The organism is Bacillus sp. NMCC46, assembly GCF_002998465.1.
GTDB lineage: Bacteria > Bacillota > Bacilli > Bacillales > Bacillaceae > Bacillus.
The window spans coordinates 57,672-115,342 of sequence record NZ_PVQZ01000006.1; the positions used below are offsets into that span (position 1 = coordinate 57,672).

Sequence of the window (57,671 nt, forward strand, 5' to 3'; positions counted from 1 at the left end):
GCCTTTAGGTATGTATTTCCTGTATGATAAAGAACGGTATGTTTTGATTAAATTTAAGAGGTGTTTATATATATGGAAAAACAATATCGTGTCTTACTTTACTATCAATATGTCCCCATTGAGGACCCAGAGACGTTTACAGCAGAGCATCTAGCATTCTGTAAGGAGCTTGGTTTGTTAGGCCGTATCCTTGTGTCAGCAGAAGGCTTGAACGGAACTGTTTCTGGTACCATTGAGCAAACGGACAAGTACATGCAAGCGTTAAAAGAAGATCCGCGCTTTGCGTCTATGCCGATCAAAATTGACGAAGCAGATGGTCATGCGTTTAAAAAAATGCACGTCCGCCATCGGAATGAACTAGTGAATCTTAGCCTTGAAGATGACGTGAATCCGTTAGAATTAACAGGTAAACATCTCAGCCCGGTTGAATTTTACGAGCAAATGCAATCACCTGATACCGTTGTGATTGATGCACGTAATGATTACGAGTTTGATGTCGGCCACTTTAGAGGGGCAGTACGTCCTGATATCGAGACATTCCGCGAATTACCTGAGTGGATTCGTGACAATAAAGACATTCTTGAAGGGAAAAAAATCCTGACGTATTGCACAGGCGGCGTACGCTGTGAGAAATTCTCAGGCTGGTTAAAGCGTGAAGGCTTTGAAGATGTCTCTCAGCTTGACGGCGGAATTGTCACGTACGGAAAAGACCCAGAAGTTCAAGGGAAGCTTTGGGATGGTCAATGCTATGTGTTTGATACTCGCTTAACAGTGCCCGTGAATCAAACAGAGCATGTGGTTGTCGGAAAAGATTTCTTCACTGGTGAGCCTTGCGAGCGTTATGTGAACTGTGCAAACCCTGCATGTAACCGCAAAATGATTGCAACAGAAGAAAGCGAGCATAAGTATATGCGCAGCTGCAGCCATGAATGCCGTACGAGTGAACGTAACCTTTATGTGAAACAGCACAACCTGTCTGAAGAAGAAGTGCAAGAAAGACTAGCTGTGATTGAACAAGAACAAGCAATCTCACAAGGATAGAGGGAAACCCCCTTTATCCTTTTTTCTATACATGATAGGGCTCAGAAGAAAGAGGGATTCATTTCCTCTTTCTTTTTTGTTTTGTTTTTTTCAAAATAAGGGTAAAGGTAGTTATTCAGTCTAATAGATTGAAGCATTGAAAAAGCGCTTTCTTAAGAAATAAGCATGTTCGACTATTTCAGAAAATAGAGAATTGAGAGATAATAAAACAGGCGAAAAAATGAACAAGGGTAAAGATTTAGTTGAAGAAATATTTGTCAATTGAATGAAAAGTGAGCTGCAAGTAAGAAAGACGCTTACTTGGGCACATGCTTTGTAATTTAATCGAAAGGTGTTATGAACATGAATCATTTACATCGTAGAATGGGAACTTTCGCTTTAATGATGGTAGGTCTTGGCTCAATCATTGGTTCAGGATGGCTTTTCGGTGCTTGGCGTGCCGCTCAAATTGCCGGCCCTGCTGCTATTTTGTCCTGGTTGATTGGGATGGTCGTGATTTTATTTATCGCTTTGTCTTATAGTGAACTCGGATCGATGTTTCCAGAGGCAGGCGGAATGGTGAAATATACGCAATATTCACACGGCTCTTTTATCGGGTTTATTGCTGCTTGGGCAAACTGGATCGCTATTGTCTCCGTCATTCCGGTTGAGGCGGTGGCTTCTGTCCAGTATATGAGTTCATGGCCTTGGGAATGGGCAAAGTGGACAAGCCATTTGGTCACAAAAGGGGTGTTGACGACAGAAGGGCTCATGGTCGCCAGTGTGCTTCTTGTGATTTACTTTCTGCTCAATTATTGGACAGTAGGGTTATTTTCAAAAGCCAATACATTCATTACCGTGTTTAAAATTGTCATTCCAGGATTAACAATTGGTGCGCTCTTATTCGTAGGTTTTCATAGTGAGAATTTTACTTCTGGAACAAGTATTGCCCCTAACGGCTGGGCGAGTGTGCTGACAGCTGTTGCGACATCAGGAATTGTGTTTGCCTTCAATGGCTTCCAAAGCCCGATTAATATGGCGGGTGAGGCGAAAAATCCAGGCCGATCAATTCCGATTGCTATTGTTGGATCCATTTTGATTGCGACTGTGATTTATGTTCTTTTACAAATCGCCTTTATCGGTGCTGTCGATCCGTCCATGATTGTGAATGGATGGGGACATTTGAATTTTAACTCGCCATTTGCTGACCTTGCCATTGCGCTTGGGATTAACTGGCTGGTTCTGATTTTATATGCAGATGCGTTTGTATCACCTTCTGGTACAGGCATTACGTATACGGCGACGACATCCCGTATGATTTATGGAATGGAAAAAAACAAATACATGCCAAGTGTACTTGGTCGTCTGCACCCTATTTATGGCGTGCCTCGTCCAGCGATGTTTTTTAACTTAGCCGTATCGTTTATCTTTCTGTTTTTGTTTAGAGGCTGGGGTGTACTTGCGGAAATCATTTCTGTTGCGACACTTATTTCTTATTTGACAGGCCCAGTGACTGTCATGACACTGAGAAAGACAGGGACAGATTTATATCGTCCCCTTCGAATAAAAGGACTCAGCATTATTGCTCCTCTCGGTTTTGTCTTTGCGTCATTGACGCTGTATTGGGCGAGATGGCCGTTAACAGGTCAAGTGCTATTCATTATTCTCATCGGTCTTCCGATCTATTTTTACTATCAAGCAAAAGCGAAGTGGAAAGGCTTCGGCCGCAACTTCAAGGCGGGTGCTTGGATGGTCGTGTACTTACTTGTGATGATGACGATTTCCTGCCTTGGCAGTGACAAATTCGGCGGCTATAACGTCATTCATTATGGCTGGGACATGGCTCTTATTACAGTGGTTGCTCTGCTATTTTATATGTGGGCACTCAAAAGTGGATTTGAAACAGAATTTCTAGAGGATGCGAAAAAAATCAATGATGAGCTGCGTACTTCTACGCAAGAAGCCGCATCATCCAAAGAATAAAGGAACGGCTGCCTGAATATTACGGGCAGCCGTTTTATTTTGATAAATGATGCATCACGTGCTGCCTTAGCCAAGTGGTGACACCGCGCAAAACGGCTGCTGTGACAAATGAGATGAGCACATACTTCCAAAGCTGATTCATGCCTTGTCCACTAAGCAAAAACACGATTCCTAGAAAGACGAGTGTGAATAGAAGCACGAATAAAAAAGATGCAGACCAGAAAAAAGCCTTCACTGAAGGTCACCTCCTCGGAGTATTGTATGCAGGCAATTGAAGGATCAGACCAGCTATGACGGGGGAGAATTATGGTGAAATCTATTGCAAAAGTCAGATAAAAACACCAAGTGATTTGACAGTTATGTTAAGATGAGAGCATATTTTGAGAGAAGATTGTGGGTCATAGACGGAGGTGTTTGGGGTTGCAGATACAAAAAGTTCTAAACAATAATGTCATTAGTGTGATAGATGAACAAGGGAAAGAAATCGTCGTCATGGGGAGAGGTATCGCGTTCAAGCGGCGACCCGGGGACCCGGTAGACGAGTCGTTAATCGATAAAGTCTTTCGACTAGAGGATCATTCCGTTCATGAGCGGATGAAAATGCTGCTTCTGGAGGTTCCGTATGATGTGGTCAAGGTAACCGAAGAAATGATTCAATATGCACATACAAAGCTGAACCGAAGATTAAACGAAAGTCTGCATGTATCACTCGCAGACCATATTCATTACGCCATCGAACGATTGAAGAAAAATCACCTCATTGAGAATTCGCTCATTTGGGAAATTAAACGCTTATACAAAGATGAATTTCTTGTGGCCAAGGACTGCCTTGAGATGATTGAAGAGCGTCTACATATTGAATTGCCTGAGGATGAAGCAGGCTTTATTGCGATGCATATCATTAATGCAGAGCTCAATGAGGACATGAATACAACGGTCAATATCACAAAAGAAGTAAACGCCATTCTCACCATTGTGAAATATCATCTCAATATGGAATTTGATGAAGATTCGCTCAACTTTTATCGTTTCCTCACGCATTTGCGCTTTTTCGTCCAGCGTCTGATCAACGAAACAATGCTTGTCAGCGAAGATCATGACTTGTATCAGCTAATCAAGGTAAAATATCCGAAGGCATACGAATGTGCAAAGAAAATCGCAGAATATGTCTATCAAACCTATCACCGAGATCTCACATCAGAGGAGATGCTGTATCTATCTATTCATTTGAATCGATTGATCAAACGAGAAAAATAAAGGTAGTTTTAAAAGAAAGCGTTGACATGAGAAAAGCTGAGTGGTACTATTTGCTCATAAACATAAAAGAATACGGTTTCACAATGATCGTCTTAGAGGATTGTGACTGTTCGGCAGGCAAAACCTAAACGTTCACTGAAAAAGCGCAATGGCAAGTTGCGACTATTTTTGGTGCCCGTTTAGGTTTTTATTTTGCCCAAAAACGTATTTTTTTGAAAAAAAAGGGGGTTTTTGTATGAGTTATCGTCAATTAGCAGAAGACATTATCAAACACATTGGCACAGAGAAAAACGTTCATTCACTGGTCCATTGCGCTACAAGACTTCGCTTCACATTACATGACCGATCAAAAGCAGACAAAGCAGCCATTGAAAAATTAAATGGTGTTGTAACCGTCATGGAAAGCGGCGGCCAATTTCAAGTAGTCATTGGCAATACCGTACCAGAGGTTTATCGAGAAATTGGGGAGTTTACGAATCTATTAGAGGATTCCACTTCTTCATCTGCAAAATCAGGTGGAGAGAGTACAAGCCTTTTCGGAAAATTCGTCGACATTGTCTCTGGTATTTTCACACCACTTCTCGGTGTCATGGCGGGTGCTGGTATTTTAAAAGGTCTATTAGGTATCTGTATCAATGCGAAATGGTTATCACCTGAAGATACGTCGTACCAAATTTTATTTGCTGCGTCTGACAGCTTGTTCTACTTCCTGCCACTACTACTCGCATTTACTTCTGCTAGGAAGTTTAAAGCGAATCCGTTTGTCGCTGTGACGATTGCTGGTGCACTCATTTACCCAACCATTCAAGAGTTGTCAAAAGGCGGCGGAGATGTGACCTTCTTCGGGATTCCGGTCGTCTTAATGTCTTATACATCGACGGTTATTCCAATCATTTTGGCAGTGTTTGTCATGGGATATATCGAACGTTTCTTTAACAAAGTCATTCATGAAAGTGTCAAAAACTTTATTACACCACTGATTTTACTTGTCACGGTTGTTCCGCTGACACTCATTGTATTCGGCCCATTTGGTGTGTATGCAGGGAACGGCATTGCAGCTGTCTTGCTGAAAATATTCTCCTTTAGTCCTACACTTGCAGGTGCTTTAATTGCGATGGCATGGCAGGTTCTCGTGATCTTCGGAATCCACTGGGGTCTAGTGCCAGTGATTTTAAATAATATCGCCGTCCATGGAAAAGATCATATCAAGCCGGCTACTGCGCCAGCTGTATTCTCACAAGCCGGTGCTTCTATCGGTGTTATGCTGAAAACAAAGAATAAAAAACTGAAATCATTGGCTGGATCGACAGCGGTTTCTGCCGTGTTTGGGATTACAGAGCCAGCTGTATACGGGGTCACGCTTCGTTTGAAAAAACCATTTATTGCAGCCGTTATCTCTGCCGGTGTCGGCGGTGCGATCATCGGTTATTCACAAAGTATTGCGATTGCGTCAGGGCTTCCAAGTTTACTGACACTTCCGATTTTCTACGGACAAGGCTTTACAGGGTTCATCATCGGAATCTCGGTCTCGTTTGTTCTATCCATCGTCTTGACTTATTTGATTGGATTTAAGGATCCAGTAGATGAAGATGACACGCCAGCACCGATTTCCGCACCAACAATGGAAAACGAACATGGGGTCAAAGCAGCTCATGTGAAGAGTCCTTTAAAAGGCGAGGTGATCAAGCTGGAGGAAGTGCAGGATAAGGCATTCTCATCTGGTGCACTAGGAAAGGGTGCAGCCATCATTCCATCAGAAGGCAAGCTGTTTGCACCAGTATCAGGAGTCGTGACAACGGTGTTCCCAACAGGCCATGCGTACGGCCTCACCTCTGAAAGCGGAGCAGAAGTGCTCATTCACATTGGACTGGATACCGTCCAATTAGGCGGTCAGCATTTTGCCCCGAAGGTCGTACAGGGGCAAACCATCACAGAAGGTGAACTGCTTGCAGAATTTGATATTGAAGCCATCCAAGCTTCCGGCCTTTCCGTCACAACACCAGTGATTATTACCAATTCCGGTGAGTTTAGCGATATTATTGAAACAGAAGAAAAACAAATCACACCAGGACAATCATTTTTACATCTCGTTTAATGAAGAGGAGGAAGAAATTATGAGATATTCAACACTAGCACCATTTCCAAAGGACTTTTTCTGGGGCGGATCTACTTCCGCCTATCAAGTAGAAGGTGCGTGGAACGAGGATGGCAAGGGGCCTTCTGTCATTGATATGAGAGCAAGTTACCCTGAAGGGACAACGGATTTTAAAGTCGCAAGCGATCACTATCACCGCTATAAAGAGGATGTGAAGATGTTTGCAGAAATGGGTTTAAAGGCTTATCGCTTCTCTATTGCATGGACACGGATCATTCCAGATGGAGATGGGGAGATCAACCAAAAGGGGATTGAATTCTATCATTCTCTCATCGATGAATTGCGCCGCTATGATATTGAACCAATCGTGACAATGTATCATTTTGATCTGCCTCATGCGCTTCAAGTAAAAGGCGGTTGGTCAAATCGTGCGACAGTAGATGCGTTTGAACGTTATGCAGAGGTTCTCTTTAAGGAATATGGCCATAAGGTAAACTATTGGCTGACTATTAATGAACAAAACATGATGATCTTACATGGATCGGCGCTCGGTACACTTGATCCAAATTTAGAAAATCCAAAAAAAGAACTGTATCAGCAGAACCACCATATGCTCGTAGCTCAGGCGAAAGCCATGACGCTTTGTCATCGTTTGCTGCCTGAAGCGAAAATTGGACCAGCACCAAATATTGCGCTCATTTATCCGGCATCTCCAAAGCCTGAGGATGTGCTTGCTGCGGCGAATTACAATGCGATCCGCAACTGGCTTTATCTTGATATGGCAGTCTTCGGCCGTTATAACAACCTTGCTTGGGCTTATATGAAAGAAAAAGACATTCTTCCTGTTATTGAAGAGGGAGATATGGATATTTTGAAAAGTGCGAAGCCAGACTTCATTGCCTTTAACTACTACACTTCGCAAACAGTTGAAGCGAGTAAAGGAGATGGCAACGATGAATTTGCACGCGGCGGAGATCAGCATTTAAAATCTGGTGAAGATGGCGTATACAAAGGCGGCAACAACCCGTTCTTAAGTAAAAATGCGTTTGGCTGGGAGATTGACCCTGTCGGCTTCCGTTCAACGATGCGCGAGATTTATGACCGCTATCAGCTGCCGCTTATTATTACAGAAAACGGATTGGGTGCTTTCGACAAGTTAGAAGAAGATGGTTCGATTCAGGATGATTATCGAATTGACTATTTAGAAAAGCATATCGAACAAATCAAATGGGCGATCACAGACGGCGTCGAGGTCTTTGGATACTGCCCGTGGTCCGCCATCGACTTAATCAGCACACACCAAGGGTGCTCCAAACGCTACGGGTTCATCTACGTCAACCGCGACGAATTTGACCTAAAAGACCTCAAACGAATTCGTAAAAAGAGCTCTTATTGGTACGAAACCTTGATTCAGCAAAATGGAGAGAACATCGGGAAGTAACAGATAAAAAAGCCAATCACCTTATGCGGGTGGCTGGCTTTTTTTTTCGTTCACTCTATTGGCAACGTCATATTGTTCGAGTTGTTTTAAAATGATAGTCTAATTATATATTGTAAAATTTGGTTTAATATCCATTATAAGAGAGGGTCTGTTTATATGATGACGATTCTTTTTCTGTTTTTCTTATTGTTTTTCATTTTTTATGCTTTGAATTATATAGGTCAGAAATTAATTGCGAAGGAATACCCAATGAACCATGGTGTGATTGTGACTCTATCAGCTGTGGAAGGTATTCTTGTTTTTGTACTTGTTGGTGTTAATGAGAAGTTTCCATTTTTTTAGATCCAATCACATCTTGCTCTCTACTATTATTATACCGCGAATACAATCTCATTTACAGACTGTTTTCCGCCCAGATCAGGCCGTATACTGTTATACGCAAGTCAAAAACGATAAGGGGTGCGGCTGTATGAATGACAATGAGCAGGTTTTAGATCCTGGCCCATTTTTTCATGGGACGAAAGCAGAATTGAAGATTGGAGATCTGCTTGAACCGCTGTATTTATCCAATTTTCAGGATAAAAAATCAAACCATATCTATTTCACTGGAACATTAAATGCGGCCAAATGGGGTGCTGAGTTAGCAAGGTCAGATGCGAAAGAGAGAATATATCTTGTAGAACCGTTAGGCGAGTTTGAAAATGATCCGAATTTGACTGACAAAAAATTTCCCGGCAATCCAACACGTTCTTATCGATCGAAATCCCCTTTGAAAATAGTCGCAGAATTAGGTTCATGGGAAAGACATTCTGATGAAGAAATTGAACATATGCTGAGCTCTTTGAAGAAATTAAGTGAAGAAGGAAAAAATGTCATATACGATTGATGATCCATATTCTAAATAACACGAAGGCCGCCTCATTAACTGGGCGGCCTTTGTTCTATCTTATTGAAACAACGCATCCATCAACTCAACAAATGTGTTTGCTTGCTTCAAGGAGTGAATGCGGTTTGGATTGTCCAGTAAATCGACGGCTTGTTCAAAGAATTGATTCATGCAGGCTGCGTCATCCTTATGAATGGCTAATAAAAAGACAAGTGATACTTCATCTCCCTGCCAGTCAATTGGCTGTTTTAAGTGTGCGATGGCTACGCAGGAGGTGCCTTCATTTGTGATGAGCGGGTGTGGCATAGCCATTCCTCTGCCAAGATAGGTAGACGACATTTGCTCCCGCTCAAGCACCGAGGGCCGAAAAGAAGGCGATACTAGCTGATGCTCCTCTAGACGGCTGCATAGTGTGTCTAATACCTCGTCCTTGCTGGATAGGTCAGCATTTAATAAGGTCAATCGTTCTTGAAAAAATGCCATCAGCTCTTTAGAGGGAGTCCCATGTCCATTTAATAAATGAATGATCTCATTTACCCGCTGTACATCATGATGTTCAAAAAAAGCGCTGACCTGAATCACGGGTTTTCCCTTTGATGCGAGTGGGACGGTTGTAATGATGACATCACAGGGCAGGGTGGTACTCATTAGATAATCCTGATAGGAATACAGCTCGACGATTTCCAGTTCGTGCTGAAAGGCTGCCTTCAATTTAATTTCAAGCAGTCTTGCCGTCCCTAGTCCAGACCCGCACACGATAATGGCTTTCTTTTTTTGCGAGGTATCGAGCTGACTTCTTTCAAATGAAGCAGCGATATGCAGGGCAACATATGCCGCCTCGTCTTCATTTGGCGTCCGTACCAGCTGTAAGGCATTCAGTCCGCTGACAGCCAAATCAAACGGGTAAGGATAGGACGCTTTGATCTCATGCAAAAGCGGATTTTGTAAGGATACGCCATATTGGATTCGATTTAATAATGGCTTCATATGAAGCATCAAGTCTTGCTGCAGGATGTTGTCATCTGCAAAGCGGTGGCCGCTTGTTTTCTCAATGTGCTGTAGAAAGACCGCAACCGCCTGCTGAACTTCCACTGTCGTCTGATGCTGGGCGGCTTCTTTCCACGTTTGATTCGCCAATAGATGCATCACTAAGTAATCTGTTTCATCCTCTGATAAGATGACGTGAAAGGTGTCACTTACCTGCTGTATGATCTTTTGGGCAATTCTCATTAAGACTTGCGATTTTTGTGTACGAGTGGTGCTGGCGGATATCCGCTGGTTTTTTCGTGTCTGCTGAATCGCAATCGCTAAGTGAATGACTAAGTTTTTTAAGGCAATGTCTTTAATGAGCAATGACTCTTGATGCAGGTTCGTCAGGACAATAGATCGAATGGTTTCAAGAGAAATATCAGGAAAATGGAGCTGCTCCCGCTCGGTGATATGAGAAAGTGCAGGCTCTTCCTCAAGGAGTAAGTCTGCATAGCATGTTCTTTTTTGCAACTCGTCTCCCTCAATTTTTAAGCCAAACCCAGGTTTTGACACAAGGGTCATGCCGTATCGGGCTAACAGCTCTCGTCCTTTTTTTAAATCACTGCTGACTGTCATGCGGCTGATAAACAGTTCTTCAGCCAGCTGGTCAATTTTTAAGTAATCCGGTTGAAGCAATAGCTTTCTCATCATAAATCGTACACGCTCTTCTGGCATGACGGGGACGAGAGAGCGGGCAGGAAGCTTCTGCTGATGAAGCCAAAGCAGAAAGGCGTCTTGATCACTCGTTAATAGGGTGTATCCCTTTCCGCGGATCGTTTTAATCTTGGCTCCAGCTTCCTTTAATTGCTCATTTGCTTCTTTGATTAAATTGCGGATGGAGCGGTCAGATAAGCGAAAAGAGGCAGTGAGCTCCTCCAGCTTCACGAACCCCTTCGTTTCAAATAGCCGCTGAATCAGCTGATAGGTTCGAGGATCTGCCGTCATCATCATTGCGCGGCTCCTTGCGCCTGTAAGGCATCAGTACCAAGAGCGATTGCGCCCATTAAACCAGATAATCCATCAAAGGATGGCTTGGTGATAATTTCATTTAAAGGCTTTGGCAGCTGCAAATACCCGTGAAGCCGCTTTTCTGTTTCATCAAGAATGAGCGGCAGCATAGCGGGCTGTTTCATCACACCTCCGCCGAGAATGATGCGCTCTGGTGAAAGAGTGAGTAATAAATTGGCGGTCATCTGCCCGAGATAGTAGGCATGAAGTGACCAGGCAGGATGCTCCTCTGGCAGCATTTGCGCCAGTGTATGATAGCGTCCTTCTATGGCAGGTCCAGATGCCAGTCCCTCTAAACAGTCGTGATGTATTGGGCAGCAGCCTCCGTAGGAATCATGAGGATGCCGCTGAACGGTGATATGACCCATTTCTGGATGCAATAATCCGTGAATGAGGCGGTGTTCAATATAGGCACCGCCGCCTATTCCTGTTCCAACTGTGATGTAAACCAAAGAAGCAGGCTTTCGTGCTTCGACCGAAAAGCGGGCTTCTCCGAGTGCTGCACAGTTCACATCGGTATCGAGCTTCATCGGGAGCCCAAGGGCTTGTTTTAAGGTTGAGAGGAAAGGGAATTGGCGCCAGGCTGTTTTTGGTGTATCTAAAATCGTCCCATAGCTTGGGCTTTGTTCTTTTACATCGACAGGCCCGAATGCCCCAATGCCAATGGCATCGACAGGATGCTTTGTAAAGTAATCGATCACTTGCCGGCATGTTTCAATTGGGTTTCCTGTTGCAAAGGAAGTCATGTGTTCAATCGTTCCGTCTGTTGTTCCGTAGCCGCAGACAAATTTTGTTCCGCCTGCTTCAATGCCTCCAATTCGCATGATCAATGCCCTCCATTAAAGAGGGGCGGAATCCAAATGGACCCCGCCCCTACATGTTCATTTTTTCTTTACAATGTAGGTTTGTACCTGACAAGGTGTGAGCGGTTCAATGTGTAATGATCCATGTTGTGCTTTGAGTATATGTCCTTCAGGTGTTTCGCCTAAATTCGCTGTTTCTCCGTGTTGTAGAGATGAACTATTGATTGAAGCGGCTGTTTGACGCGTTAAATATGGATTGAAGAGACGGATGACAATGCCTGTTCCATGCTCTTCTTTTTTTAGAGCGCTTAGAATGGCTCCGTCTGTCTCAATGTCAAGCAGGCTATAAGTAGATTGTAAGTCTTCTTTTTCATCTCGGAAAGAGAAAATTAAACGACCGTTTAAAAAGTCTGCCCGTTCGTAGCATTGAACTGGGGTGGTATACCGCTTAGCAAGCTGCGCTAAGTGCCCCTCGCTGACAGCGTCCTTACTATAGTGCATGCCAAATGAGAACGACAGTGCACCTTGCAGCTGAGCGTCAGGTGTCTCAACAATTTTTTCCCCAGATGCGCGGCCTGGACGGTAAAGAAGATTTTCTTTCCCCATTTTTCCGAAACAGCGGAAGAGCGTATACGCAATCGTTGTGTAGTCTTCTCCTGTGATCTGGTATTCTCTCACACAGTCGGTCAATAGAGCGACACCATATGCTTCATCACGAAGTGCAGTAAAGGATTGCATCGGTTCAATGGTGATCGGTTTTTCTTCCCAATGCTCATTGCTCCACCATTCAAGCTCTTGCGTGAGCTCTGTTGGGCGTTCGATGGTTCCAAACTGCTGATCGCTCAGTGATACCTTTGATGCGATGCCTGTATCAAAGAGGACACGCAGACGATGGTCTAACGCATGATTGTCGACATCGACATGAAAACGGATGACAGGCTCATCTTTGTTTAATGCCACCTTCGCTGTGATCGGGAGTGAAGTCGTGACCGATTGCTGAGAGCGCTCTTCTAAGTCATATGGGACAGTGAGAGTAAGCTGGATGGTGAGCTCTTCCTGCAGGCCGCTTTTAGACACTGTGATGTCTGCTGAAGAAAGATCCTTGGATGACACATACAGATCTTCGCGCGGCGGGGAATAGTTGTAGGAATCTCCATCGTCTCCATTGTCTTCAAAGATCATTTGCTCAGAGAATGTCAGGCCTGTTTGTTTATCTGTGATGTCCAGCGATCCGTTGTCATTTGCCGCTATGCGGTAATACGTATTTTCAATCGCGCGTCCTTCTGTTTGTTCCCATACAGATTCGCTCGATTCATCGAAAACCATGCTGACTTGTGTATAACCAACGGACGGTAAGCTGGCGGCTTCAATCAGCAGAATGGCTTTCCATACTTGTTTTGGCATGTACACATCTTTACTTGGGTTAAGAGAAATTTGCTGTGCCAGCACATAATCTGTGACATCGGTTTTGCTTTTCACTGTGTAGTGAAGCGTTCTTCCGTTTGCATCCTTTAGTGTAAATGGACGTTCCGTGATAAAGGTTTCAACCTCAATGACTTCAGAACGCTTTGAAGGCAGTGTATTAAATAACGTGAATGTGATTTCTTGCTCAGTTTGCAGTCGAATAGCAATGAGACGCATGTGTAAGTCCACAAGATTCTCGGCGATTTCCTTTGCCTGCTTGTAGCGGAAGAAGACATCTTGATTCGTCGTGTCGCTATTGCAGCCGCCAATGCTGTCATGCGCTGCATTTTCAAACATGAGGTACCAAATATCACGAACCGTATCATGCGGATAGTCGTGTCCGAGAGAATAGCTAATCGTTAGGATAGGCTCCATCACATTGACGAGATAGTTTTCAATTTGATTGTTTAAGATTTTTAAATCAGCTCGTGTTGAAAAAATAGATTTGTGAATCCGCATATGCTTCGCATGAATGAGCTCTCCTTCTAATGTCTCAAAAGACGTCCGCTCTTTTTTTACTGCTGCAATGTAATCTTCTAAACTGCTGATTTGATAGTGGTGCTCGTCAAGTTCATTGGCTTTTTCTAATAAGTCAGGCAGGTTTTTGCGGATCGGTGCCTGGTCAAAGCCATTTGGGAAATAGACATTCTTTGTGGTTGCTTTTGCTTGCAGTGCACCAATTTTTTCAGATAAAAAGGCTTGTAAGTCCGCATCCTTCTCAGGAATATTTCCACCGTAGTAGTAGCCAAATGGCAGGTTCACCGCAAAGACTTCACTGCCGTCAGCACCTTGCCAATTGAATTCAGTGTGATTCGTCATATGGTCTGAAACGCCGCGCCAAAAAGCCGTATCCACAATGCCGAATCCACGGTAAATTTGAGGCATTTGCGCGGATTGACCGAAGGAATCAGGGACATAGCCGACTTTCATCACATGACCGAACTGCTGACAGCGTTCAATCCCATATTGCAGGTTCCGTACAATCGATTCACCTGAAATGACGAGCTGGTCGGTTTGGGTATACCATGGGCCGATGATGAGACGTTTGGCTGTGACGAGTTTTTTGATTCTATTCTCATCCTCAGGGCGCCATTTCAGGTAATCATCCAATAAGGATGCCTGTGCATCGAGCATGAAGTAATGGAACCTTTCATCTGTTTCAAGGGTGTCTAAAATGTCCATTACGCTTTTCATTAAGTAGATACGGGATCGGGAGGTGGTGAAATACCATTCCCGGTCCCAGTGAGTATGTGGAATCACATGTACATTGACAGTCATTGATCAACGACACCTTTCTATGTTCAAATTATCCTTCTAGCACAAGGTCAAAATCGTCTTCTTCTTTCTGCTTCTGGTCATGTTCTGGCGTTTTTGGCTCTTTTTTCTCAGAGAAATTCACAAGCAGGTTGGCGCCAATACCGATGACGAGTGCGCCAGTGAGGGCTCCGATTAAATAAGCCCACCAGTTTCCGACTGAGAAGAAGCCGTATAGCCCGCCAATTGGCGGCATGATGTCATGAACACCTAATAATGCAGCGACCCCGCTTCCAGCAGCACACGCGACAACATTGAGCGGAATCAATTTCAAAGGATTGACAAGGGTAAAAGGAATCGCCCCTTCCGTAATACCGATAATGCCCATCACAAGCCCGCCTCGTCCGGCTTCTCTAAAGGTTGGAGAGAAGTTGCGTTTTCGAATCAATGTCGCAAGCCCGTATCCAAGCGGCGGAATGACAATCGCAATATTGACGAGGATGGCAGGGAGGTAGACGCCTGATAGGAAGAGTGCGTTACCTGCCATCCAAGCGGATTTATTCACCGGTCCGCCAAGGTCGAAGCCAATCATCGCGCCTAGAATCAGAGCGAGTGCAAGTGTGCTTGTGCCGTCAGCGACCATACCTTTAATCCATTCAATTAATGCCGTGTTCAAAGCGCCTAATGGTCCGCCCAGCAGAACGGACATGAGAAGCCCGGTTAAGCCAACGGTTATAAGCGGTAAGATGAGCAGAGGAACGAGTCCGGCCGCGGAGCCTTGAATTTGAATTTTTCGTTTTACAAAAAGAGCGACATATCCTGCGAAGAAGCCTGCAATGACGGCACCGATAAATCCAGCATTCGTTGAGCTGGCAAGGGCACCACCGATGAAGCCGGCCGCAAGACCTGATTTATCCGCAATCGAATAGGCGATAAATCCAGCGAGCAGGACGTTCATTAAGCCAATGCCTGTCCAGCCAACCTGCTCCATTAAATAGGCGCCGTGTAAAATGCCGCCAGCATCCTTATAGGCGTTTAAATCTGAAACACCAAATCCTAATCCGACTAGTTTTGCTAAACCAACGATAAGGGAGGCACCGATGATCACAGGAAGAATATAAGAAATACCGGTCATGAGATGGCCTTCAATGACTTTTAATTTTGCTTTCATTTTGCTTTGCTCCTTTCTATATGGCATTGCTCACGTTTATTGAGATTCAGATTTTTTCTTTTCAACAAGTGCTACGGCTTTTGTGATGATTTGCTCGGCATTTTTTAAGGCGCGTCCAATCTCGACACGTACTGTGGGAATGCCTGAGAAACGTTCCGCATCGTTGATATGCTGATTTGAGGCAATGATACAAAGGTCTGCCTGCTTTGCTTCCTCTGTTGTAATGCCATTTACCTGTCCCATAATCCCTTGCTGCTCGATTTTGATCTCGTGACCGAGCTGTTTACCCGCATTCTCTAATGCCTTTGCTGCCATTGGTGTATGAGCTAACCCTGCTGGACATGAAGTGACACCGACAATTTTCATTGTGTAATCCCCTCTTTCAATTGTTGTTCAATGACTTCGTAATAATAGTCAGCGGTTTGACCTGGTTGTATCTTATCGATGAAAGCCGGTTCCATGAGGCTTGTCGCAATCCCTGACAGTAATTTCAGGTGTGTGACATTTGCTTCTTCTAATGGAACGAGCAGTGTAAATAAATAGCTTGTGGGCAAATCGTCGAAGCTTCCCCATTCAATAGGTTGTTCTAACTCTAAAAATAGAAGTGAAGCCGTTTGTACAGCGGAGCTTTTTGTATGAGGAATGGCGAAGCCTTGCTGAAGTCCTGTTGAGACTTCGTCTTCGCGTGTCAACAAATCGGATAATAACCCCGCCTGATCGTTTGTAATCTGAAGGTCTTCAGCTTTCTTGGCAATGTATTGTAAAATCTCATTCTTTGATCGTCCGTTTACTTGTGTGAAAACATGATCTTTTTGGAACAAGCTGATCCCTTCTCTCTTGTTTGTTAAGCGCTTACAAGTTGATTGTAATGTACTTTTCGGCATGGTTAAATAGCATCATTTTCCGTTTGAAATGGCAAAAAGTTTATGAAGCTATTCGTTTTGCTGTCTGTATATCTCAAATCCTAGCTTAAAACGAGTTTAATTATGTAAAAAACAGATTCTACTAAATGCATTTCTGTGATATTCTTCCAAGGTATTACAAAAGATAAGGGGGTCTTTTCATGTTCAAAAAGCAGGTCAAACCCTGTGTGGTCGTACTCATGGCCATCATTCTCTGTATGGCGGCATTACCTGGATACGAGGCAGCAGCTGCCAGTAAAGGAACAACTGTCAATGAAGCCATTGGGTTAAAAAATGGTGAAGTGATTTCAGGTACATTACAGAATGAAAAAGAAGAGTCATGGTACCAAATCACGCCATCTGCACAAGAGGTGGCAAAACATACGCATATGAAAATTTCTGTAAAAAGTAAACAGGTGTTGTCCGTATCGGTCTATCCAAGCAAGGACAGAGCGATGAAGGATGACACTTATTCCAGATATCGTGTGGACACTGCAAGTGGAGAGACAGAGATCGACTTCCCGCATGCATGGTCAGGTCCTTATTTTGTCAAAGTGCTCTATTTAGGGTCGGAGGAAGACAGCCGTGATGAGGAAGAGGATGCGGCCTATACAATTGGGTATAAAGGAGCTAACCTTCCGCCTTCCGAACCCGTTTTCCCTGAAGACGATGAGCCTGACATCATTATTATTGAGAAAAAGTACGGGCGCGAAATTCTCCAATCGATGCGTACAATTGAAGATAAACGTTTTAATGAAACACCAAATGGTCAGAAGCTGAGTCGCCTGCTCCAAAAGACAAAGCCATTTCTCAAATCGAAGCTCATCAAACAAAAAAATGAGCAGCAAAAGGTATACAATCATCTGCTTACATTAAAGACACTGCTAAATGACGTAGAGAAAAATGGTGCATTTAGCGGTCATATCGTGACAGAGAAAGAACAACAGGCGATCCGTTCTCTTTTTGATATGCTCAAAGGAGCAAGTCCTGCCTATTTAAAGAAGGAATTAGAAGCAGTGAGTCAAAATATTGGAATCGATCAGCTTGAAGGAAAATCGATCGGTTATGTATTAGAGAAGCAAAAGCTTGTAAAAGAAGAGAAAGTGAAGACGAATAAGATCATTTTTAAACTAAAGGATGGCCAAACGCTTCAATCTGCGAAAAAGAAGATGAAAAGCTATGGAATCCAAGAAAACCGCGTGACATCGCAGTCAGTAAGTCCTTTGTTTAAAGGAATGTATGTCTATGATGTACCAGCAGGGCAAGAATCAGCTGGGAAGACACTAAAAGCAGGCAAAGCTGTGATCAAAAGCACTGCAAGAAAGCTGTCCAGTATGCCGAATGTTGAATTTGCGGAGCCTGTTCAAACTTATCGTGCACTTAGCAATGACGTGCAGTATGGTTACCAGTGGCCGCTGAAAAACAGTGCGCAAAACAGCGGGAAAAAAGGCGCTGATGTGAAGTTTGAACAAATGAATACACTGATTGGCACAAGCAAAATGAAGCAAACATTAATTGCTGTTGTGGATACAGGTGTAGACAGTCGTTTGACTGATTTAAGCGGGACTGTTCGTACGGACTTAGGTGCGAATCTCATTGGACGAAACAAAGATGCGATTGATGACAATGGACACGGTACGCATGTTGCCGGCATCATTGCCGCAAAAGCCGATAATCATTACTCCATGGCAGGCCTCAATCAACATACGGGCATCATTCCAGTGAAGGTGCTGGATGCCTATGGCTTTGGAGATACAGAGCATATTGCACTTGGAATCAAGCATGCAGTAGATAAAGGCGCAAAGGTCATCAACATGAGCCTTGGCGGCTACTACAGCCGGGTGATTGAATATGCAATGAACTACGCGGCTCAAAGAAATGTACTAGTGGTCGTCGCGAGTGGAAATGATGGCATTCCAGAAATGGGCTATCCTGCGACATCAAAGTACGCAATGGCCATTGGCGCAAGCAACCGTATGGATATTGCCGCTGAATTCTCAAGCTATGGTAAAGGACTGAGCATGTCTGCACCAGGATCTGATATTCCAAGCTTAATGCCAGATGGGAATGTCTCATATCTGAGCGGGACATCAATGGCGACACCATATGTGGCAGCAGCAGCAGGATTACTGCTTTCTAAAAATCCATCCTTGAAGCCAAATCAAGTAAGGAATATCTTGCAAAGCACAGCAGATAAGATCTCCTTTACATCTGTTGATGGAAAAGATGACGTTTTCTATGATGAAAACGATGAGCCAATTGTCGATCCGAAAATTCCAGGTATTGATTGGATGACAGGACATGGCAGACTGAATGCATTTGCTGCTTTAAGTGCTGTCGAACTGAATGCATCTGTGAGCAAAGTGGAGGATCAACATCAAAAGGTGACAGGTAAAGCAAAGGCAGGCGCTGCTATTTCTGTATATAGAGGCAAAACCCTGCTTGGAAAAGGCACAGCAGGGAAAAATGGAACTTTTAGTGTGAAGATCAAGCATCAGAACAAAAACAAAGTCCTTCACATTAAGATTTCAAAAGGAAAGGCCGCTACAACGCTCAAAACAGTCGTCAAAAAAGGCAAAGCACCAGCTAAGCCGAAAGTGGGCAAATTAACGGTCAAAAGTAAAACGGTCAAAGGGACTGCGGGTGCAGGATTGACCATTAAAGTGAAAAACAAATCAAAGAAAGTCATCAAAACGGTGAAAACGAATAACAAGGGCGCATTTACTGCCCAAATAAAACCGCAAAAAGCCAAAACAGTCTTGTATGTGACCGCTTCTGATGTGAGAAAAAGAGAAAGCAAAGCGGTGAAGGTTGTTGTTGTGAAAAAGTAAGAGAAGAACTTCCCTTTCTAAAAAAAGGGAAGTTTCAACGTGTAGACAAACCCTCGCATTCGCCCGCAGGGCTGTGCTCCGGTGCTCACGAATGTCAAATTCGCTCCGCTCCGGTGCTCGCCCTTCCTAGACTGCAAAGGTTTTCTATCACGCTGAAAAGAAGACAAAGGGCTAAAATAAAGATCATTTTAGCCCTTTGTCAACAATCTGGAACTTCCCTTTCTAAAAAGGGGAAGTTCTTTTGTTTGTTACTGGAAATATACCAATTAATGTAAAAAGTAATATAGTAGGAAAAAAAGGAGGATTTATCGATGAAAAAATGATGTTTGCTTTCTTTCTATCATTGCTTCTCGTATTCCCAACCTTTGCACATGCAGAGGAAACAGGAGCAGTACCAGCATCTGTACAAGTAACTAGTGTCACAGCAGCAGATAGTGGAATGGTGAATTAGGGCTCTGGCAGTAAATATCGAGTGGGCTCTTATTATCCAGCTACGTTTAAAGGAACACTAAAAGATGCAAGCGGAAACCTCATGCCCAATCAGCCGATCCAGCTTTATTTTGAAGCAGCAATCAAATCATATGCTCAAACAGCGACAGGCACAACAGGCGTAAATGGACAATTTTCACTAACGATTCAAGTTCCTTCAGGTGCAGGCTACCGTACACACAATAATGCAGGCTGGTCGACACATTACTACGATATTGTTCCGGCGACGTTCACTTCAAACGACATCAAGCTATCTTCAAATGTCACAAGTGTGTACCATTTGGCATATACATTACGTAACTAATTTGCTGAGGGAGACGACTTGGCTGGAGCTTGTCGTTTTTTCATAGAAAAAAGGATGTCTCATTTGACATCCTTTTCTTTTTGTTAGCAAACCTGCTGGGCGGCAACCGAAAGAGTCGATAAACAAACACTCATCAGCCGTTACTCCCAGATTCGATCGAGCGTTTAACTTTTAATCCTGAGCTTTGATGGATAAGAACTTTCACACTTGAACGTTGATCCTTGAACATTCAGCTTTGAGCTTTTATCAAGGATCATCCAAAGATGATCAGATGAGGAGGGAATGACCTTTCCCTCGGAGGTGTTTAGTTCTATCGATTTTCGGCTCACTAACAAAATCAATTAATCGATCTGTATTTTCGTCAGTGTATTGCTTTCAGACAAGGAAAAATCAACTTCCATTTGAAAATCCTCAATTTCGTTCGAAAGCTTTTCAATCTTCACTCGAAGACGAAGCGGGTCGATGATCGTTGCCTCATTTTCAGCGAGGAACGACTTGACGATCTCTTGGTTGGCAGCCGCTTGTGTTTTTCCGTCTTTCCCAAACAAGGTTTCTAAATGCTGGTCGAGCCTCTTTTTCACATCTTCATTGGTTTGTTCTGCTTTGTCTACTAGTTCTGTGTACACCTTTTTCAATTTCCGTAAATAACGAATATCGTATTCGATCGACGTCTTCCGTTCAATCGCTTCTGCCACCGTCATGCTGACACCCGCTACATCAATTGTTGTGGTCGCATTCGACACAACAATGGCTGATTTGATGGCATTCCGGCGTTTGATTAATGCTTGAATCGATTGGTCATCAGCCTTCGCCTTTTTTTCGATTTCTTCTTGATCTTGAAACCCGTGCTGTATATGTTTCCCGATCATCAATCCACCAAGTACGGCTTCATCAACGGTTCGGTTGATTCTCTTATCTAACATTTTCAGTTCACTTAATGCTCTTGTAATGGTCATTTCCATATTAGTGACAACTCCCTTGGTTCATCCTGAAAATCATAGATTTCTATCATATACCAATGTGTGTTTCTTTTGCTAGCGATATCCTTTTTTGTCAAGTTGTTTATACTTTTAAAAAACCTGGTGCTATACACCAGGTTCTCGTTTTTTCTGAATCCAAGCTGTCACATAATAGGCAGCATAGCAGAGCGCGATGAAAGGAATGCCGCAGATGAGGGCAATCCGCTGATTTGGATCAAAGGCAATACCGATGACAGATGCAAAACACAGGAGGAAGGCAGCAATTGGAACCACTGGATAGAGCGGGGTTCGAAAGGAAAGATCATGGAGCTGTCCGCCTTCCTGCAAAAAACGTTTCCGAAACATAAACTGTGAGGCAGCAATCCCCATCCACACGATTACAACGGCCAGTCCAGAGATCGAAACAAGGACAAGGTATACCGTTTCTGGTGCGATGACACTTGATAACAAAGAAAGAATACCGCCGATCATACTTAAAATCAGTGCATTCAAAGGAATTCCTTTTGATGTCAGCTTCGCTAGTTTCTTAGGCAGTGTCCGTTCCTCAGAAAGAGACCAGAGCATACGGGATGACGCGTATAGTCCTGAGTTTGCGGCAGATAAGATCGCCGTCAAAATGACAAAATTCATGAAATCTGCGGCATACGGAATCCCGATTCGATCAAACACCACAACAAATGGACTTTTGATCACCCCGGCTTCTTCCACTGGGATCAAGCCGGCTAAGACCACGATCGTTCCAACGAAAAACAGGACAAGACGCAGTACGGTTGTGCGAATCGCTCTTGGAATGGTCTCGTCAGGATTGACGCTTTCACCCGCAGCAATCCCAATTAACTCCGTACCTGAAAAAGCGAAATTGACAGCTAGCATCGTCATTAAAATTGGTAAAAAGCCGTTTGGGAAAAGTCCGCCTTCTCCAGTGAAGTTAGAAAAGAACGGAGCAGATTCACCGCCCTTTAATGGAATCAAGCCAAACATCGCAGCTCCGCCAAGGATAATAAAAAGAATAATAGCCATTACTTTAATGCTGGAAAACCAAAATTCCGATTCTGCAAAGAACTTAACTGTAAAAGCATTGAGTAAAAAGATGAGAAGAGCAAAAACGCCACTCCACATCCAAACCGATGTGTCTGGGAACCAGCGCTGCATTAAAAGGCCTGCCGCTGTAAATTCCGAACCGAGTGCCACTGTCCATGTCAGCCAGTAGAGCCAAGCGACTGTATAGCCTGTGCCGGGTCCAATGTATTTTGTTGCATACGTATGAAAGGCCCCTGTAACCGGCATTGCGACAGACAGCTCGCCTAAACAGAGCATCACGAGGTACACAATTAATGCCCCGACAAGATAGGCAAGAATCGTTCCTGCGGGTCCTGCCTGATTGATGGTATACCCAGAGCTTAAAAAGAGCCCTGTTCCAATAACGCCGCCTAGAGAAAGCATGAACAGGTGGCGGCTCGTCATTTTTCGTTGATATTGTTGTGACTGATCTTTTGCTTGTTCCATGTCTTCCCGCCCTTTTGCTTAGAAGTATGTGTGATGATTCGTGGTGCTATGATGTGGTTTGTTTTAAGATGTCCGTGATATCTTCTGGGGTCGTCCGGCAGCAGCCGCCGATGATATGCGCGCCGTCTTTGTACCATTGATGCGCACATTCACCAAATGTATGCTGAGATGTATCCCCGCTCCATACCTTTTCTTCAGGATCATATAATTCTCCTGAGTTTGGATACACGACAATCGGCTTGCTCGTCCCCTTTTTCATCTCTTGAATGAGAGAAGAGATAAATTGCGGCGGCGTACAGTTTACACCAACAGCAGCGATCTGTTCATAAGGTTCCAATGCTTGTACACATTCTCTGAGCAAATCACCTTCACTAATGTGAAGATCGTCCTTTGCGCTGAATGTGATCCAAGCAGATACACTCCTGAATTCATTTTGCAGTAGCTTTGCGATAGCCGTTGCTTCAATCAGACAAGGGATCGTTTCACATGCAAGAATGTCTGCACCAGCTTCTACTAATGCCTGAATTCTTGGTCTGTGAAAATCAATGAGTGCCTGCTCCGTGAGTCCGTAATTTCCCTTATATTCTGAACCATCAGACAAATAAGCACCGAATGGCCCCACAGATCCTGCGACAAATGGTTTTGTCCGCCCTTTACGATGCGCTTCATCCTGCCAAAAAAGATCGCGTGCCTCTTTTGCTAAAGTGACAGATCGTTTCATTAGTTCAATGGCTTCTTCTTTTGTATAGCCTTTTTCAGCGAAGCCATCAATCGTTGTTTGGTAGCTCGCTGTTGTGGCACAGTCAGCTCCGGCTTGGAAGTAATCCAAGTGTACTTGCTGAATCAATTCTGGCTGTTCAATGAGTATTTTGGCTGACCATAAACGATCGTTTAAATCGCAGCCCTTTCGTTCAAGCTCCGTTGCAAGTGCACCGTCTAAAACCAAAGGTGCGTGAGGCTGTAAACGGCTTTGAATAGGATTCATCGGAATCGAACACCCTCCTTTTTAGTTGGAAATGATGGATATGATATGAGGCAGTAGTTTAAATGACTAAAGTGTTTTTGTCAAGGAGAGGAAAAAGCATGATATCGCGGAAAAACCTTGAAAACATGCGGGTTTCGGTGCATAAAGATGCAGTCAAAATAATAGAAAACCAAGTCATTGACAGCCTCTAAAAAGAGATATATATTATGGAAAGGCTCATTTCAGAAAGCTTCATCAAAAGGCGCTGTCTTTTGATTTTTATTTTGTCCAACGACTGTCTTCTTTCGTGCAGAAAGAGGGTTTTTTATATGCTTAGAAAAGGAGGAAAGAAGAAATTGAAAAAATGTGTAAAAGATTTGGCTATGATTCTGATTGGTTCTTTTTTATTTGCTGCAGCAGTGAACATGTTTGTCATTCCACTTGAATTTGGTGAAGGCGGTGTAACGGGGCTGTCCATCATTTTCTATTATTTGTTTGAAATTGCACCATGGCTGACGAACCTGGTGTTTAATGCCATCCTGCTGCTTGTGGGGTATAAATATTTGGACAAGAAGACGACGATTTATACTGTGGTTGCCGTCGCAAGTAACTCCCTATTTTTACACCTGACCACAACATGGGTCGTGAATGTACATGAATTGATCATTGGAGCGATTTTCGCAGGAATTATCATCGGTATTGGAATTGGTCTTGTGCTAAGAGCAGGCGGTACAACGGCGGGTTCTGCCATACTCGGAAGAATTGCCAACAAGTATTTAGACTGGAACGTGAGCTATGCCATCTTGTTCTTTGATCTGATCGTTGTATTTGCTTCCTACTTTATTATTGGTGCGGAAAAATTAATGTTCACCATTGTGATGCTGTACGTGGCAACAAAGGTGATGGACTTTGTGATAGAAGGGCTTAACACGAAAAAGGCAGTAACGATTATTTCTTCATGCAAAGATGATATTGCTGAAGAAATCAATCACACTTTGGATCGAGGCGTGACGATTTTAAACGGACGCGGTCATTATTCAAAGGAATCGAAGGAGATTCTCTACGCAGTCATTCAAAAGCAAGAGCTCATGCGCCTAAAGAAAATCATCAAGAAAATTGATCGAGACGCATTCGTTGTTGTCCATGACGTGCGTGATGTGTTCGGAGAAGGATTTGTGAATATATAAACCTGAAAAGACCTTAACCGGGTCTTTTTTTATGCTCTATACCTCTTGTCACATTATACTATGTATTGTATAGTATAAATGGTTAGGAGTTGTAATCATGAATGCACAATTAAAAAAAGGTTTGCTGGAATTCTGTGTACTGGCGGTATTAAAGAAAGGCGATTCCTATGGTTATCAAATTATTAAAGATATGTCCCATTGTATTGAGATTTCAGAATCGACATTATATCCGATATTAAAGCGGTTAGAGCAAAACAACTATGTGGAGACCTATTCTCAGGAACATAACAGTCGATTAAGAAAGTACTACCGAATGACAAATAGCGGCCGTGAGCATATGGCGCAGTTTTTAGCGGAATGGGATCAAGTGATGGCGATTTACGACTTTATTTCTGGAGGACAGGGCAATGAATAAAAAAGAATTTTTAGCCAGCTTAGAGAAGCACCTGCATCGTCTAGGCGAAAAAGAAAGTGATCGGTTCATCGAATATTACGATGAAATGATCGAGGATTATCAGGAAGATGGCTACAGCGAACAGGAAGCTGTTCATCAAGTGGGTCAGCCTTCAATCATCGCTGAGGGGATTATGAAGGAACAAGGAATCAAAACTGCTCAGGTGCCGACGTTCGGAGAAAAAGCTACAAGGCTTTCCATTCTCATTTTGGGCTTTCCGTTATGGGGAAGTATTTTAGCAACGGTCATTCTGCTGATTCTTTCTGTCTATATGGTGGTTTGGTGCGTTCCGCTCGTCACAGGTGCATTGACGCTCACTGGTCTGCTCGGAGGTTTTTGGAGCATCATTGGTTCTCCATTTATTTTTCAGGACGGTTTGCATGTGGTGGTGACGCAGGTTGGAGTGGGTATTCTTCTATTAGGTGTCGGATTATTATGCGGAATTGCCACGGTGTATTTGACAAAGTTATTTGTGCAAATGACTGTTCAAACCACTAAGGCATTCATGGGAATGTTTAGAAAGAAGGTCGTGAGAATATGAACGTGAATGAATTCAAAAAGCAATGCTTTAAATGGGGCATGATCTTCACAGTTGTAGGAGGCATTGTAACGGCGATTGGGTTTGGGCTATCAGGTTTTGATCCAGACGCATATCACACAAAAAAAGAGAACAACGTGTTCCGCACCATCAATTGGTAGCAACGCGCTATAATGAACTAAAAAAACCCGCTTATGCGGGTCTTTTTGTTGCTCGGGCCACAAAGAAGAAATAACAGCAAAGTGCACCTAGGTCACAAAGCATAATGATCAGGCCCATTGGAAAGGCTGTTTGGCTTCCCGCTAGTCCGACAAGAGGTGTCATGCATGCGCCTAGCAGCATTTGTGCCACCCCGATGAGGGCAGCTGCACTTCCTGCATGCGCTCCGTGATGCTGCATCGCAAGAGACGGCGCGGACGTACCGACAATTCCGACGCTTGAGACAACAAAAAACAATGGAATGAGAATGCCATACAACCCTGCATCAATGGAGATCATCAAAAATAAGGAGACGCCGCCTAAGGCAGCTGTCAGCAATCCAATGCGAAGAACTTTCTCTTCGCCGATTTTTACAGCGACACGGGCAAATACTTGTCCAGCCGTGATGATGCCAAGACTATTCACCGCAAAGGCAGCACTAAATCCTTGTGGAGAAAGGTGGAAAAGATCCTGGAGCACAAACGGTGAGCCAGAAATATAGGCAAACATCGCTGCGAATACAAGACCCTGCGAGAGGGCATACCCAACAAAGAGACGATCACTCGCTAAAATTTTCATGGCACCAACAATCTGTTGAAAGCCCCCAGTCTGTCTGCGCTCCACAGGTAAACTTTCTTGTAGTGAAAAAATGGATCTCAGCAGCATCAAGGCCCCGAGAATTCCTAGTAGAACAAATACACCCTGCCATGTTGTAAAGCGTAAAATCTGTCCGCCCACAATAGGTGCCGCTGCCGGAGCAACCCCGTTGACCAACATCAGCAGTGCAAAGAATTTCGTCATTTCTGATCCTTCATAATGATCTCGCACAATGGCTCGTGCAATGACAATGCCAGCTGAACCAGCGAGCCCTTGAATCAATCTTAAGAGGATGAACATCCAAATCGATGTGACCACCGTACATAAAAGTGATGAGGCTATAAAAATGATTAAGCCGATCATCAGCGGTTTTCTTCTGCCGATCGTATCACTAATAGGACCTGCAATCAGCTGTCCAAGCGCCAGTCCAATCAGACAAGCCATCAGACTTAATTGGGACAAAGCCGTGCTTGCTTCAAAATCACGCGCAATATTAGGCAAAGCAGGTAAATACATATCCATTGCAAGCGGTGCAAGGGCTGTTAAAGACCCAAGCAATGCAGCAAGGAGAAATCGATTTTTTTTCGATTCTTGGGGATAAGATAAAGAACTCATATGATCACTACACTCCTCGTATACTTCCTCAAAACAGCATAATGAATCAAGCGTTCCTTTTCAATGGAAATTTTCAAAGATGATTCCGTGCAAAATGATTGATCTTTCGAATGAGACTCTTTACATTGAATGAGTAGAGAAAAGAACAAGGTCATCGACATGCAGTATTTGCATGATACGTATATCTAGCAATAAACAACAGGAGGTGCTGACATGAAGCAGCAAGAGCTGATCATTCGTCAAGCAGTCAAAGAAGATCATGAAGCGGTCAGGCATGTACTAATCAAATCCTATTCACAGTATGAGCCTCAATTTACAGAGGAAGGCTGGCAAAATTATTCTGCTGCGCTTGCAGCAGCTGTAGATAATCCGAACATGGAGCTGATGCTTGTGGCGGAGCTTGAAGGCAAGGTCGTGGGGACGCTTCAAATGTTCCGGTCATCAGAGCAAGCGTATGACAAACCCGAAATGGGCATTACATCAGCCATCGTCCGGTTTTTAGGAGTAGATCCCGATGTTAGGGGAAAAGGAATTGCAGAGTCATTGTTACGTAAAAGTATTGAACTTACGCAATCATGGGGCGAAAATGTCCTGTATCTTCATACATCTGATAAAATGCAGGCTGCCATTCGTCTATATGAAAGAATGGGCTTTGAGCGTGCACTAGATAAAGAATTTGTGAATCAAAATGGGACGCATGTCAAGAGCTATCAATATGTTATCCAAAAAGAACAGCCGGCTGGTTCATCACTTCACTCGTAATAAAAGGAAGAGCAAGTCCTTCAGGGACAGCTTTCGTTCTCTCTTCGTTTTCACCAGCCGTCAATAAAAGGCATAGCTTCATAAAAAGAGGATGATTTGTCCAAGCTCTGTAAGGTTTTCAAGAATCGTGATTCCGTTCATTTATTTCATCTCATCATAAGTCTTCCATAAGTAAATGCAGCAACCCTTTATTTCTTCAAAAAAAATCGGTGTATACTGGAAAGAGAGAAACTAGATGCAGAGGGAGTTGTGACATGTTGTTTTCGCTACATGCGGATCGTTGGGATGAAGTAATCGAGAGGAAAATCAAATACGATCAGAAGGTCGTGGAATATACTTGTCAGCTGTTAGACGCACAGGAGCAGCAGGCTGTGCTGTTTCACAAGATCGAAGACACGTTTACGATGAGGGCAGGTGATGGTGCTCTGACCATTCCAAAAGGGAGCTATACGACCGCCTATTATTGGAAGGATCGACCTTACAATATTTACTTCTGGAGAGATGATCAAGGGAAGGAACTTGGGTCTTATTTTAATATTGTGGGGAATACATGGTTCAACGGCCAGCTGGTCATATTTGAAGACCTCATTATTGATCTTCTCGTTCTGCCGAATGGTCATTTCTTTGTGTTGGATGAAGATGAATTGCCGGAGAGTTTAGCGGCTTTTGAACAAGGTTCAGTGCGCCGGGCATTAGAGGGTGTGATGGCTTCGTTAGAAAGCATACTCGATCAAGTGAGGGCAGATGCCGAAGGAAAATATCATCACAGCTTGTTTGAGCCGATGTTGAAATAGAAAAAACGATTCCTTTCAGGCGAGGAATCGTTTTTTTCTGTCAAACCTTGATACGGTTTAATCGTTTCTGTAAGTTGGTTTTCGTTTTGGAAGCTTTTAGCTGTTTGACAGCGGTTTGAGCCGCTGCTTTTGTTTTCTTTGTCCGTTTGGCTTCCGCTTTTTTCACCTTTTGTTTGGCGTCTGTCACTTTCTTTTGATAGGCGACCTGTTTTTTGACTTTGTCGAGCCGGTTTTGCAGGCTTGTTTTTTCTTTGCCTTTGTTTAGCTTTTTGATAGCCGTTTGGGCGCTTTTAATGGCGCCTTGTGTTTTGTTTTTTTCGGCTGTTTGAACCTTTGAACGTGCGGAACGGATATCAATGGTTCCTTGTACCTTTTTCACCCGTTCGGTGAGTGCTGTTTTTTGTTTACTTGCAGTGAGTCGGCCAATTCTCGTTTTGGCTTGATTGACATCTGCCTGCTTTTTAGATGTTTCGGCTTTTTTGACAGCGCTGGTCGCAGCCTTTAAAAAGGTGGATTGCGGTACATATTGCACGCGGCCATAGCCGAATTGTGGATCCTTTCCTTTTGCGCCAAGATCCACTGTATAGCTGCGCAATAAGGTGCGAAGCTGCGCATTTGTTTTCTTCGGATGAAGCTGCTTCAACAGCGCCAGCATCCCTGTGACATGCGGTGCAGCTTGTGATGTACCCGTTGCATACCAATATTCATTTTTTAAATAAGTGCTGATGACGTTCTCGCCAGGGGCAGAAAATTCGATGCCTTTCCCTGTATTTGAGATAGACGCGAGTTTGTCTTTGTCAGTGGTTGCGGAAACAGCAATGACGCTATTGTAAGCGGCAGGGTAGCTGATATGATTCTTCTTCCCATCATTTCCGCTTGCAGCGACCACAAGCAGTCCTTTTTTGTATGCTTCATCCACTGCTGAACGCAAGATGGGGATATTGTCTTCAAAACCTAGACTTAAATTCATAATATCCATCTTATTGCTAATGGCCCAATCGATGCCTCGAAGCAGACTGTACAGGTCGCCTTCTCCCTTTTTATCTAACACTTTCACAGCATACAGCTTCGCGCCAGAAGCGACGCCGACTGTGCCGTAATCGTTATTGATCGCACCAATCGTGCCCGCAACATGTGTGCCGTGTCCTTCATCATCTTTATAGGAAGATGTGTAGTTCACAAATGATTTACCGCCCGATACCTTTAAATCCTCATGTGGAAAAATACCAGTATCTAAAACGGCTACTTTCACATTTTTACCTGTGACGCCTTCTTTGATCGCTTTCTTTACATTCAGCTTTTGCAGGTTGTAAGATTTTTGAACCAATGCATCCTGATTCGTAGCGGCAGCAGTTTTTTTCATGGTAGAAGAAGCGAGTTTGACCTTTACGTTTTTTGACACATATGCAATGTTTGGGTCTTTTTTGAGTGAAGTGACGGCTTGTTCATCTGCTGTCACAGCGACAGCGGGAAGATGTATGTACTGTGCGTTCACTTTTTCACTTTCTTCAATAGCCGTTTGCTTTCCTTTTTGGTTTTTATAGACGATAATGACATCTGTTTCTTTTGGCGGTGCAGCTGCCTGCGAATGGTAAGGCAAGGCAGTTGTCAACGCAAGAAGAAACGCGATGACTACGACGATTTTCTTTTTCAAGGCGATAGCCCCTTGCATACGATGACCTCCGTCTTTTTTTCTCTATTATATCGGAGAAATGAGAAGGATGGTTAGAAGAATCATATTGTTTGTCAGAAAGTTTTTTTACAAGTAACCTGAAATTGAAATTCATACAAATCTAGTAGACAATAGAGAGATCATAATAAGAGAAAGTAGGACATGCTGATGAACGTAAAAGAGTATATGACGTATGATGCGACTGGCTTGGCAGCACTTGTACGGAATAAGCAGGTAACGCCAGACGAGCTTGTACAGGCTGCATTTGCTAGATTGAATGAGGTCAATCCTGAACTAAATGCGGTGATTCAGACAAGACAAGATCAAGTATTAAAAGAAATCAAGACATTACATACGAATCAGCCGTTTGCGGGCGTTCCATTTGTACTGAAAAATATATCGCAAGGGATGGAAAATGAACCGCTGACAGCAGGTGCTGCATTGTTAAAGGATGTAAAGGCAAAAACGGACTCCCACTTTGTCCATCGATTGAAGCAGGCTGGATTTCTCATGATGGGGCATACAAACACACCAGAATTCGGTTTAAGGAATGTAACAGAACCTTCTTTACATGGTCCAACGAGGAACCCTTGGCATCCTGACTATTCCCCTGGCGGTTCAAGCGGCGGGACGGCAGCAGCTGTTGCAAGCGGCATCGTACCGGCTGGTGGAGCAAGTGATGGCGGTGGGTCCATTCGGATTCCAGCATCCTTTACAGGTTTGTTCGGTCTCAAGCCAACGAGAGGAAGAACGCCAGTAGGACCAGGCGCAGGAAGGCAGTGGCAAGGGGCTTCCATTGATTTTACACTCACAAAAACAGTGCGGGACAGTGCAGCCCTTCTTGATCTGCTTCAAGTCATTCAGCCTGAAGCGGCTTTCCAAACGCCGTTATACGACGGCAGCTATCAAGAAGATCTAGTGAAACGTACATCTTCTATGCGAATTGCTTACAGTATAGAATCTCCAGTAGGTACGAAGGTTAGTGAGGAAGCGAAGCAGGCGGTTCAGCAAACAGTGAAATGGCTGAGTGACCAAGGGCACCAAGTAGAAGAAGCGAAGCCGGCAATTGACGGGATCCATCTGATGCAGCAATACTACGTCATGAACAGCGGAGAAATGTCTGCATTATTCACGTCCTTGGCTCGTTCATTAGGACGTCCAGTCAATCCGGAGGAAACGGACATCGTCGCATGGGTGCTGGCGGAGGCTGGCAAGAATGTGACCGCTGCTGCTTATACAGAAAGTCTTGATGCGTGGGATATGGCGGCTGCACAAATGGCATCATTTCATCAAACGTACGATCTTTTTGTGACACCAGCTACTGCCTATTCAGCTCCAAGGATTGGTGAGCTGATGCATTCGAAAGAGGAAATCACTGAACTTTTACGTGTGTCATCCCTCTCAATGCAAGCGCAGCAGGATCTCATTTATGACATGTTCTTAAAGAGTCTGACCTACACACCATTTACACAGCTTGCCAACTTAACGGGTCAGCCTTCTATGAGTGTTCCTGTTCATCTCACTGAAGCGGGCATGCCTTTAGGGGTACAGGTGACAGCACCAAAGGGAAAAGAGGACTGGCTGCTTCGGCTTGCAGCAGAAATGGAGACATCCTCGATTTGGAAAGGAACAAATCAAATCATACGTTGAAACGACATTTGTCTATGGAGGGAAAGGAGTGTCACACGTGAGTACGAAGGACAGAATCATTCAAACGGCTGCACTTCTTTTACGAAAACAGGGGTATCATGCGACAGGATTGAATCAAATCATTAGAGAGAGCGGCACGCCTAAAGGATCTCTTTATTATTACTTTCCAAACGGAAAAGAAGAGCTAGCCATAGCAGCCGTTGAATATATTAGTCAAAAGGTCATCGATCGAATTGAAGAAAGTTTTGCCTATTCGGATGACCCTTATATCGCCATCGACCGTTTTATGACAAACATCATTCGGGGATTTATGGAGCAAGAAAGTGAAAGAGGGATTCCGATTGTCTTGCTGGCGGCAGAATCCAAGCCAGAACATACGCAGCTTCATGCTGCATGCAAACAAGAAATGATCCGCTGGCAAGAGCTTGTGAAAGAAAAGCTAATGAACAGCGGATATGAAGAAAACAAAGCGGATGAGCTGGCTTCTCTCCTTCATTCAATGGTGATTGGGGGTCTATCGATGACCACAGCACTCAAACAAACGACCCCGTTAGAACACGTAAAGTGTTACCTTAGACACTTATTTATGCGAGAAGAGTAAAATCTCTCGCATATTGTCTATCTATTATATCAATTGGTCTATATAATAAAGATAGTCAATTAGTCATGAGGAGTGATGGGATGTCGGAGCAACCGCAATCAATCAAGCAATCCGAAGATACCTATTTTTATACCGTGTCTGGTTCAGGGAAGCTGTATGGGCTTGAAAATCAGCTTGTTCATGTGCTGGCAGAAGCAAATCAAACGAATCAGCTGTTTGAGCTTGTCTTAATCACAGGTGGGAAAGGGGCTTATTTTCCACTTCATTGTCATGAGCACTTATTTGAAACCATTTTCGTGCTGGAAGGAAAGCTTGAAGTGATACTGGACGGTAAAAAATATATGGTCACAGCCTTCGATTATATTCATATCCCGCCTAAAACGATTCATGGCTACAGAATGCATAGTCACAAAACAAGGTTTATTTCATATACGTTGGGCGGACAAATGACAGATGTCTATCAGCAAATTGGGAAGAGGCTTCAGCAGAACGAATGGCTGATGACTGATCATGCTTTCGATGCAGCCAGCTTTGAACAAGCTGAAAAAGAAAGCGATCTCATATTGATGCATGGTATCCGGCAGCTATCAAATACAACCAAGCCCTCCGTTTTATTTCATAGTCAGCTCCCTCAGGCGGTGCAGCCCTATGTATTAGAGGCTGGTGAAGGGAAGCAATATATCGTGGATGGTCAGCTTCATGAGCTGATCGCAACAACAGAAACAACTGGAGGCGGGTTCAGCCATTTTGTGATTGAAGGCGCGAAGGGAAAGTATTTTCCTCCACATTATCATCAAGTACATACAGAAGCACTCTATTGCGTTGAAGGAAAAATGAACCTTCAATTGAACGGAGAGGATATTTGCCTGATGCCGGGTGATTTTGCCTATATACCGCCGGATACGATTCATTCTTATGAATTCGTTTCCCATTCTAATAAATTTTTGCTTTTACTGCTCCCTGGAAAGATTGAGCAGTTGTATGAGCAGTTTGAAGAATCACAAAGCCCGAGTATATGTCCTTATTTTATTCAAGAAGGGAACTTGATGATCGATCGAGAGACTTCATCTCAATATGATTTGGTTTTTGTCGAAAAAGGATAAATATGTAACGCGTTACACATGATTGAATAAGCGCCTGTCGAACCTATCGACGGGCCTTTCTTATTTTTTGGCTCCTCCTTATAAATCTCTCATTTGATGAATGAACCATTCATTCAAGGTGAAGCTATGTACAGATGATTTTCGCTAAAGGAGGAAATGCATGTGAGAGCTGTTACTTACCAAGGGAAAAATAGCATTGCAGTGAAGAAAGTAGATGCGCCATCTATTCAAGATCGGGAAGATGTGATCATACGAATTACATCAACAGCAATTTGTGGATCTGATTTACATTTGTATCAGGGGAACTTCCCGCTTCCAATCGGCTATGTGATTGGGCATGAGCCAATGGGGATTGTGGAGGAAGTTGGACCGGATGTCACGGTAGTAAAAAAGGGAGATCGTGTCGTTATTCCATTTACCGTTGCATGTGGTCAATGCCAATATTGTCATCATCACTTAGAAAGCCAATGCGACAACTCAAACCCGCACTACGATTCGGGTGGGCTTTTTGGATATAGTGAGAAATATGGGAATTATCCTGGAGGACAGGCAGAGTATTTACGCGTGCCTTTTGGAAATTACACCCCGTTTAAGATCCCAGATGATTGTGAGCTGGAGGATGAACAATTACTGTTCTTATCGGATGTTCTTCCAACTGCCTATTGGAGCGTGGAGCACGCAGGTGTGAAAAAAGGTGATACGGTCATTGTGTTAGGCTGTGGACCTGTTGGGTTAATGGCGCAGCAATTTGCATGGCAAAAAGGGGCAGAACGTGTGATTGCGGTCGATTACATTGATTACCGTCTGCGACATGCAAAACGGATGAGCGGCGTAGAAGTATTTGATTTTACAGAAGATCCCGACATGGGAGAAACGTTAAAGGAGCTCACCAAGGGTGGAGCCGATGTTGTGATCGATTGTGTGGGAATGGACGGGAAGAAGTCACCGCTTGAAAAAATTGAGCAGAAACTCAAGCTGCAAGGTGGAACGATCGGACCGATTCAAATTGCTACAAAAGCCGTCCGTAAATGTGGAACGGTGCAGATGACGGGTGTGTACGGCGGACTATACAATATGTTCCCATTAGGTGCCTTTTTCGCAAGAAACGTCACACTGAAAATGGGACAGGCTCCGGCGAGAGGCTACATGTCAAAACTCTATCAAAAAGTGACAGCCGGTGAAATTGATCCTAGAGCGATCATCACACACCAATTGCCGTTAGATGATGCCGCTCATGCGTATCACATATTTAATGAAAAGAAGGATGATTGTATAAAGGTCATCTTAAAGCCATAAAAAGAAGGCTTAGGAATATTCCAAGTCTCAGCAAGTAGACAAACCCTCGCATTCGGTGTCAGGTCTGCATTCCGGTGCTCACGAATGTAAATTCGCTCCGCTCCGGTACTCGTCCTTCCTAGACTGCAAAGGTTTTCTATCACGCTGAAAAGAAGACAAAGGCTTAGGAGGTTTCCTAAGCCTTTAATGTGTGCTCGTCCATCATTTTTTCGATTAATTCAAAAAATGTTTTTTTATCTTCTTCTGAAAGATGGTTGAACAGCTGATTGACAAGCAGCTGGCGGTTGTCGATCATTTGTTTTGCGATTTGTTCACCTGATTCAGAGAGTGTAATCCATACAGTACGGCGGTCATTATTATTTCGAGAGCGGATAATCAGCCCTTCATCTTCTAAGTGATTGAGAGCGGTTGTTGTTGCAGAGGGAGATAATGAAACTTCCTGCAGAATATTTTTCACAGTACATGTTTGATGGCGATAAATGATGCGTAAAATAAACCCTTTCACATTCGTGACGTTTTTCGGGATGTTCTCTTCATCTATTTGCTTCGTCGCCTTTAAATACTTTGTCAGCGCATGGTCTAATAAACTTGCCTCTAGCTCGAAATGTTGCATTCTCCATACCTCTTTTCCTATTGCGTTCGCATTTTCCGATCAATTACTAGGTCTATCTTATCATAATAGTTATCATCATTTAAACCAAAATGGAAGACGGCTATAAAATTACCTATATTATCAATTAATATAAAGAACAATTCCAAAATGAAATGATTTTACTTTCAGCTGGTTTTATTTTAGAATGTGAATGAGATAAAATCTGCCAACCCCATTCACTGGAAATTGGCTATTGTAAATCAAACGTTTGGAGATGAAGATATTGAATACTTTACAGGCATTACTTAACGACAGAATGGAACGCTCTTCACAAATTGAAGCGGTAACTGGCGGGGGTGTGTCTTATACATTTGAAGAATATGCAAAACGCATTGACCAGCTCGCTCATTACTTATATCAAAAGGGGATTCGAAAAGGAGACCGCGTTTGCTTTATTTGTCAAAACCATCATCACTTTTCAACGATTATGCTGGCAGCCATCAAAGCAGGTGCAGTCGCAGTTCCGCTTAGCTGGCAGCTTACTTCTTTTGAGCTGGAAGGTATTTTGAAAAAAGCAGAGCCAAAGGCTTTATTTTTTGACCGTGAATTCCGTGACATCATTGCGGCAGTGAATGTGTCTTTAGAAGATTGTCTGATGGTGGAATCCGGTGCCAATGCGAAAACAACCCAGCTGTTTGAAGACATTTTGGCTTCAAATGATGGAAGTCATCTTGCTGATGAGGTATCAGAAGAGGATTTAGCGATGATTTTATTCACTTCTGGAACAACGGGCAATCCAAAGGGCTGTATGGTCGGGCATGGACGAATTTATCAATTTTTAACAAGACATGGGAATCGAGGATTTGATCTGAAAGGAAAACGGTACTTGGCGAGTCATCCGCTGTATCATATGAGTTCAATTAATCATCTGATCGCAGCTGCGATTGAAGGGTATACGCTTGTCTTCTTACATGATGCAACACCGAAACGCATTTTAGAAACGATTGAGAAAGAAAGAATTACGTTCATGATGGCTTTCCCATCAGCTTACACGTACATGCTAGAAGAAATGAAACGCGGTTCGTACGATCTCTCATCTTTTGAAATTGCGATTTCTGGCGGTACGAAGGTGCCGGTACGCTTAATTAAAGATTACAAAGAAGCAGGCATTCAGATGATGCATGGCTATGGAAGTACGGAAGCATGGATTGTCAGTGCGTGGCATCCAGCGATGGGTGAGGATAAAATGGGCTCTGCCGGTAAAGTGGATGCGGATGTAGATGTGAAAATCGTGCATCCTGAGACAGAGGAGACATTGCCAGCAGGAGAAATTGGCGAAGTCGTCATGAGAAGTCCATTTTATTTCCTAGGCTACTATCATCAGCCTGACGCTACTGAGAAGGTGCTGAAAAATGGCTGGTTCCATATGGGGGATGCAGGCTATCTAGATGAAGACGGTTTTCTTTTCATTACTGGCAGATACAAAGATGTGATTCTGTACGGCGGGGATAATATCTATCCTGACCAAGTAGAAGAGGTCATTGATCAAATTCCAGGTGTGATTGAATCAGCTGTCATCGGGGTACCAGACGAATTATATGGTGAAGTGCCAAGTGCGTATATCGTAAAAGACGATTCCGTCGATTTTTGCGAAGAAGATGTGGTGAACTATTGCCAGGAACGTTTGGCAGATTACAAAGTGCCCTCCATTCATTTCACACAGGAGCTGCCAAAAAACAAGCTTGGTAAAATCATGAAGAAAGATTTACGTGAATTGGTTGTGAATGCGTAGTACCTATTCTGCTATAATGAAATTTGAGTGATTTTTTGTTTTTCTAACGTTTTGGAGGGAAAGGGTTTGCGACATATTCTTCGTAAGAAACACATTCACGATTTGTTAGAACAGAGCAGGCAGCAAAAGGTAAAGAGAACGCTGGGGGGGCTCGATCTCACGCTCCTTGGTATAGGGGCAGTGATCGGCACGGGGGTCATGGTGTTAACCGGAATTACAGCGGCTAAGGATGCAGGACCGGCTGTCATTTTCTCCTTTGCCATTGCAGCGATTGTGTGCAGTTTGGCAGCACTTTGCTATGCAGAAATGGCTTCAGCGCTGCCTGTATTCGGCAGTGCGTACATTTATTCATATACAACGATGGGTGAGCTTGTCGGGCATCTGATGGGATGGACTTTATTGTCCGTTTATATGCTGACTGCTTCAGCTGTCGCCAGTGGCTGGTCGAGTTATTTCAACAGCTTGCTTGAGGGGTTTGGCATTTCGATTCCCCATCAATTTTTAGCGGGGCCAGAACAAGGCGGATACATGAATCTGCCAGCCATTATCATTGCCTTACTGATTGCGTGGATCTTATCTAGAGGAACGAAGGAAAGTAAAAAATTCAATAATATCATGGTGTTTGTGAAACTCGGTATTATTGTTCTTTTCATTGTAGTGGGCGGGTTTTATGTACAGCCATCCAATTGGCAGCCGTTTATGCCATTTGGTGCAGAAGGCGTCATTGCCGGTGCTGCTGCTGTGTTTTTTGCCTTTTTAGGATTTGATGCGATTTCTGCTTCTGCGGAAGAGGTAAAAAATCCGCAGCGGAATCTGCCGATTGGTATTATCGGCTCATTACTCATTTGCACGATCATTTACATTGTCGTTTGTTTGATCATGACAGGCATGGTGCACTATACAAAACTGAATGTCACAGAGGCTATGTCCTATGTGCTGCAAAGTGTACATCAAAATAGCGTAGCCGGTATTATTTCTGTCGGTGCGGTCATTGGATTGATGGCTGTGATTTTCGCCAATAATTATGCAGCAACTCGAATTGCCTATGCGATGGGACGAGATGGACTTTTGCCTAAAGTGTTTTCGAAAACAAACAAAAGCGATACGCCTGTTGCAAGCATATGGATGATTGGCGGCATGACAGCTGTTATTTCAGGGTTTATTGATTTAAAGGACTTGTCCAATTTAGCGAATATCGGTGCTTTATTGACGTTTGCGATGGTGAGTTTATCTGTGCTCATTTTGAGAAAGACACATCAGCAGCTTGAGAGGGGATTCAGGGTTCCATTTGTGCCGGTCTTGCCGATTATCTCAATGGGCTGCTGCTTGTTCCTTATGCTCAACTTACCAGGCCGGACGTGGCTTTACTTTGGTGTTTGGCTGTTAATCGGTGTCGTCATGTACGCAGCGTATTCAAACAAACATAGTGAATTAGCGAAATCTTCATGAGAAAAAGGTGCAAATCCGTTGACGATTTGTGCCTTTTTTCATACGATTTGGGATAAGCTATAAAAGAGAAGATGGACGGACAAGAGGAGGATGAAGGGTATGATTAGCGTTAGTCCTTATATTGTGGTAGACGATGTGAAGGAATCTCTTCAATATTATCAAGGAATTTTTGGCGGAGATATTCATATTTTAAATGAACATCAAGACCGTGTGCTGCATGCGGAACTTCACCTTGGAGAATCATTGCTTCACTTTTCAGATACGTTTGGCCGCACACCAAAGCCCGAACATCTCAGATTGATTATGCAGTTTGACAATGAAGAAGAACTAAAGGCTGTATATGAAGCGCTAGAAGCTGATGGAGATGTACTGGTCGAATTACAGGATACGTTCTTTGGCGCACTTCACGGACAAGTACAGGACCGCAAAAATGGGTTGATCTGGGTGCTGAATTATATGAAATAGACGAAGACAAAGAGATAAATAAAGATCATGCAATGATATAAAAATAAAAAATGATTGTGGACACAGCAACCTCAAAAAACAATTCCCTTATATTTACCTTAAAATCTATTGAATATCCAATTAATGTAATATAATATATAATTTGTTATTCAATTGAATTTCTAATAAACTATAAGGAGTATTGGACTTGATCAAAAAAATAATACCCACACTACTAGCACTATCTGTATTTACTTTTGTTTTACAAGCACCAGCAAAGGCAACAGAAAACGAAAAAATTGTGATTAACCCAAATGATTTAGTATCCTCTGAAGGAGAAATAAATCATGATCAACTTGCAGAAACAAAATTTGCAATTCCGATTCCTTTCTTCTTTATTCCAGGATTAGGACAAGTCGCAGTATTAGCAACTGGGGCTGTCATTGTAGGTGGTATGATATTTTCTTCAAACTCTTGGGAAGCTCAAGTTGTTAAACATCACAAAATGACAGCAAATGAATTCATCTCAAAAAACAGAAAAGGAAAAATAAGAGGTGAATTTCCAACAGAATATCTAAATAAAACCATTGATCAAATTAATAAAGATGCAAAAAAGGGTATCAAAAAAGCAAGAACAGCTAAAAAACTTTTAACTGATAACAGATTTAAAAAGAAAAAATAATTAAAAGGTGATAAATCTATGTATGATCTCTTTTCAGCAAAATTATTGTTTGAATCCATACCGTCTCCCAAAGTTAGACCTGATAAGATATTTGAAGAAAGAATCGTATTAATCAAAGCAAAAGATCAAGATGAAGTTAAAAAAATTATAGAAAAAAGTTTTCCAGAAGAAACATTTGGAAATGGGGATTACGGACAAACAACAAAAAAATTAGTAGCAATCCTAGATATATTTGAACTTGTAGACAATTTAGAAGAAGAACCACTTCACTTAAGTGAAGTGTATTGTCGTTATCTTTCATTTGATGAAGAAATATCTCCAAAAGAAGCAATAGAAAAATATTCTCTAGATAAATAAAAATCGTAAAAAAAGCAGACTGATTAGAGTCTGCTTTTTTAGTTATTTAGTCATTTAGCACAAATACATATCTTCTCTGTTTCTTTCGCAATAAGGCACCAATTCGCTGTTCAAGGATCCTTGGTCAAAATTCTAAGACCTTCACTATTGTGAAGGTTTTTTTGGGAGTGTTTTTATTTTCTGAAAAATGGAAAATATGCTATGTTGGAAGAATAAAAGAACAAGGAGAAGGGTGGCAAAGGGATGGAGCAAATTGAATTTCAATCGATCCAAACAAATGGTGTAACACTTCACACAGCAATGGCTGGACCTGAGGATGGCCCGCTGCTTGTACTGCTGCACGGGTTTCCTGAGTTCTGGTACGGCTGGAAGAACCAAATCATGCCCCTCGCTGAGGCAGGCTATCGTGTCGTCGTTCCTGATCAAAGGGGCTACCATCTAAGTGATAAGCCAGAAGGAATCGAATCCTACGTATTAGATCAACTGAGAGATGATATCGTAGGGCTGATTAAGACGCTTAGTCCGAATCAAAAGGCGATTGTGGGTGGTCATGATTGGGGCGGAGCAGTTGCTTGGCATTTGGCATCCACACGTTCTCAATATGTAGAGAAATTAATCATTGTCAACATGCCGCATCCGCGGGTCATGATGAAGGTTCTTCCGTTTTATCCGCCACAGTGGAAGAAAAGCTCCTATATCGCTTTCTTTCAGCTTCCGAATGTGCCAGAGGCAGCACTTCAGGAAAATCACTTTCAAAAGCTGGATGAAGCCATTGGATTGACTGCAAGACCACATTTGTTCACGAAGGAAGATGTATTAAGCTACAAGCTGGCTTGGACGCAGCCAGGTGCCATGACCTCAATGCTGAATTGGTACCGCGCCATCAAAAAGGGCGGCTTTGAAAAGCCGATATCAAAACGCATTTTAGTACCTGTTCGCATGATCTGGGGGATGGAGGACAAGTTTTTAAGCAGAAAGCTGGCGAAGGAAACGATGAAGATTTGCCCAAATGGTCAGCTGATTTTTGTCGATGATGCTTCTCATTGGATCAATCATGAAAAGCCAGAAGTGGTGAACAAACTCATACTCGAATTTTTGAACTAAAGAAAAAAGCTCTGATCAGAGGACCAGAGCTTTTTTTATTTATCCGATTTGATTCTTTTTCAACGAAGCAGGTTCGTCGTCCCAGCATTCAATTTTCTCATTGTTTGGAACGGCATTTTTATAGAAGACAGGGTCCTTGCCTTCTTTTTTCTGTCTCGTATAATCCTTCAATGCTGCAAAGGCGACCTTAGACAGCATGGTAATGGCGATGAGGTTGACGATGACCATGAGTCCCATGAAGAGATCGGCTAGACCCCAAACGAGAGGAACAGTTGCAACTGCACCGAAAAGAACCATTCCAATAACGGCAATTCGATAGATGTTAAGCCAAATTTTGTTGGCACCAAGGAATTCAATGTTCGTTTCACCATAGTAATAGTTACCGATCAATGTACTAAAGGCGAATAGGAAAATCATGATAGCAAGGAATCCAGAGGCCCATGGCCCAATGTGCTGACTGAGTGAAGCCTGTGTTAATTCAATTCCTTGCAGGTTCGTTGTTTTGTACGCATCAGAGAATAGGACAAGGAAGGCTGTGCTCGTACAAATAATTAACGTATCTGTTAATACGCCAAATGCCTGGATTAACCCTTGTTTTACAGGGTGACTTGTCACGGCTGTTGCTGCTGCGTTAGGTGCACTACCCATACCAGCCTCATTTGAGAAGAGACCGCGTTTAATCCCTTGTAATAATGCCCTGCCTAGTGTTCCGCCAGCGAACTGTTCAAACCCGAAGGCATGTTTCACAATCGTACTGATGACACCAGGAAGTTCAGTGATATTTGTCACAATAACAAAGAATGCAATTCCGATATAAGCTAGAGCCAGTACAACGACAATGTATTCAGAAGCTTTTGCAATGGCTTGGATTCCCTTGAAAATGATTGCTGCAAAAATAACAGCCATTACAATACCGACTGTTAAACGGTCTAATCCAAAGGAGTTTTCAAAAGCGACGGTGATCGTATTTGATTGAACCGCATTAAAGACGATTCCAAAAGAAATTGTAATTAGGATCGCAAATAAAATTCCCATCCAGCGCTTGTTTAACCCTTTTTCCATGTAATAAGCAGGTCCACCGCGGAATCCTGTTTTATCTTTCACTTTATACACTTGGGCTAATGTACTTTCAACAAAGCTTGAGGCAGAACCGATAATGGCTACGATCCACATCCAAAAAATTGCCCCAGGTCCACCAATTGCAATGGCGATAGCAATCCCTGTGATATTCCCTGTTCCTACACGTGCCGCCATACTGATGGCAAATGCTTGGAACGGTGATATCCCCTCTTTTTCTTTTCTTCCTTCTTTCAGGACACGCACCATTTCTTTAATCATTCTCACTTGCAGGAAGCGTGTTCTATATGTGAAGTAGACCCCTACTCCAAGTAACAGAGCAATCACAATATAAGTCCAAATAAAATCATTTGTATTTGTTAAATAAGATAGCAAAGCTTTTTCGTTCATAACATCACCTCTTCGAATTCATGACTGTTCATTTTAAAAAATACTGAGATCCCACTCTTTGGCGAGCTTTTTCAGCATCATGACACCGGTAATACTATTTCCGCAATCGTCAATGGCGGGACCATAAATACCGATTCCGCAGCCTGTCTGAAATGGGAATTCTCTTCTTGCGCTTGGTGGAACGCAAGCCATAATTCCTCCAGACACACCACTTTTGGCTGGAACGCCTACGAAAGCAGCAAAATTACCAGATGCATTATACATGCCGCATGTCAGCATCAATGCCTTTGTTAGTCTTGCGATATCCTTTGGTATGACTTGGACCTGTTTAAAGGGATGGTAGCCATCACTTGAAATAATCAGTCCAATCAAGGCGATGTCCTCTGTTGTGACCTCGATGGAACATTGCTTTAAATACACTTCTAATGTCTCTTCGACATCTGATTCTAAGTAATTGGTTTCTTTTAAGTAATAAGCAAGAGCACGGTTGCGGTGCGCAGTTGCCCATTCTGATTGATAAACCTCTTCATTAACAGATGGACGCTTTCCTATTAAGTTTTCGATTAAATCGAAAATATATGCTAGCTTTTCTGTAGAAGTCTTTCCGGGAAGGATGGAGGATACGGTAATAGCTCCAGCATTAATCATTGGATTAAAGGGCTTCCCCGGTTTATGCATCTCAAGGCGGTAGATGGAATTAAATGCATCACCAGTTGGCTCTACATCTACCCGGTCCAAGACGTAAGGAACGCCTCTTCCTAAACAGGCAGCTATAAAGCTGATGACTTTTGAGATACTTTGCAGGGTAAAGGGAACGTCCCAATCACCATATCGTACAGATGATCCATCTGGGCCTATCACGCTGATACCAAGTTGAGAGGAATTCACTTTTCCGAGTGCTGGAATGTAGCCAGCATTCTGCCCGTTTTTGTAATACGGACGTATTTCTTCTGCCCATTGATCAACAGAAGACTGGCATGCGTGTTGTGTATTATTAGAAATTGCTGTTTTCATACGATTCCTCCAATCAAAAATCAAAAAGTACCCTATTGAATTGGCGGATGACAAAAAATGCGATCAAATAGGCACGAAAACATGTTACACATCTTCAAAGAACTTGTCATGCGCTGCTTGTACCACTCCTTTACACCTAAATATATGTTCAATTGAAGGCTTTGGCGGCGAAAAAACAAAAAGGGTTTTTAGTGAAAATTCAGAAAACGCTTACATATAGTTTCACTAAAATTGTTCATTTAATTTATCTTGGAAACTACACAATCTGACGAAAATCTACAGAAAAACTTACAAATAAAAATCGGTTTGTCGATGATTGTCTAAACAATTCCCATTATTGTAGACAATCACCAAAACGCTGAATAGCTGAAAGGTCACCATGCCGTCTCGGAGAATAGTCATAAAAAAGGATTTTGGGGAAAGAAGGAGCCGTGAAAATTATTTTTTTGCACATTGTGAAGAAAAGAGTCTCCTTGTATACTGTGGCTATGCAAAAAGGGGAAGGGATGTCAGTCATTTGAGTTTAAACCAGCTTGTCAAAAAAGACGCATTCATTTTAATTTTTATGGTGGTTATTGTGCCGCTTGCAGGAGAACTGAAGTTTTATCCTGTGAATGAGACGTTCCGGATCAGCTTTGGCGCACCTGCGTTTTTCTTTTGTTTATTACTCTTAAGGAAATCTAGACCGTTTTTGCCTGGGTTTTTAACAGGCGCAGCCATTGTGCTTTTTCGAGTAGGCTTAGATCTGATTCAGCATAATGCTGGACTGGCTGCATCATTTTATCAGCAATTCCCAAGTTTCTTCTTCTATTTTACATATGCTTTCCTGTTTTTTGCCGTCCGTACGGGACGTTTTAAACAGCGCTCTATTTTTATTGGGATCATTGGTCTCATGATCGAATTAGTAGCTGATTTTGTTGAGCTGTTTGTACAATTTTTAGTGTTTGATACGACGATGACATTATCAAAGCTGAGTGATATGTTTCTCATTGCGTTTGCTCACAGCTTTGTGGTGATCAGCTTTTTTAATATGATGAAGCTGTACGAGGCACAATCAAGAGAGAAGCAGATCATGAAACAAAATGAGCATATGATGATGGTCATTTCAAATTTATATGAAGAAACGGTTCATTTAAAGAAAACGTTAAAACATACAGAGCATATTACGCAAGAATCATACAGACTTTATCGTCTGCTGCATGAACACGAAGCAGGCAAGAAAGTGAGTCAGGAGCTGTTGAAGCTCGCAGGAGAAATCCATGAAGTGAAAAAGGACAATCAGCGTATTTATGCTGGTCTTTCGAAGCTGATTTCTAAGGAAAATATGCAAGACTATATGAAGGCTGAAGAGCTGGTTCAGATTGTCATCCGCATTCAAGAGAAATATGCGTTATCTCTAGGGAAAAACATCTCTTTTACATCTGATATAAGGGGCATTCATTTGCATGATTACCATGTGTTCATTTTCTTATCGCTCATTAATAATTTAATGGCAAATGCGGTTGAAGCCATAAAGGATACTGGAATGATCTCACTCGTATTAAAAGGAAGTCATGATAAAATAGAGATTCGGATTGAAGATGATGGCCCGGGGATTCCTGAAAAAATGAGAGAAATTGTATTTGATCCAGGCTATACTTCTAAATTTGATGCATATGGAACACCATCAACTGGGATTGGATTATCCTATGTGAAAGAGTTGGTTAAAGAGCTTGGCGGTCAAATTAAAATCGAACAAAGAGAAACAAAGGGAACAGCTTTTCAGCTAATCCTTCCTATACAAAATTTAATACAGAGAGGGTGAGTGTATGCGGTTTTTCATTGCAGATGATGATCGTGCAATACGCTCGATTTTAGGACAAATCATTGAGGATGAAGATTTGGGAGAGGTCGTGGATGAAGCCGATGACGGAGTTGGATTAGAAGCACATTCATTGAACCTAAAAAAAATAGACATCCTTCTGATTGACCTTTTAATGCCTGCTAGAGACGGCATTCAAACGATTCGTCATATTCACCCTGAATTCAAAGGTAAAATCATGATGATTTCCCAAGTAGAGGCGAAAGAGATGATGGCAGAAGCCTATGAATTAGGGATCGAATATTATATTCATAAACCTGTCAATCGAATTGAGATCGTCAGTGTGATTCGAAAAGTCATGGAGCGTATTAAGCTGGAGAAATCGATATATGATATTCAAGCTTCCCTTCGCCATGTGCTGCCGTTAGAGCCTGTAATTTCTCATGATACGACGGGTGCTGGGGCGAAAAAAAGGACGATGAAAGAGGCAGGGGAATTTCTCTTATCCGAACTGGGAATTGTCGGAGAGAGCGGATCTAAGGATTTACTAGAGATCCTGATCTACTTACATGAAACACAGTCAGCCAATTCTCATGAGGTCAATTTCCCGCCGCTAAAGCAACTCTTTATCAAAACAGCGGAGAGGAAGCTGGATGATGGGGCAACCGATGTCGAAGTGATGAGAGAAGTGAAAGCAGCAGAGCAGCGGATTAGACGCGCTATTCATCATTCCTTGAATCATTTTGCTTCACTAGGATTAACAGATTTCTCGAATCCTAAGTTTGAGCACTATGCGTCGAAGTTTTTTGACTTTACCGATGTCAGCCAAAGAATGAAAGAAATGCAGAAGACCTCTTCATCCGCAGGATCGACAGGCAGAGTCAATACGAAGAAGTTTGTTCAAATCTTTTATTTTGAAGCAAAGCAGTTATTTGAAGGAATGAGCTGAAGAAAAACTGTTGGAATGATTGGAGAAAATAAACAGAAAAAGACTGCTATTCCTATGATCTGTCGTGATCTTCATGTACCTTTGTTATTTAACTGATCATTCTGATTTTTCTTTTTTCTTGAAAATAAAACTCTCCTGTGCAATCGTTTGTTAAAATAGTGAGGTTAGACTAGAATGTCGGAGGTTTTATTTTGGGAAAAATTAAACGAAATGCGCTCTGCCCATGCGGAAGCGGAAAAAAATATAAACATTGCTGTGGTCAAAAGTCAGGCGGAGAACAAACGTCTGAGCTTGTGTTTAAGGAAGCTGTACAAGTTCAAAAGGATTTAATGAATTATGCTTTCTCTAAGCATCAGAGAGCCATTAATCAATTCATTAATGAGTTTTCTTTCCTTGCAGATATGGATAAAGAAACGCAACAAATTTCAGTTTTCCATTTAAGTGTATGGGGCATTTTCTTCCGTCCATTAACGGATCAGAAAGAAACCATCTTCCAAGAATTCCTGACAAAGAAAGCAGAGGATATTACCCGTCCGAAAACAAAACAAGTGGTTCAATCATGGACAGACATGGAACCATCTTTGCTTTTATTAAATGAAAAAACGGACGAGTCTCTTTACTTTGAGAATATGGTGACAGCTGAGAAGGTTGAAGTAGATGTAAAACCTGATCAAACAGTGCTTCCTGAAAAAGGAAGTCTCGTGCTTGGATTCCCTGTTCAATTTGAAGAAAAAGCAGAGTTTTTCATTCAATATACGATGTTTGCAAAAGAGTTTACAGATACGCTTCTTCTTCAAGTTCGTCAGCTTGTTGAAGCATATGAGGCAAATGGAGGAACGCGCAGCACATTTATGAGAGAATCATTCCCTGACGTGCTGAAGTGCATGTTTGCGAAGCAAGAAGTAGAAGAATCAGAAACATCTGCTCAAACAGAAGGCGATACAGGTCTATCAGCAGATCGTATGGACTGGGCAAGTGACGTTCAGCTGGAAACAGCTAAGCTGATTGAAGACGGAATGAAGGAACACGGTGATCAAAGCCTGACAGATGGCGCTTTAACTGTGTGGAAAGCCTATTGTGATCAGAAATCACCTGTGATCCGTAAAGCGGCATCATTTGCTGCGGGAATCGAATATTACATTCATTCACTTGCAAGCGATGCCCCGCTTTCTCAAGCGCAAATAGCGAAAAAGTATGGCATTAGTGCGTCTACTGTATCGAGCCGTTTTAAAGATATTGAAAAAGCGGTGAAAGAAGAGCAGGAGGCGACTGTATAGCATAAGAAAAGACGCGGCACCTTCATGGGCCAGCGTCTTTTTTTAGTTCATGATTATCTTGTTTTAATAAAACCGCTCATGTACTGCGATGTATTATAATCGTTGAGGTCAATTTTCCACTGACCATCCCCGTTACGTTTCATTTTCACTTCGTATTCAGCTGGGCTGGAGACTGGAGGAAGCTTTTCGAATTCAGATGCGTACATGTTTAAGCTTTTCTTATACAATTCTTCTTTAGAGCGGATCTTGCCGTTGTAAAACTCGTCTCTTTGCTTGTCTAGCTTGTCTTTTAAGTTAGAAGCATCAAGGCCTGTTACTTGAGCGACAACCTTCGCCTCGTCATCAGAGATGGTTTTTACACTTGTTTCTACTTTGGCTTTATCCTTCATGGTGTTTTGAATACGTTTGTACATAGACAGAATATCACGGTCACTTACTTCATTTCCGTAAATGCCGGCACTTCTTTTGAAGTCTTTCACAAACATGTCGTGGTATTTATTGACGACATCTGACTGGTTGTCACCCGTTAAATCTGCAAACTGATCGTTCTTTTTGTCAAAGACAATCATATCGGTATAAGCGGATAGCGCCTTTGCAGGGTTATCCAGCTTTTTCGCTGTATCCAGTATTTTGTTTCCATCTAGGTTGATTTCAATCGAATCACTGTTTTTCTTGATGCTGTCTTGGTACACGAACTGATATTTTTTCCCTTTGTCTACTAGGAAATAAAGAGCACCTGATTGTGATTTGCCTTTGTTCAATGAACCGAGGTCAAGACGGTCTTTACTGCCGTAAAATTTTAAATCAGTTACTTTGGCATCGTCCTGATAAAGGGAGAAGTCAGAGCTATATAATGAAAGAGCCTTGTCACCTTTGTTTGTAATCGTCAGGTTGACTTTTAGTACCAATTCATTGTCTCTTAGCGTAGTTGTTGAGTCTTCTGGTAACGTATATTCGTAGCTGTTGACTTTTACCTCTGCTGTTTTTGTTGATTTTTGATCAGTGTTGCTTGATTTTGCTGAGCTCTGGCAGGCTGCAGAGATGATCATCACGAATGAAATCATGAGGAGTGCACTTATTTTTTTTAGATTCACAGTTGATGCTCCTTTGCTTTTCTTTCGTCATTTCATTCCCGCTATCTGACTATGAAAAAAGAAACAGATAGGATGGTATATTCGGGTGTTACAGGGGAAAATCTCCTTATGACGATTTGCACTTTTCATTCTATCGGAATTCAATCATGATGAGGAATAGGTTTTAGTCCCTATCTTTGAAAGAAATTTACACAAACATCTTTAATAAAAGGAATTTTTTAAGCCTAATATACTAGTTAATAAGAATTAATTTATAGATTTATCATGGGTTTTAAATGTTTTTTAGGTAAAAATTTTGAAGTGGAGGTGTTAATGCTTTCAGAGAGATGACTATATGTCCATTTATTTTCTCACCGTCCACCTCCCAGTTAATTTTCAGAGAGCAGGATACTTGAATGTTGAAAAGGATTCATGGGAAAATAAGGATGATTAAGCGGATAAGGGAGATGAGCTTTTGAAAAAGGTAACGCTTGGACGAACTGATTTACAGGTGAATCCGATAGGGCTTGGTACGAATGCGGTAGGTGGACATAATTTGTTCCCGAACCTGAGTGAAGATGCCGGACGAGAGCTTGTGGAGACGGCTCTTGATCAAGGTGTCAATTTCTTAGATTCTGCTTTTATTTATGGGCTGGGCCGTTCAGAGGAATTGATCGGTGAGATCATTGCCAAAAGAGGCGGCAGAGAAAACCTTGTCCTTGCGACAAAGGGGGCTCATAAAGAAGTAAACGGACAAATTGAACTGGATAACAGCCGGGACTTTTTAAGAGAGCAGGTCGAAAATAGCCTGAAACGACTGCAAACAGATTATATTGATTTATACTATATGCATTTCCCGGACGGCCGGACGCCGCTGGAAGAAGTAGCAGGCACATTAAAGGAATTGAAGGATGAAGGAAAAATCAGGGCAATTGGTGCATCAAACCTTGATTTCGAACAGCTTCAAGCCTTTAATCGAGATGGCTACTTAGACGTGCTTCAGTCGGAGTATTCTCTGCTGAAACGTGAGGCAGAGCAGGATCTTCTCCCATACTGTGTCGAGCATCGTATTTCCTTTATTCCGTATTTCCCGTTGGCGTCAGGCCTGTTGACTGGGAAATTTACGAAGGATGCGACATTTGATGATATTCGAGCAAAAGACCCGCTTTTCCAAGGCGAGGCGTTCCTTCAAAACCTCGAAAAAGTAGACAAGCTGAAGGCAATTGCACAATCAAAGAACGCTGAAACGGCACACGTCGCACTGGCTTGGCTTTTAGCGCAGGACGGCATCGACGCCATCATTCCAGGTGCAAAACGAGCTGAGCAAGTTCTGCAAAACTTAAAAACAAACGATGTTCAATTAACAAAAGAGGAAATCAATCAAATTGATCACATTTTCTCTTAACATAAAAAAGGTGCCTAGCTGCACCTTTTTTTATGACATCGTGAGGGGGATTTTGATGACGAGCCGCAAATTTGGAGAACGGTAAGTGAAATCAAGTGTACCGTCTGCCTTTTCAACAAGCTGATGAATGATATACGTCCCCATTCCTTGATGATCGCCGCCTTTTGTCGAGCGGCCATAGGTTTTGAACAAATGGTCTAACACGTGTTTTTCCATTCCTTTTGTGCTGTTCTCACAATGGATTAAAAAGAGCCCGCTCCGAATAGAGGTCGTGATTGAGATGCTTCCCTCGTTCCCGGCTTGCTTCGCTTCAATCGCCGCATCTAGGGCATTATCAAGCAGGTTGCCAGTAAAACTAACCTGATCCGCCTTAGAAAAGGGAAGCGATGAAAATGGTGCTTGAAGGTCTAGTGAAAGGGCAATGTCCTCTTTTTCAGCCCGCTCAAAAAAGGGGTGCAAGGTTGAGGCCAAATAAGCATTTTCTCCTTTAATCCATGGGAAATGTTTCACGTATTGCTGAATCAAATCCTTGATCTCATGTTCGTCGTTCGACGTGGAAAAGGCATTTAAATGTCTAGCTGTTTCATGATGTTTACTGCGCAGCTCAAGCAGCAATTCATTGGTTCTTGATTCTGCGTTGATCAGCTCTTGAAGCCGTCCATTTAACCGTCTCTCCGTCTGCATCATCTTCAATGAAAGGATATCTGCTGTCATGATGATCATCAAAGCCAAAAGAGAGCTCAGCCCATTTCCTTGCGTCAGAAAAAGGGAAAGACCTGCACAGGTGAAGAGCACAAAAGCGCCCAGCATCACATAATCACTCACATGAGGCAAAAACCTTTTGTATATGAAGAATGTATAAAGACAAATCACACAAAAGGTGAGGAGCCACAGCACTCCTGATGATAGCGGCAGAAAAGCTTCAGCAGCTGCAAGAAACGCAAGACCTAGCCATATGAGAATATAAATGCGGAATCCAAGATAGAAAGCGTTCACGTTCGTTCTCCTTAAAAATAGTATTTCTTAAAGTATTCTAATTGCTGCTTGGTCATCATGGCTTTTTTATCCGTACCTTCAAAAGACACGATAAACGAATTTTTGGCATACGCCGAGAAGTTCTTAATGTAATGAATATTGATGATAAACGATCGGTGGGAGCGGATAAAATCTTTTTCAGCCAGATCGCCCTTTAACTCGTTTAATGTCTGATATGTCTGGATATCTCCTGTTGTTGTGACAATGGTGGTTGACCGGCCTGTTCGCTCAACAAAAATGACATCCTTCTTTTGCAGCACATGAATATCTGACTGCTGCTTAATGAGAAGCCGTCCATGAATGCTTTTCTCCTGCTTGGTGAACAGATAGCGATCTAAGGATTTGGCAATTCGATCGGCTTGGTAGGGCTTCATAATATAATCATGAACATTTAAATCAAACGCATGGACCGCATATCCACTGTTTCCTGTCACAAATACAACATCGACATTCAGTGCGTGAGAGTGAATGAGATCCGCTAATTCATAACCGGACATTCCGGGCATTTCAATGTCTGCGAACAACAGATCAATGTCTCCCTGTTTGACCTTCTTATATGCATCCTCTGCTGACTGCGTGACAAAGACAATGTCTACAGCCTCCATTCTGCCCACAATGGCATGCAGCTTTTCTAAATCTACTCGGTAATCATCAACGAGACCTACTTTTATCATAAAAATCACCTGTGACTCTTCTTATTATTTGTCTATTTTACCATTTGTTTTTTTAAAATAGATCATTTCAAGACAGAAAAAGGACGTTTCGCGACATTTTTATGTCAGAGAAGCGTTATTTTTTCTATCATAGACTTAGAAAGTTGAAAGGGGCGAACCAAATGATTACTCTCAGCGATTGCAGCTGCTGGTTTAAAGATAAGAAAAAAGTCGTGAAAGCAATGAAACACATGACGTTCTCCGTGAAGGAAGGGGAAGTCGTTGGTATCTTAGGAGAAAATGGTGCAGGAAAAACCACATTATTGCGCGCCGTAGCCACATTATTAGAGCCTACGCACGGAATAGTCACTGTCGCAGGCTTTGATACGGTGAAAGAAGCAACTGAAGTGAAAAAGCGAATTGGTGTTTTGTTTGGCGGTGAGACAGGGCTTTACGATCGTTTGACGGCACGAGAAAACCTTGAATACTTTGGCAAATTATATGGCTTAGATCAGCATGAAATCAAAGCAAGAATAGAGGATCTGGCAAAGCGTTTTGGGATGAGACAATATATGGATCGCAAGGTGAAAGGATTCTCAAGAGGAATGAAACAAAAGGTGGCGATTGCTAGAACCTTGATTCATGATCCTGACATTATTTTATTTGATGAGCCGACAACAGGCTTAGATATCACATCAAGTAATATTTTCAGAGATTTTATTCATCAGCTCAAGCAGCAAAATAAAACCATCCTTTTTTCAAGCCACATCATGGAAGAAGTCAGCCAGCTTTGTGACAGTGTCATGATGATTCATCAAGGAGAGCTTGTGTACAAAGGGACACTTCCAGAATTATATACACAGGAACAAAGTGATGACTTGAACTATATCTTTATGTCGAAGCTCGCTAGGGGGATTTCATAATGTGGAAAACCGTATTTTTAAAAGAAATGACAGATGCACTCAGGGACCGAAAAACCTTACTCTTAACAGTGCTGATTCCTCTTTTGACGATGCTTGGACTGGTGTTCTTTTATGAAAGCATGATTGCAGATCCAGGGGATGAAACCTATACGGTCGCAGTGAATGAAAAGCTTCCAACCGAAATGAATCAAATGATCAAAGAGGTCAAAAACCTCACGCTTGAAACATTTGATGACCCGCAGCAAGCTGTCAAAGAAGGGAAGGCGAATGCTTACCTGGAAATGCCGAAAGAGGCTGACGACATGCTTCAGCATCAAAAATCATTTGCGATTAAAATTCATGGGTACACAACAGATGATGATTCTGTCATAACGGTTCAAATGCTGCAATCCTTACTGGAGCAGTATCAAAACCAAGTCGTAGAAAAGCGTTTAGCAGCTGATCAAATTAATACGTCTGTTATTCATCCATTTCAGGTGCAGGCCGTTGATGTAGAAGAAGGCGATGAAGGGGAAAATGGAATGACCGCTATGCTTTTGTCGATTCTCCTTCCGATGATTTTGGTGACCTCCGTTATCTCAGGAGCTTTGCCAGCTGCGCTTGATATTGTTGCGGGTGAAAAAGACCGGAAATCCATTGAAGCGTTGTTCCTGACACCTGCCAGCAGACTTCATATTCTCATAGGAAAATGGCTTGCTGTCTCCATGTTCGGGATTTTAAGTGGAATTGTGGCGATCGGCATGCTGCTTTTATCCACGCTGCTCTTTACAGAAAAGCTAAAACAAGCACTGAACTTTGGTGATCAAATGTGGAGCATTATCGCTGTCATGTTTGCGGCGCTTATCATCTTCTCATTCATGGTATCGATGATTGAACTGCTACTCAGTGTCGTTTCAAGCTCAGTCAAAGAAGCGCAATCGTACATGTCCATGATCATTACATTAGGTGTGATCCCAATGTTCTTTACCATGAGAGCAGGTGCTACGCAGCTAGATACGTACTACTTTGCTGTCCCATTCCTTAATATTCACGCACTATGCAAGCAATTGATGTTTGGCATCATCGATCCGATGTCCATCACTCTGACACTCGGCTCCTCGGCCCTCGCAGTCGTCATCTTGTTTGTCATCGTGAGAAGCTTGTTTATGAAAGAAAAGTGGATGCTTGCGAAATAAAGAAAGTAAAACTTGTAGATTATTCTACAAGTTTTTTTATATCCAGAGATTCATATAAAAGAGGTTCACGATCGGGTTAAAGAAATGGCATAATAGAAGAGAACTTACATTATTATCCTAATTTGATTAAAGAGGTGATTGGTGTATGTCTTATCAAACAGATGACGATGATGTGCTAGAGTTATGTAATATATATGCTCAACAAACACACCATTTTGAAGCGTTTATTTTGGGGAACAGGAAAGGGTTATTGGAATTAAGAAAAGCAATAGATGAAGCGTTAGAAACGGGCAGTTCCGTTGCACATTTATATCCATCCGATTATGAAGGATATGAAACGTATATTGCTTTAGTAGACGACGAACAAAAGTTTGAGAAATTAATGGATCCTTATGTAGAGGAATACGCACAAGAGGAGGATGCTGTTGATCCGGTTGAGGTGATAAAAGAGTATGAAGCGGCAAAAGAAAATCCTTCGTAATAGACCGTATCTTACTTTCTTGGCTGTAATTAGGAATTAAATATAGGGATCAAACGAAAAACGATAAGAAAAACCCCCGAATCGGGGGTTTTTCATTAGTTCTTGATGAATTTTTCAACTAATGAGCTTGTTTTGTAATCGTTCAAATCAAGTTTCCATTGGTCGATGTCATTTTTCTTCATGTTGACTTCTACTGTTTCTTCAGAAGATGAAGGTCCTAATTTTTTGAACTCTTCTGGGTAGATCGAGAGTAAATATTTTTGTGCTTCATCATAAGACGCTGTACGGTTTTTGCTGTAGAACTCAGTCGCCTTTTCTTTTAAACGATCGACAAGCGGGCTTGCATCAATTGGTGTAAGGGTCACAGTCACAACGGCTTTATCACCACTGATGGCTTTTGTTTTTGTTGATACTTTTGATTTTTCAGCTAATGTTTCTTTCACAGCTTTTAGAAGCTTATCAAGGTTTTCGTCCTTCGCTGAGCTAGAAGAAATACCTGATGACGTAATGTAGCCTTGTTTGAATGATTTATCAAATTCGTTGATAACGGTTGATTTGTTATCACCTGTTAGTTTTTCGAACTCGTCGTTATTCTTACCAAAAATCATCACATCAATATAAGAAGAAAGGGCTTTTGCAGATGCTTGAAGTGTATCTGCTTTTTTCATTAAGTCTTTCCCTTTAATATCGAACTCTAGTGTTTTGTCATCTTTTTTAGAACCACTGCCTGGCTCTGTGTACACAAGCTGATAGTCTTTGTCTTTGTCAACAACATAGAAAAGACCGCCTTTTAATACTTTGTCTGCATTTAGAGAGCTTGAAGATAATACTTCGTTGTAGTCATCTGGAGAGATCGTAGACACCTGTGCATCATCTTGGTAAAGCGTGAAGTTGCTTTTATCAACATTGAGAGGCTCTTTGCTGATATTTTTTACAGATACGTTCACTTTTAGTACATACTGATCATCCTGTACAGATGTATCGTATTGAGGTGGTAATGTGTACTCAGCGCTTTCTACCTTTACCTCTGCTGCATCAAGGGATTTTGTATCTTTTTCCTTTGCAGCTGACTTTTCTTTTCCACCACTACAAGCAGCAGCGACAACAGTGACACACAAGATCAGAAGAAACAGGGATAATTTCTTTTTAAACATGACGTGTTTTCCTCCTCGGGTTTATGATGAATTTCATTGGAAAGCTTTAGTTCATATCGTTCTTTTTGCACAAAAAGAAAAATACTGTATGTTTTTTACTGTAGAATGAAGCGAAAGTACTGTCAATACTTCAGTGCGTTTCAAAGGTCGCACAGCTTCAAGTAGTAAAAATGACACTAAGTTGAGAGGAGAAACTTGTAATTTATGATGTGATATCTCCTGTAAAAACTCAACATTTTATATTTTAAGGTTTTGAGTCGGATTATTGAATAGGTTCAAATGACTGTTTTTGACGAAGGTGTAGCAATTAGAAGGATTTTTATGACTTGTAAATGAGTCTATAGTAATGAATATTTTTTCCTGTTATGTGTATGATCACTTGGTTTGTGTGTTGTTGGCAGAGAGACACATGTCCAGCAAAATGTTGAGGTGTTTAGACAGGCTCTCGACACTGAATGTGTCTTTTCCCGTCAAAATGGCAGTCATCTACACAGAAAGACCACATAAAATAAAAGAGAAACGAAATGGAGGTGGATGTATGGCAGTGGTAAGAGCGACAAGCTCTGATATTGATCTAATGGCCAGACTGCTGAGAGCGGAGGCAGAAGGTGAAGGGAAGCAAGGGATGCTGCTCGTAGGAAATGTAGGCATCAACCGGTTGCGTGCCAACTGCTCTGACTTTAAAGGGCTGCGTACGATTCCACAAATGATTTATCAGGAGCATGCATTTGAAGCGGTCACGCATGGTTATTTTTATCAGCGAGCACGAGAAACGGAAAAAGCACTAGCGCGGAGGAATATTAACGGAGAACGATTTTGGCCGGCAAAATTCAGCCTTTGGTATTTTAAACCGCCTGGAAATTGTCCACCGACTTGGTACAATCAGCCGTTTGTGGCAAGGTATAAGTCGCATTGCTTTTATCAGCCAACCGGTGAAACATGTGAAAATGTCTATAACACCTTTTAGCTTGATGAACAGCACAATCCTCTTAGTCAACGATTGCAGAGGGTTGTGTTTTTCTTTTTTTCAAAATGGGTAACCATTGTGTATCAACAAGATGAAGCACGTGATTGGGGGAAATGAAGATGTATCAAGATTTAAAAGGAAAAACAGCCATTGTCACAGGTTCTTCAAAAGGAATCGGACAAGCCATCGCATTACGATTTGGACAAGAGCAAATGAATGTGGTTGTAAACTATAAAGGCGATGAAGATGGTGCTGAAGAAACGGTACAAGCCATTCAGCAGCGCGGAGGTCAAGCGGTGAAAGTACACGCAGATGTCTCCAAAGAGGAAGGAATTCAAGCCATCATGGATACAGCACTGGAGCATTTCGGTACAGTAGATGTGTTCGTTAATAATTCAGGCTTTAATGGCGAAGAAGCGATGCCGCATGAGATGACGCTTGAACAATGGCAAAAAGTCATTGATGTCAATATCACAGGCGCCTTTTTAGGAGCAAAGGCTGCGATCGCCTATATGATGGAGCATGACATCAAAGGGTCCATTTTAAATATATCCAGTGTCCATCAGGAAATACCGCGCCCGTTCAATGTTCACTATTCCACTTCCAAAGGTGGAATGAATATGATGACGAAGACGCTGGCTCTTGATTATGCGGAAGCAGGTATTCGGATCAATGCGATTGCACCAGGTACAATGGCGACCGAATCGAATGATGATTTGCAGGATGAACAGAAAAAACAAAAGCAGCTTGAAAAGATTCCGATGAGAGCCTTTGGCGAACCGAAGGAGATTGGGTCCGCCGCTGCATTCCTCGTATCTAAGGAAGCTTCGTATATCACAGGCACCACCTTATTTGTGGATGGAGGAATGACGCTTTATCCTTCTCAAATCAATGATTAATACAAAAAGCATCCGCCCGATCAGCCGGTGGATGTTTTTTGTTCGTAGCGGTGTGCTGCTTTGGCTGGTTTGCCGAGCAGCATCGGATACTTGCTCAGGAAGGAGATACACGGCACCATAAGCA

General features: G+C 42.5%; 54 protein-coding genes (1 of these 54 only partly in view). 34 read left to right on the forward strand and 20 right to left on the reverse strand.

From position 1 onward, the window contains the following. Positions 1-72 precede the first annotated feature (72 nt). Together trhO and aimA are read left to right on the forward strand one after the other, a co-directional pair. Positions 73-1,041 carry an oxygen-dependent tRNA uridine(34) hydroxylase TrhO gene (gene trhO, locus C6Y01_RS15815; RefSeq protein WP_106038484.1) on the forward strand — a complete coding sequence of 323 codons (969 nt, stop codon included), beginning with the start codon at positions 73-75 and terminating at the stop codon, positions 1,039-1,041. 342 nt (positions 1,042-1,383) lie between these two features. Beyond that, a complete protein-coding gene (aimA, locus tag C6Y01_RS15820) occupies positions 1,384-3,003 on the forward strand; it encodes a glutamate/serine transporter AimA (RefSeq protein WP_034664347.1) in 1,620 nt (539 codons plus the stop codon). Between the two features lie 34 nt (positions 3,004-3,037). Here aimA and C6Y01_RS15825 read toward each other — a convergent pair whose 3' ends face one another. Beyond that, positions 3,038-3,238 carry a hypothetical protein gene (locus tag C6Y01_RS15825; RefSeq protein WP_034664345.1) on the reverse strand — a complete coding sequence of 67 codons (201 nt, stop codon included), beginning with the start codon at positions 3,236-3,238 and terminating at the stop codon, positions 3,038-3,040. 185 nt (positions 3,239-3,423) lie between these two features. Between C6Y01_RS15825 and licT the strand changes: the two genes are divergently transcribed. The 4 genes from licT to arr all read left to right on the forward strand — a co-directional run bounded on the left by licT (position 3,424) and on the right by arr (position 8,682). After that, entirely contained in the window at positions 3,424-4,260 is an 837-nt protein-coding gene (licT, locus tag C6Y01_RS15830) for a BglG family transcription antiterminator LicT (protein WP_106038485.1), read from the forward strand. Positions 4,261-4,495: 235 nt separating this feature from the next. Then, on the forward strand, positions 4,496-6,355 hold the full coding sequence (locus C6Y01_RS15835) for a beta-glucoside-specific PTS transporter subunit IIABC (RefSeq protein WP_106038486.1): 1,860 nt from the start codon (positions 4,496-4,498) through the stop codon (positions 6,353-6,355). A 19-nt stretch (positions 6,356-6,374) separates the two neighbouring features. Then, entirely contained in the window at positions 6,375-7,796 is a 1,422-nt protein-coding gene (locus C6Y01_RS15840) for a glycoside hydrolase family 1 protein (RefSeq protein WP_034664339.1), read from the forward strand. Positions 7,797-8,265: 469 nt separating this feature from the next. Then, positions 8,266-8,682 (forward strand): NAD(+)--rifampin ADP-ribosyltransferase, encoded by a 417-nt coding sequence (gene arr / locus C6Y01_RS15850; protein WP_034664337.1) that lies wholly within the window; start codon positions 8,266-8,268, stop codon positions 8,680-8,682. Between the two features lie 60 nt (positions 8,683-8,742). On the opposite strand, the gene C6Y01_RS15855 is transcribed toward arr, so the two are convergent. The 6 genes from C6Y01_RS15855 to C6Y01_RS15880 are packed head-to-tail and all read right to left on the reverse strand — an operon-like array spanning position 8,743 to position 16,232. Then, positions 8,743-10,662, reverse strand: a complete 1,920-nt coding sequence (locus C6Y01_RS15855; protein WP_106038487.1) for a BglG family transcription antiterminator — start codon at positions 10,660-10,662, stop codon at positions 8,743-8,745. Further along, the gene (locus C6Y01_RS15860) at positions 10,659-11,543 is read right to left on the reverse strand and encodes an ROK family protein (RefSeq protein WP_034664331.1); all 885 of its coding nucleotides are present in this window, start codon (positions 11,541-11,543) and stop codon (positions 10,659-10,661) included. The genes C6Y01_RS15855 and C6Y01_RS15860 overlap by 4 nt, the downstream gene beginning before the upstream one ends. Before the next feature lie 57 nt (positions 11,544-11,600). Then, positions 11,601-14,264, reverse strand: coding sequence for a mannosylglycerate hydrolase (mngB, locus tag C6Y01_RS15865; protein ID WP_106038488.1), 2,664 nt, complete (start codon positions 14,262-14,264; stop codon positions 11,601-11,603). Positions 14,265-14,292: 28 nt separating this feature from the next. Then, on the reverse strand, positions 14,293-15,411 hold the full coding sequence (locus tag C6Y01_RS15870) for a PTS fructose transporter subunit IIC (RefSeq protein WP_034664325.1): 1,119 nt from the start codon (positions 15,409-15,411) through the stop codon (positions 14,293-14,295). 36 nt (positions 15,412-15,447) lie between these two features. Continuing rightward, positions 15,448-15,777, reverse strand: a complete 330-nt coding sequence (locus C6Y01_RS15875; protein WP_034664321.1) for a PTS fructose transporter subunit IIB — start codon at positions 15,775-15,777, stop codon at positions 15,448-15,450. After that, positions 15,774-16,232, reverse strand: coding sequence for a PTS sugar transporter subunit IIA (locus C6Y01_RS15880; protein ID WP_106031959.1), 459 nt, complete (start codon positions 16,230-16,232; stop codon positions 15,774-15,776). The genes C6Y01_RS15875 and C6Y01_RS15880 overlap by 4 nt, the downstream gene beginning before the upstream one ends. A gap of 242 nt (positions 16,233-16,474) precedes the next feature. On the opposite strand from C6Y01_RS15880, the gene C6Y01_RS15885 reads away from it, so the two are divergent. From C6Y01_RS15885 to C6Y01_RS15890, 3 genes are all read left to right on the forward strand, one after another. Continuing rightward, entirely contained in the window at positions 16,475-19,144 is a 2,670-nt protein-coding gene (locus tag C6Y01_RS15885) for a S8 family peptidase (protein WP_106038489.1), read from the forward strand. A 241-nt stretch (positions 19,145-19,385) separates the two neighbouring features. Beyond that, a complete protein-coding gene (locus tag C6Y01_RS19195) occupies positions 19,386-19,595 on the forward strand; it encodes a hypothetical protein (protein ID WP_223249951.1) in 210 nt (69 codons plus the stop codon). Between the two features lie 21 nt (positions 19,596-19,616). Then, complete coding sequence (locus C6Y01_RS15890) at positions 19,617-19,937, forward strand: hypothetical protein (protein WP_223249952.1); 321 nt, start codon at positions 19,617-19,619, stop codon at positions 19,935-19,937. A gap of 341 nt (positions 19,938-20,278) precedes the next feature. Here the strand turns inward: C6Y01_RS15890 and C6Y01_RS15895 are convergent, their stop codons facing one another. The 3 genes from C6Y01_RS15895 to mmuM form a co-directional block, all read right to left on the reverse strand. After that, a complete protein-coding gene (locus C6Y01_RS15895) occupies positions 20,279-20,899 on the reverse strand; it encodes a hypothetical protein (RefSeq protein WP_106031961.1) in 621 nt (206 codons plus the stop codon). 123 nt (positions 20,900-21,022) lie between these two features. Beyond that, positions 21,023-22,423 (reverse strand): S-methylmethionine permease, encoded by a 1,401-nt coding sequence (gene mmuP / locus C6Y01_RS15900; protein ID WP_106038490.1) that lies wholly within the window; start codon positions 22,421-22,423, stop codon positions 21,023-21,025. Between the two features lie 46 nt (positions 22,424-22,469). Beyond that, positions 22,470-23,408: a homocysteine S-methyltransferase gene (gene mmuM / locus C6Y01_RS15905; RefSeq protein ID WP_095285920.1), complete on the reverse strand. Its 939-nt coding sequence runs from the start codon at positions 23,406-23,408 to the stop codon at positions 22,470-22,472. 335 nt (positions 23,409-23,743) lie between these two features. Here mmuM and C6Y01_RS15910 point away from each other — a divergent pair, with 335 nt between their 5' ends. From C6Y01_RS15910 to C6Y01_RS18990, 4 genes are all read left to right on the forward strand, one after another. Beyond that, positions 23,744-24,574, forward strand: coding sequence for a YitT family protein (locus tag C6Y01_RS15910; RefSeq protein ID WP_034664484.1), 831 nt, complete (start codon positions 23,744-23,746; stop codon positions 24,572-24,574). 97 nt (positions 24,575-24,671) lie between these two features. Then, entirely contained in the window at positions 24,672-24,989 is a 318-nt protein-coding gene (locus tag C6Y01_RS15915) for a PadR family transcriptional regulator (RefSeq protein WP_034664309.1), read from the forward strand. Then, positions 24,982-25,569 carry a DUF1700 domain-containing protein gene (locus C6Y01_RS15920; protein WP_034664308.1) on the forward strand — a complete coding sequence of 196 codons (588 nt, stop codon included), beginning with the start codon at positions 24,982-24,984 and terminating at the stop codon, positions 25,567-25,569. The genes C6Y01_RS15915 and C6Y01_RS15920 overlap by 8 nt, the downstream gene beginning before the upstream one ends. Next, positions 25,566-25,727: a hypothetical protein gene (locus tag C6Y01_RS18990; protein ID WP_164847186.1), complete on the forward strand. Its 162-nt coding sequence runs from the start codon at positions 25,566-25,568 to the stop codon at positions 25,725-25,727. Before C6Y01_RS15920 ends, C6Y01_RS18990 begins: the two co-directional genes overlap by 4 nt. Positions 25,728-25,758: 31 nt before the next feature. Here C6Y01_RS18990 and C6Y01_RS15925 read toward each other — a convergent pair whose 3' ends face one another. After that, on the reverse strand, positions 25,759-26,976 hold the full coding sequence (locus tag C6Y01_RS15925; RefSeq protein ID WP_034664307.1) for a multidrug effflux MFS transporter: 1,218 nt from the start codon (positions 26,974-26,976) through the stop codon (positions 25,759-25,761). Positions 26,977-27,189: 213 nt separating this feature from the next. Between C6Y01_RS15925 and C6Y01_RS15930 the strand changes: the two genes are divergently transcribed. Further along, positions 27,190-27,738 carry a GNAT family N-acetyltransferase gene (locus tag C6Y01_RS15930; RefSeq protein ID WP_034664306.1) on the forward strand — a complete coding sequence of 183 codons (549 nt, stop codon included), beginning with the start codon at positions 27,190-27,192 and terminating at the stop codon, positions 27,736-27,738. A 254-nt stretch (positions 27,739-27,992) separates the two neighbouring features. Beyond that, entirely contained in the window at positions 27,993-28,532 is a 540-nt protein-coding gene (locus C6Y01_RS15935) for a ribonuclease FAU-1 family protein (protein WP_080869579.1), read from the forward strand. Between the two features lie 40 nt (positions 28,533-28,572). Here C6Y01_RS15935 and C6Y01_RS15940 read toward each other — a convergent pair whose 3' ends face one another. Continuing rightward, on the reverse strand, positions 28,573-30,204 hold the full coding sequence (locus tag C6Y01_RS15940; protein ID WP_034664303.1) for a S8 family peptidase: 1,632 nt from the start codon (positions 30,202-30,204) through the stop codon (positions 28,573-28,575). 168 nt (positions 30,205-30,372) lie between these two features. On the opposite strand from C6Y01_RS15940, the gene C6Y01_RS15945 reads away from it, so the two are divergent. From C6Y01_RS15945 to C6Y01_RS15960, 4 genes are all read left to right on the forward strand, one after another. Further along, positions 30,373-31,854 carry an amidase gene (locus tag C6Y01_RS15945; RefSeq protein ID WP_034664479.1) on the forward strand — a complete coding sequence of 494 codons (1,482 nt, stop codon included), beginning with the start codon at positions 30,373-30,375 and terminating at the stop codon, positions 31,852-31,854. A gap of 37 nt (positions 31,855-31,891) precedes the next feature. Further along, a complete protein-coding gene (locus C6Y01_RS15950) occupies positions 31,892-32,455 on the forward strand; it encodes a TetR/AcrR family transcriptional regulator (protein ID WP_034664477.1) in 564 nt (187 codons plus the stop codon). Positions 32,456-32,535: 80 nt separating this feature from the next. Further along, entirely contained in the window at positions 32,536-33,558 is a 1,023-nt protein-coding gene (locus C6Y01_RS15955; protein WP_034664300.1) for a quercetin 2,3-dioxygenase, read from the forward strand. Positions 33,559-33,720: 162 nt separating this feature from the next. Then, on the forward strand, positions 33,721-34,854 hold the full coding sequence (locus C6Y01_RS15960; RefSeq protein ID WP_034664297.1) for a zinc-dependent alcohol dehydrogenase: 1,134 nt from the start codon (positions 33,721-33,723) through the stop codon (positions 34,852-34,854). Between the two features lie 175 nt (positions 34,855-35,029). On the opposite strand, the gene C6Y01_RS15970 is transcribed toward C6Y01_RS15960, so the two are convergent. Further along, positions 35,030-35,467 (reverse strand): MarR family winged helix-turn-helix transcriptional regulator, encoded by a 438-nt coding sequence (locus C6Y01_RS15970; RefSeq protein WP_034664294.1) that lies wholly within the window; start codon positions 35,465-35,467, stop codon positions 35,030-35,032. Between the two features lie 262 nt (positions 35,468-35,729). On the opposite strand from C6Y01_RS15970, the gene C6Y01_RS15975 reads away from it, so the two are divergent. The 6 genes from C6Y01_RS15975 (at position 35,730) to C6Y01_RS16000 (ending at position 41,274) form a co-directional block, all read left to right on the forward strand. Next, on the forward strand, positions 35,730-37,238 hold the full coding sequence (locus tag C6Y01_RS15975) for a class I adenylate-forming enzyme family protein (RefSeq protein WP_034664291.1): 1,509 nt from the start codon (positions 35,730-35,732) through the stop codon (positions 37,236-37,238). A 66-nt stretch (positions 37,239-37,304) separates the two neighbouring features. Continuing rightward, entirely contained in the window at positions 37,305-38,687 is a 1,383-nt protein-coding gene (locus C6Y01_RS15980) for an amino acid permease (protein WP_106031967.1), read from the forward strand. A gap of 99 nt (positions 38,688-38,786) precedes the next feature. Further along, positions 38,787-39,152, forward strand: coding sequence for a VOC family protein (locus tag C6Y01_RS15985; protein WP_058015219.1), 366 nt, complete (start codon positions 38,787-38,789; stop codon positions 39,150-39,152). Positions 39,153-39,339: 187 nt separating this feature from the next. After that, on the forward strand, positions 39,340-39,813 hold the full coding sequence (locus C6Y01_RS15990) for a hypothetical protein (RefSeq protein ID WP_106038491.1): 474 nt from the start codon (positions 39,340-39,342) through the stop codon (positions 39,811-39,813). Positions 39,814-39,831: 18 nt separating this feature from the next. Continuing rightward, positions 39,832-40,170, forward strand: a complete 339-nt coding sequence (locus C6Y01_RS15995) for a DUF4288 domain-containing protein (protein WP_034664284.1) — start codon at positions 39,832-39,834, stop codon at positions 40,168-40,170. 243 nt (positions 40,171-40,413) lie between these two features. After that, positions 40,414-41,274: an alpha/beta fold hydrolase gene (locus C6Y01_RS16000; protein ID WP_034664282.1), complete on the forward strand. Its 861-nt coding sequence runs from the start codon at positions 40,414-40,416 to the stop codon at positions 41,272-41,274. A gap of 39 nt (positions 41,275-41,313) precedes the next feature. Here the strand turns inward: C6Y01_RS16000 and C6Y01_RS16005 are convergent, their stop codons facing one another. Further along, positions 41,314-42,741 carry an alanine/glycine:cation symporter family protein gene (locus C6Y01_RS16005; RefSeq protein WP_106038492.1) on the reverse strand — a complete coding sequence of 476 codons (1,428 nt, stop codon included), beginning with the start codon at positions 42,739-42,741 and terminating at the stop codon, positions 41,314-41,316. A gap of 33 nt (positions 42,742-42,774) precedes the next feature. Next, the gene (locus tag C6Y01_RS16010; RefSeq protein ID WP_012008818.1) at positions 42,775-43,755 is read right to left on the reverse strand and encodes a glutaminase; all 981 of its coding nucleotides are present in this window, start codon (positions 43,753-43,755) and stop codon (positions 42,775-42,777) included. A 517-nt stretch (positions 43,756-44,272) separates the two neighbouring features. Here C6Y01_RS16010 and C6Y01_RS16015 point away from each other — a divergent pair. From C6Y01_RS16015 to C6Y01_RS16025, 3 genes are all read left to right on the forward strand, one after another. Then, complete coding sequence (locus C6Y01_RS16015) at positions 44,273-45,559, forward strand: ATP-binding protein (RefSeq protein ID WP_095285924.1); 1,287 nt, start codon at positions 44,273-44,275, stop codon at positions 45,557-45,559. A 4-nt stretch (positions 45,560-45,563) separates the two neighbouring features. Next, positions 45,564-46,505 carry a response regulator gene (locus C6Y01_RS16020; RefSeq protein WP_095285925.1) on the forward strand — a complete coding sequence of 314 codons (942 nt, stop codon included), beginning with the start codon at positions 45,564-45,566 and terminating at the stop codon, positions 46,503-46,505. A gap of 191 nt (positions 46,506-46,696) precedes the next feature. Further along, on the forward strand, positions 46,697-47,782 hold the full coding sequence (locus C6Y01_RS16025) for an SEC-C metal-binding domain-containing protein (RefSeq protein ID WP_095285926.1): 1,086 nt from the start codon (positions 46,697-46,699) through the stop codon (positions 47,780-47,782). A 53-nt stretch (positions 47,783-47,835) separates the two neighbouring features. Here the strand turns inward: C6Y01_RS16025 and C6Y01_RS16030 are convergent, their stop codons facing one another. Then, complete coding sequence (locus C6Y01_RS16030; protein WP_106038493.1) at positions 47,836-48,876, reverse strand: DUF4352 domain-containing protein; 1,041 nt, start codon at positions 48,874-48,876, stop codon at positions 47,836-47,838. 454 nt (positions 48,877-49,330) lie between these two features. Here C6Y01_RS16030 and C6Y01_RS16035 point away from each other — a divergent pair, with 454 nt between their 5' ends. Further along, positions 49,331-50,260 carry an aldo/keto reductase gene (locus tag C6Y01_RS16035; RefSeq protein WP_060595468.1) on the forward strand — a complete coding sequence of 310 codons (930 nt, stop codon included), beginning with the start codon at positions 49,331-49,333 and terminating at the stop codon, positions 50,258-50,260. 30 nt (positions 50,261-50,290) lie between these two features. Here C6Y01_RS16035 and C6Y01_RS16040 read toward each other — a convergent pair whose 3' ends face one another. Beyond that, positions 50,291-51,256 (reverse strand): sensor histidine kinase, encoded by a 966-nt coding sequence (locus C6Y01_RS16040; protein ID WP_095285929.1) that lies wholly within the window; start codon positions 51,254-51,256, stop codon positions 50,291-50,293. A gap of 11 nt (positions 51,257-51,267) precedes the next feature. Beyond that, entirely contained in the window at positions 51,268-51,969 is a 702-nt protein-coding gene (locus tag C6Y01_RS16045; protein WP_095285930.1) for a LytR/AlgR family response regulator transcription factor, read from the reverse strand. A gap of 161 nt (positions 51,970-52,130) precedes the next feature. On the opposite strand from C6Y01_RS16045, the gene C6Y01_RS16050 reads away from it, so the two are divergent. The 3 genes from C6Y01_RS16050 to C6Y01_RS16060 all read left to right on the forward strand — a co-directional run bounded on the left by C6Y01_RS16050 (position 52,131) and on the right by C6Y01_RS16060 (position 54,527). Next, entirely contained in the window at positions 52,131-52,871 is a 741-nt protein-coding gene (locus tag C6Y01_RS16050) for an ATP-binding cassette domain-containing protein (RefSeq protein ID WP_106038494.1), read from the forward strand. After that, the gene (locus C6Y01_RS16055) at positions 52,871-54,046 is read left to right on the forward strand and encodes an ABC transporter permease (protein ID WP_034664263.1); all 1,176 of its coding nucleotides are present in this window, start codon (positions 52,871-52,873) and stop codon (positions 54,044-54,046) included. Before C6Y01_RS16050 ends, C6Y01_RS16055 begins: the two co-directional genes overlap by 1 nt. Before the next feature lie 145 nt (positions 54,047-54,191). After that, positions 54,192-54,527, forward strand: a complete 336-nt coding sequence (locus C6Y01_RS16060; RefSeq protein WP_106038495.1) for a hypothetical protein — start codon at positions 54,192-54,194, stop codon at positions 54,525-54,527. 95 nt (positions 54,528-54,622) lie between these two features. On the opposite strand, the gene C6Y01_RS16065 is transcribed toward C6Y01_RS16060, so the two are convergent. Continuing rightward, a complete protein-coding gene (locus tag C6Y01_RS16065; protein ID WP_034664259.1) occupies positions 54,623-55,681 on the reverse strand; it encodes a DUF4352 domain-containing protein in 1,059 nt (352 codons plus the stop codon). A gap of 538 nt (positions 55,682-56,219) precedes the next feature. Here C6Y01_RS16065 and C6Y01_RS16070 point away from each other — a divergent pair. Next, positions 56,220-56,648 carry a cell wall hydrolase gene (locus C6Y01_RS16070; RefSeq protein ID WP_034664257.1) on the forward strand — a complete coding sequence of 143 codons (429 nt, stop codon included), beginning with the start codon at positions 56,220-56,222 and terminating at the stop codon, positions 56,646-56,648. 119 nt (positions 56,649-56,767) lie between these two features. Then, the gene (locus C6Y01_RS16075) at positions 56,768-57,547 is read left to right on the forward strand and encodes a glucose 1-dehydrogenase (protein ID WP_034664255.1); all 780 of its coding nucleotides are present in this window, start codon (positions 56,768-56,770) and stop codon (positions 57,545-57,547) included. A 20-nt stretch (positions 57,548-57,567) separates the two neighbouring features. Here the strand turns inward: C6Y01_RS16075 and C6Y01_RS16080 are convergent, their stop codons facing one another. Continuing rightward, positions 57,568-57,671 carry the 3' portion of an acyltransferase family protein gene (locus C6Y01_RS16080; protein ID WP_106038496.1) on the reverse strand. The gene runs 937 nt beyond the window's last position, so the window shows 104 of its 1,041 coding nt (coding positions 938-1,041); the start codon falls outside the window, past its right edge; it ends in the stop codon at positions 57,568-57,570.

Bases quoted from the DNA above. Each gene is read 5' to 3' on its own strand.
- trhO (WP_106038484.1), top strand. From the start codon at position 73: ATGGAAAAACAATATCGTGTCTTACTTTACTATCAATATGTCCCCATT.
- aimA (WP_034664347.1), top strand. From the start codon at position 1,384: ATGAATCATTTACATCGTAGAATGGGAACTTTCGCTTTAATGATGGTA.
- C6Y01_RS15835 (WP_106038486.1), top strand. From the start codon at position 4,496: ATGAGTTATCGTCAATTAGCAGAAGACATTATCAAACACATTGGCACA.
- C6Y01_RS15840 (WP_034664339.1), top strand. From the start codon at position 6,375: ATGAGATATTCAACACTAGCACCATTTCCAAAGGACTTTTTCTGGGGC.
- arr (WP_034664337.1), top strand. From the start codon at position 8,266: ATGAATGACAATGAGCAGGTTTTAGATCCTGGCCCATTTTTTCATGGG.
- C6Y01_RS15855 (WP_106038487.1), bottom strand. From the start codon at position 10,662: ATGATGATGACGGCAGATCCTCGAACCTATCAGCTGATTCAGCGGCTA.
- C6Y01_RS15860 (WP_034664331.1), bottom strand. From the start codon at position 11,543: ATGCGAATTGGAGGCATTGAAGCAGGCGGAACAAAATTTGTCTGCGGC.
- mngB (WP_106038488.1), bottom strand. From the start codon at position 14,264: ATGACTGTCAATGTACATGTGATTCCACATACTCACTGGGACCGGGAA.
- C6Y01_RS15870 (WP_034664325.1), bottom strand. From the start codon at position 15,411: ATGAAAGCAAAATTAAAAGTCATTGAAGGCCATCTCATGACCGGTATT.
- C6Y01_RS15875 (WP_034664321.1), bottom strand. From the start codon at position 15,777: ATGAAAATTGTCGGTGTCACTTCATGTCCAGCAGGGTTAGCTCATACA.
- C6Y01_RS15885 (WP_106038489.1), top strand. From the start codon at position 16,475: ATGTTCAAAAAGCAGGTCAAACCCTGTGTGGTCGTACTCATGGCCATC.
- C6Y01_RS15895 (WP_106031961.1), bottom strand. From the start codon at position 20,899: ATGGAAATGACCATTACAAGAGCATTAAGTGAACTGAAAATGTTAGAT.
- mmuP (WP_106038490.1), bottom strand. From the start codon at position 22,423: ATGGAACAAGCAAAAGATCAGTCACAACAATATCAACGAAAAATGACG.
- mmuM (WP_095285920.1), bottom strand. From the start codon at position 23,408: ATGAATCCTATTCAAAGCCGTTTACAGCCTCACGCACCTTTGGTTTTA.
- C6Y01_RS15915 (WP_034664309.1), top strand. From the start codon at position 24,672: ATGAATGCACAATTAAAAAAAGGTTTGCTGGAATTCTGTGTACTGGCG.
- C6Y01_RS15920 (WP_034664308.1), top strand. From the start codon at position 24,982: ATGAATAAAAAAGAATTTTTAGCCAGCTTAGAGAAGCACCTGCATCGT.
- C6Y01_RS18990 (WP_164847186.1), top strand. From the start codon at position 25,566: ATGAACGTGAATGAATTCAAAAAGCAATGCTTTAAATGGGGCATGATC.
- C6Y01_RS15925 (WP_034664307.1), bottom strand. From the start codon at position 26,976: ATGAGTTCTTTATCTTATCCCCAAGAATCGAAAAAAAATCGATTTCTC.
- C6Y01_RS15930 (WP_034664306.1), top strand. From the start codon at position 27,190: ATGAAGCAGCAAGAGCTGATCATTCGTCAAGCAGTCAAAGAAGATCAT.
- C6Y01_RS15935 (WP_080869579.1), top strand. From the start codon at position 27,993: ATGTTGTTTTCGCTACATGCGGATCGTTGGGATGAAGTAATCGAGAGG.
- C6Y01_RS15940 (WP_034664303.1), bottom strand. From the start codon at position 30,204: ATGCAAGGGGCTATCGCCTTGAAAAAGAAAATCGTCGTAGTCATCGCG.
- C6Y01_RS15945 (WP_034664479.1), top strand. From the start codon at position 30,373: ATGAACGTAAAAGAGTATATGACGTATGATGCGACTGGCTTGGCAGCA.
- C6Y01_RS15955 (WP_034664300.1), top strand. From the start codon at position 32,536: ATGTCGGAGCAACCGCAATCAATCAAGCAATCCGAAGATACCTATTTT.
- C6Y01_RS15970 (WP_034664294.1), bottom strand. From the start codon at position 35,467: ATGCAACATTTCGAGCTAGAGGCAAGTTTATTAGACCATGCGCTGACA.
- C6Y01_RS15985 (WP_058015219.1), top strand. From the start codon at position 38,787: ATGATTAGCGTTAGTCCTTATATTGTGGTAGACGATGTGAAGGAATCT.
- C6Y01_RS15995 (WP_034664284.1), top strand. From the start codon at position 39,832: ATGTATGATCTCTTTTCAGCAAAATTATTGTTTGAATCCATACCGTCT.
- C6Y01_RS16000 (WP_034664282.1), top strand. From the start codon at position 40,414: ATGGAGCAAATTGAATTTCAATCGATCCAAACAAATGGTGTAACACTT.
- C6Y01_RS16005 (WP_106038492.1), bottom strand. From the start codon at position 42,741: ATGAACGAAAAAGCTTTGCTATCTTATTTAACAAATACAAATGATTTT.
- C6Y01_RS16010 (WP_012008818.1), bottom strand. From the start codon at position 43,755: ATGAAAACAGCAATTTCTAATAATACACAACACGCATGCCAGTCTTCT.
- C6Y01_RS16020 (WP_095285925.1), top strand. From the start codon at position 45,564: ATGCGGTTTTTCATTGCAGATGATGATCGTGCAATACGCTCGATTTTA.
- C6Y01_RS16045 (WP_095285930.1), bottom strand. From the start codon at position 51,969: ATGATAAAAGTAGGTCTCGTTGATGATTACCGAGTAGATTTAGAAAAG.
- C6Y01_RS16050 (WP_106038494.1), top strand. From the start codon at position 52,131: ATGATTACTCTCAGCGATTGCAGCTGCTGGTTTAAAGATAAGAAAAAA.
- C6Y01_RS16055 (WP_034664263.1), top strand. From the start codon at position 52,871: ATGTGGAAAACCGTATTTTTAAAAGAAATGACAGATGCACTCAGGGAC.
- C6Y01_RS16060 (WP_106038495.1), top strand. From the start codon at position 54,192: ATGTCTTATCAAACAGATGACGATGATGTGCTAGAGTTATGTAATATA.
- C6Y01_RS16065 (WP_034664259.1), bottom strand. From the start codon at position 55,681: ATGTTTAAAAAGAAATTATCCCTGTTTCTTCTGATCTTGTGTGTCACT.
- C6Y01_RS16070 (WP_034664257.1), top strand. From the start codon at position 56,220: ATGGCAGTGGTAAGAGCGACAAGCTCTGATATTGATCTAATGGCCAGA.
- C6Y01_RS16075 (WP_034664255.1), top strand. From the start codon at position 56,768: ATGTATCAAGATTTAAAAGGAAAAACAGCCATTGTCACAGGTTCTTCA.